This window comes from Mycobacterium venezuelense, assembly GCF_054919535.1.
This window is the reverse complement of the sequence record NZ_JBONDW010000012.1, coordinates 113,950-169,336: the sequence shown is the minus strand read 5'-3', so window position 1 is coordinate 169,336 and position 55,387 is coordinate 113,950. Positions and strand designations below refer to the sequence as shown.

Annotated in this window: 61 protein-coding genes (1 of these 61 cut by a window edge); 40 read left to right on the top strand and 21 right to left on the bottom strand. The window is 66.8% G+C overall.

From position 1 onward, the window contains the following. Positions 1-14: 14 nt before the first annotated feature. From ACRCUN_RS20660 to ACRCUN_RS20620, 9 genes are all read left to right on the top strand, one after another. Positions 15-326 (top strand): hypothetical protein, encoded by a 312-nt coding sequence (locus tag ACRCUN_RS20660; protein WP_462143481.1) that lies wholly within the window; start codon positions 15-17, stop codon positions 324-326. A gap of 56 nt (positions 327-382) precedes the next feature. Further along, the gene (locus ACRCUN_RS20655) at positions 383-1,213 is read left to right on the top strand and encodes an undecaprenyl-diphosphate phosphatase (protein ID WP_462143514.1); all 831 of its coding nucleotides are present in this window, start codon (positions 383-385) and stop codon (positions 1,211-1,213) included. Between the two features lie 25 nt (positions 1,214-1,238). Continuing rightward, positions 1,239-1,910 (top strand): histidine phosphatase family protein, encoded by a 672-nt coding sequence (locus ACRCUN_RS20650; protein WP_462143480.1) that lies wholly within the window; start codon positions 1,239-1,241, stop codon positions 1,908-1,910. Between the two features lie 35 nt (positions 1,911-1,945). Next, the gene (locus tag ACRCUN_RS20645) at positions 1,946-2,533 is read left to right on the top strand and encodes an Rv2134c family protein (RefSeq protein WP_067858865.1); all 588 of its coding nucleotides are present in this window, start codon (positions 1,946-1,948) and stop codon (positions 2,531-2,533) included. Next, positions 2,517-3,356, top strand: a complete 840-nt coding sequence (locus tag ACRCUN_RS20640) for an Rv2133c family protein (RefSeq protein WP_462143479.1) — start codon at positions 2,517-2,519, stop codon at positions 3,354-3,356. Before ACRCUN_RS20645 ends, ACRCUN_RS20640 begins: the two co-directional genes overlap by 17 nt. Positions 3,357-3,417: 61 nt before the next feature. Beyond that, a complete protein-coding gene (locus ACRCUN_RS20635) occupies positions 3,418-4,179 on the top strand; it encodes a 3'(2'),5'-bisphosphate nucleotidase CysQ (RefSeq protein ID WP_462143478.1) in 762 nt (253 codons plus the stop codon). 117 nt (positions 4,180-4,296) lie between these two features. Next, complete coding sequence (mshC, locus tag ACRCUN_RS20630; protein ID WP_462143477.1) at positions 4,297-5,544, top strand: cysteine--1-D-myo-inosityl 2-amino-2-deoxy-alpha-D-glucopyranoside ligase; 1,248 nt, start codon at positions 4,297-4,299, stop codon at positions 5,542-5,544. A 36-nt stretch (positions 5,545-5,580) separates the two neighbouring features. Beyond that, positions 5,581-6,456, top strand: a complete 876-nt coding sequence (locus tag ACRCUN_RS20625; protein WP_462143476.1) for an SDR family oxidoreductase — start codon at positions 5,581-5,583, stop codon at positions 6,454-6,456. A gap of 2 nt (positions 6,457-6,458) precedes the next feature. Further along, entirely contained in the window at positions 6,459-7,895 is a 1,437-nt protein-coding gene (locus tag ACRCUN_RS20620; protein ID WP_462143475.1) for a DUF1254 domain-containing protein, read from the top strand. Here the strand turns inward: ACRCUN_RS20620 and ACRCUN_RS20615 are convergent. Next, on the bottom strand, positions 7,892-8,770 hold the full coding sequence (locus ACRCUN_RS20615; RefSeq protein ID WP_462143474.1) for a PAC2 family protein: 879 nt from the start codon (positions 8,768-8,770) through the stop codon (positions 7,892-7,894). The two genes, ACRCUN_RS20620 and ACRCUN_RS20615, sit on opposite strands and share 4 nt — an antisense overlap. A gap of 117 nt (positions 8,771-8,887) precedes the next feature. Here ACRCUN_RS20615 and ACRCUN_RS20610 point away from each other — a divergent pair, with 117 nt between their 5' ends. Then, positions 8,888-9,010 (top strand): hypothetical protein, encoded by a 123-nt coding sequence (locus tag ACRCUN_RS20610; protein WP_462143473.1) that lies wholly within the window; start codon positions 8,888-8,890, stop codon positions 9,008-9,010. A 223-nt stretch (positions 9,011-9,233) separates the two neighbouring features. Further along, positions 9,234-12,983, top strand: a complete 3,750-nt coding sequence (gene metH, locus ACRCUN_RS20605; protein WP_462143472.1) for a methionine synthase — start codon at positions 9,234-9,236, stop codon at positions 12,981-12,983. 15 nt (positions 12,984-12,998) lie between these two features. On the opposite strand, the gene ACRCUN_RS20600 is transcribed toward metH, so the two are convergent. After that, positions 12,999-13,793: an NmrA family NAD(P)-binding protein gene (locus ACRCUN_RS20600; protein WP_462143471.1), complete on the bottom strand. Its 795-nt coding sequence runs from the start codon at positions 13,791-13,793 to the stop codon at positions 12,999-13,001. A gap of 77 nt (positions 13,794-13,870) precedes the next feature. Between ACRCUN_RS20600 and ACRCUN_RS20595 the strand changes: the two genes are divergently transcribed. From ACRCUN_RS20595 to ACRCUN_RS20570, 6 genes are all read left to right on the top strand, one after another. After that, the gene (locus ACRCUN_RS20595; protein WP_462143470.1) at positions 13,871-14,554 is read left to right on the top strand and encodes an HAD family hydrolase; all 684 of its coding nucleotides are present in this window, start codon (positions 13,871-13,873) and stop codon (positions 14,552-14,554) included. 56 nt (positions 14,555-14,610) lie between these two features. Beyond that, entirely contained in the window at positions 14,611-16,212 is a 1,602-nt protein-coding gene (locus tag ACRCUN_RS20590; protein WP_462143469.1) for a sugar porter family MFS transporter, read from the top strand. 41 nt (positions 16,213-16,253) lie between these two features. Beyond that, positions 16,254-16,535, top strand: a complete 282-nt coding sequence (locus ACRCUN_RS20585) for a phosphoribosyl-ATP diphosphatase (protein ID WP_067858838.1) — start codon at positions 16,254-16,256, stop codon at positions 16,533-16,535. 14 nt (positions 16,536-16,549) lie between these two features. Further along, a complete protein-coding gene (gene hisG / locus ACRCUN_RS20580; protein ID WP_462143513.1) occupies positions 16,550-17,404 on the top strand; it encodes an ATP phosphoribosyltransferase in 855 nt (284 codons plus the stop codon). Between the two features lie 65 nt (positions 17,405-17,469). Continuing rightward, entirely contained in the window at positions 17,470-17,952 is a 483-nt protein-coding gene (locus ACRCUN_RS20575; protein ID WP_462143468.1) for a DUF4126 domain-containing protein, read from the top strand. 3 nt (positions 17,953-17,955) lie between these two features. Continuing rightward, entirely contained in the window at positions 17,956-19,332 is a 1,377-nt protein-coding gene (locus ACRCUN_RS20570) for an FAD-containing oxidoreductase (protein WP_462143467.1), read from the top strand. Here the strand turns inward: ACRCUN_RS20570 and ACRCUN_RS20565 are convergent. The 3 genes from ACRCUN_RS20565 to ACRCUN_RS20555 are packed head-to-tail and all read right to left on the bottom strand — an operon-like array spanning position 19,283 to position 20,753. Next, positions 19,283-19,930 carry a flavodoxin family protein gene (locus ACRCUN_RS20565; RefSeq protein ID WP_462143466.1) on the bottom strand — a complete coding sequence of 216 codons (648 nt, stop codon included), beginning with the start codon at positions 19,928-19,930 and terminating at the stop codon, positions 19,283-19,285. The genes ACRCUN_RS20570 and ACRCUN_RS20565 overlap by 50 nt on opposite strands. A 2-nt stretch (positions 19,931-19,932) precedes the next feature. Further along, positions 19,933-20,439, bottom strand: a complete 507-nt coding sequence (locus ACRCUN_RS20560) for an SRPBCC family protein (protein WP_462143465.1) — start codon at positions 20,437-20,439, stop codon at positions 19,933-19,935. Further along, positions 20,436-20,753, bottom strand: a complete 318-nt coding sequence (locus ACRCUN_RS20555; RefSeq protein WP_085149565.1) for an ArsR/SmtB family transcription factor — start codon at positions 20,751-20,753, stop codon at positions 20,436-20,438. Before ACRCUN_RS20555 ends, ACRCUN_RS20560 begins: the two co-directional genes overlap by 4 nt. Before the next feature lie 87 nt (positions 20,754-20,840). Here ACRCUN_RS20555 and ACRCUN_RS20550 point away from each other — a divergent pair, with 87 nt between their 5' ends. Next, a complete protein-coding gene (locus ACRCUN_RS20550) occupies positions 20,841-21,347 on the top strand; it encodes a DUF2243 domain-containing protein (protein ID WP_462143464.1) in 507 nt (168 codons plus the stop codon). On the opposite strand, the gene ACRCUN_RS20545 is transcribed toward ACRCUN_RS20550, so the two are convergent. Genes ACRCUN_RS20545 through ACRCUN_RS20535 form a run of 3 tightly spaced genes read right to left on the bottom strand, consistent with a single transcriptional unit; the run spans position 21,317 to position 23,441 of the window. Next, a complete protein-coding gene (locus ACRCUN_RS20545; protein ID WP_462143463.1) occupies positions 21,317-21,823 on the bottom strand; it encodes a DinB family protein in 507 nt (168 codons plus the stop codon). The genes ACRCUN_RS20550 and ACRCUN_RS20545 overlap by 31 nt on opposite strands. Next, positions 21,820-22,617 (bottom strand): thioesterase family protein, encoded by a 798-nt coding sequence (locus tag ACRCUN_RS20540; protein WP_462143462.1) that lies wholly within the window; start codon positions 22,615-22,617, stop codon positions 21,820-21,822. Before ACRCUN_RS20540 ends, ACRCUN_RS20545 begins: the two co-directional genes overlap by 4 nt. After that, on the bottom strand, positions 22,614-23,441 hold the full coding sequence (locus tag ACRCUN_RS20535) for a RecB family exonuclease (protein ID WP_462143461.1): 828 nt from the start codon (positions 23,439-23,441) through the stop codon (positions 22,614-22,616). Before ACRCUN_RS20535 ends, ACRCUN_RS20540 begins: the two co-directional genes overlap by 4 nt. 85 nt (positions 23,442-23,526) lie before the next feature. On the opposite strand from ACRCUN_RS20535, the gene ACRCUN_RS20530 reads away from it, so the two are divergent. Further along, entirely contained in the window at positions 23,527-24,366 is an 840-nt protein-coding gene (locus ACRCUN_RS20530) for a tRNA (adenine-N1)-methyltransferase (RefSeq protein WP_462143460.1), read from the top strand. Between the two features lies 1 nt (position 24,367). On the opposite strand, the gene ACRCUN_RS20525 is transcribed toward ACRCUN_RS20530, so the two are convergent. From ACRCUN_RS20525 to ACRCUN_RS20515, 3 genes are read right to left on the bottom strand one after another with little or no spacing between them, the layout of a single operon-like run. Then, positions 24,368-24,661 carry a DUF503 domain-containing protein gene (locus tag ACRCUN_RS20525; protein ID WP_462143459.1) on the bottom strand — a complete coding sequence of 98 codons (294 nt, stop codon included), beginning with the start codon at positions 24,659-24,661 and terminating at the stop codon, positions 24,368-24,370. A 1-nt stretch (position 24,662) separates the two neighbouring features. Next, positions 24,663-25,202, bottom strand: a complete 540-nt coding sequence (gene lppK, locus ACRCUN_RS20520) for a lipoprotein LppK (RefSeq protein WP_462143458.1) — start codon at positions 25,200-25,202, stop codon at positions 24,663-24,665. An 8-nt stretch (positions 25,203-25,210) separates the two neighbouring features. Continuing rightward, positions 25,211-25,714, bottom strand: a complete 504-nt coding sequence (locus tag ACRCUN_RS20515; RefSeq protein WP_462143457.1) for an MTB12 family secreted protein — start codon at positions 25,712-25,714, stop codon at positions 25,211-25,213. 145 nt (positions 25,715-25,859) lie between these two features. Here ACRCUN_RS20515 and arc point away from each other — a divergent pair, with 145 nt between their 5' ends. Further along, positions 25,860-27,689: a proteasome ATPase gene (gene arc, locus ACRCUN_RS20510; RefSeq protein ID WP_462143456.1), complete on the top strand. Its 1,830-nt coding sequence runs from the start codon at positions 25,860-25,862 to the stop codon at positions 27,687-27,689. Here arc and ACRCUN_RS20505 read toward each other — a convergent pair. Beyond that, positions 27,622-28,821: a DUF418 domain-containing protein gene (locus ACRCUN_RS20505; RefSeq protein ID WP_462143455.1), complete on the bottom strand. Its 1,200-nt coding sequence runs from the start codon at positions 28,819-28,821 to the stop codon at positions 27,622-27,624. The two genes, arc and ACRCUN_RS20505, sit on opposite strands and share 68 nt — an antisense overlap. A gap of 48 nt (positions 28,822-28,869) precedes the next feature. Here ACRCUN_RS20505 and ACRCUN_RS20500 point away from each other — a divergent pair, with 48 nt between their 5' ends. Next, positions 28,870-29,427: a TetR/AcrR family transcriptional regulator gene (locus ACRCUN_RS20500; protein WP_462143454.1), complete on the top strand. Its 558-nt coding sequence runs from the start codon at positions 28,870-28,872 to the stop codon at positions 29,425-29,427. Here the strand turns inward: ACRCUN_RS20500 and ACRCUN_RS20495 are convergent. Next, positions 29,369-30,310, bottom strand: coding sequence for a LysR family transcriptional regulator (locus ACRCUN_RS20495; protein ID WP_462143453.1), 942 nt, complete (start codon positions 30,308-30,310; stop codon positions 29,369-29,371). The genes ACRCUN_RS20500 and ACRCUN_RS20495 overlap by 59 nt on opposite strands. A 72-nt stretch (positions 30,311-30,382) precedes the next feature. On the opposite strand from ACRCUN_RS20495, the gene ACRCUN_RS20490 reads away from it, so the two are divergent. Beyond that, a complete protein-coding gene (locus ACRCUN_RS20490) occupies positions 30,383-31,360 on the top strand; it encodes a DMT family transporter (protein WP_462143452.1) in 978 nt (325 codons plus the stop codon). Here ACRCUN_RS20490 and ACRCUN_RS20485 read toward each other — a convergent pair. Then, the gene (locus ACRCUN_RS20485; protein WP_462143512.1) at positions 31,242-32,396 is read right to left on the bottom strand and encodes a hypothetical protein; all 1,155 of its coding nucleotides are present in this window, start codon (positions 32,394-32,396) and stop codon (positions 31,242-31,244) included. The genes ACRCUN_RS20490 and ACRCUN_RS20485 overlap by 119 nt on opposite strands. 91 nt (positions 32,397-32,487) lie before the next feature. On the opposite strand from ACRCUN_RS20485, the gene ACRCUN_RS20480 reads away from it, so the two are divergent. Beyond that, on the top strand, positions 32,488-33,894 hold the full coding sequence (locus ACRCUN_RS20480) for a sensor histidine kinase (protein WP_462143511.1): 1,407 nt from the start codon (positions 32,488-32,490) through the stop codon (positions 33,892-33,894). Here ACRCUN_RS20480 and ACRCUN_RS20475 read toward each other — a convergent pair. Then, positions 33,846-34,544, bottom strand: coding sequence for a response regulator transcription factor (locus ACRCUN_RS20475; RefSeq protein WP_462143510.1), 699 nt, complete (start codon positions 34,542-34,544; stop codon positions 33,846-33,848). The genes ACRCUN_RS20480 and ACRCUN_RS20475 overlap by 49 nt on opposite strands. Before the next feature lie 129 nt (positions 34,545-34,673). Continuing rightward, positions 34,674-35,321 carry a porin MspA gene (locus ACRCUN_RS20470; RefSeq protein ID WP_462143451.1) on the bottom strand — a complete coding sequence of 216 codons (648 nt, stop codon included), beginning with the start codon at positions 35,319-35,321 and terminating at the stop codon, positions 34,674-34,676. Positions 35,322-35,859: 538 nt separating this feature from the next. Here ACRCUN_RS20470 and ectA point away from each other — a divergent pair. The 8 genes from ectA to prcA all read left to right on the top strand — a co-directional run bounded on the left by ectA (position 35,860) and on the right by prcA (position 42,454). Next, complete coding sequence (gene ectA / locus ACRCUN_RS20465) at positions 35,860-36,405, top strand: diaminobutyrate acetyltransferase (RefSeq protein ID WP_462143450.1); 546 nt, start codon at positions 35,860-35,862, stop codon at positions 36,403-36,405. Positions 36,406-36,464: 59 nt separating this feature from the next. After that, on the top strand, positions 36,465-37,751 hold the full coding sequence (gene ectB / locus ACRCUN_RS20460) for a diaminobutyrate--2-oxoglutarate transaminase (protein ID WP_462143449.1): 1,287 nt from the start codon (positions 36,465-36,467) through the stop codon (positions 37,749-37,751). Positions 37,752-37,766: 15 nt separating this feature from the next. After that, positions 37,767-38,159 (top strand): ectoine synthase, encoded by a 393-nt coding sequence (locus ACRCUN_RS20455; RefSeq protein ID WP_462143448.1) that lies wholly within the window; start codon positions 37,767-37,769, stop codon positions 38,157-38,159. Beyond that, positions 38,156-39,046 carry an ectoine hydroxylase gene (gene thpD / locus ACRCUN_RS20450; RefSeq protein ID WP_462143447.1) on the top strand — a complete coding sequence of 297 codons (891 nt, stop codon included), beginning with the start codon at positions 38,156-38,158 and terminating at the stop codon, positions 39,044-39,046. Before ACRCUN_RS20455 ends, thpD begins: the two co-directional genes overlap by 4 nt. Positions 39,047-39,055: 9 nt before the next feature. Beyond that, the gene (gene dop, locus ACRCUN_RS20445; RefSeq protein WP_462143446.1) at positions 39,056-40,552 is read left to right on the top strand and encodes a pup deamidase/depupylase; all 1,497 of its coding nucleotides are present in this window, start codon (positions 39,056-39,058) and stop codon (positions 40,550-40,552) included. A gap of 107 nt (positions 40,553-40,659) precedes the next feature. Beyond that, positions 40,660-40,854: a ubiquitin-like protein Pup gene (locus tag ACRCUN_RS20440; RefSeq protein WP_003880265.1), complete on the top strand. Its 195-nt coding sequence runs from the start codon at positions 40,660-40,662 to the stop codon at positions 40,852-40,854. Beyond that, positions 40,851-41,711, top strand: coding sequence for a proteasome subunit beta (gene prcB / locus ACRCUN_RS20435; RefSeq protein WP_462143445.1), 861 nt, complete (start codon positions 40,851-40,853; stop codon positions 41,709-41,711). Before ACRCUN_RS20440 ends, prcB begins: the two co-directional genes overlap by 4 nt. Next, the gene (gene prcA / locus ACRCUN_RS20430; RefSeq protein WP_462143444.1) at positions 41,711-42,454 is read left to right on the top strand and encodes a proteasome subunit alpha; all 744 of its coding nucleotides are present in this window, start codon (positions 41,711-41,713) and stop codon (positions 42,452-42,454) included. The genes prcB and prcA overlap by 1 nt, the downstream gene beginning before the upstream one ends. Here the strand turns inward: prcA and ACRCUN_RS20425 are convergent. Then, the gene (locus tag ACRCUN_RS20425) at positions 42,443-43,168 is read right to left on the bottom strand and encodes an SDR family NAD(P)-dependent oxidoreductase (protein WP_462143443.1); all 726 of its coding nucleotides are present in this window, start codon (positions 43,166-43,168) and stop codon (positions 42,443-42,445) included. The genes prcA and ACRCUN_RS20425 overlap by 12 nt on opposite strands. 63 nt (positions 43,169-43,231) lie before the next feature. Between ACRCUN_RS20425 and ACRCUN_RS20420 the strand changes: the two genes are divergently transcribed. Then, the gene (locus ACRCUN_RS20420) at positions 43,232-43,783 is read left to right on the top strand and encodes a TetR/AcrR family transcriptional regulator (RefSeq protein WP_462143509.1); all 552 of its coding nucleotides are present in this window, start codon (positions 43,232-43,234) and stop codon (positions 43,781-43,783) included. Here ACRCUN_RS20420 and ACRCUN_RS20415 read toward each other — a convergent pair. Then, a complete protein-coding gene (locus ACRCUN_RS20415) occupies positions 43,776-44,654 on the bottom strand; it encodes an alpha/beta fold hydrolase (RefSeq protein ID WP_462143442.1) in 879 nt (292 codons plus the stop codon). The two genes, ACRCUN_RS20420 and ACRCUN_RS20415, sit on opposite strands and share 8 nt — an antisense overlap. Before the next feature lie 47 nt (positions 44,655-44,701). Continuing rightward, the gene (locus ACRCUN_RS20410; protein ID WP_462143441.1) at positions 44,702-45,136 is read right to left on the bottom strand and encodes a hypothetical protein; all 435 of its coding nucleotides are present in this window, start codon (positions 45,134-45,136) and stop codon (positions 44,702-44,704) included. 80 nt (positions 45,137-45,216) lie between these two features. Between ACRCUN_RS20410 and ACRCUN_RS20405 the strand changes: the two genes are divergently transcribed. The 8 genes from ACRCUN_RS20405 to ACRCUN_RS20370 all read left to right on the top strand — a co-directional run bounded on the left by ACRCUN_RS20405 (position 45,217) and on the right by ACRCUN_RS20370 (position 54,288). Next, entirely contained in the window at positions 45,217-45,876 is a 660-nt protein-coding gene (locus ACRCUN_RS20405; RefSeq protein WP_462143440.1) for a TetR/AcrR family transcriptional regulator, read from the top strand. 70 nt (positions 45,877-45,946) lie between these two features. Next, a complete protein-coding gene (gene pafA / locus ACRCUN_RS20400) occupies positions 45,947-47,305 on the top strand; it encodes a Pup--protein ligase (protein ID WP_462143439.1) in 1,359 nt (452 codons plus the stop codon). 86 nt (positions 47,306-47,391) lie between these two features. After that, the gene (locus ACRCUN_RS20395) at positions 47,392-48,384 is read left to right on the top strand and encodes a helix-turn-helix transcriptional regulator (protein WP_462143438.1); all 993 of its coding nucleotides are present in this window, start codon (positions 47,392-47,394) and stop codon (positions 48,382-48,384) included. A 34-nt stretch (positions 48,385-48,418) separates the two neighbouring features. Further along, positions 48,419-49,375, top strand: coding sequence for a helix-turn-helix transcriptional regulator (locus ACRCUN_RS20390; RefSeq protein WP_462143437.1), 957 nt, complete (start codon positions 48,419-48,421; stop codon positions 49,373-49,375). A 30-nt stretch (positions 49,376-49,405) separates the two neighbouring features. Continuing rightward, positions 49,406-49,651 carry a Sec-independent protein translocase subunit TatA gene (gene tatA / locus ACRCUN_RS20385; protein WP_067852877.1) on the top strand — a complete coding sequence of 82 codons (246 nt, stop codon included), beginning with the start codon at positions 49,406-49,408 and terminating at the stop codon, positions 49,649-49,651. 77 nt (positions 49,652-49,728) lie between these two features. Beyond that, positions 49,729-50,676 (top strand): twin-arginine translocase subunit TatC, encoded by a 948-nt coding sequence (gene tatC / locus ACRCUN_RS20380; protein ID WP_462143436.1) that lies wholly within the window; start codon positions 49,729-49,731, stop codon positions 50,674-50,676. After that, positions 50,666-53,446: a DEAD/DEAH box helicase gene (locus ACRCUN_RS20375; RefSeq protein ID WP_462143435.1), complete on the top strand. Its 2,781-nt coding sequence runs from the start codon at positions 50,666-50,668 to the stop codon at positions 53,444-53,446. Before tatC ends, ACRCUN_RS20375 begins: the two co-directional genes overlap by 11 nt. 41 nt (positions 53,447-53,487) lie before the next feature. After that, positions 53,488-54,288: a DUF4333 domain-containing protein gene (locus ACRCUN_RS20370; RefSeq protein WP_462143434.1), complete on the top strand. Its 801-nt coding sequence runs from the start codon at positions 53,488-53,490 to the stop codon at positions 54,286-54,288. A 3-nt stretch (positions 54,289-54,291) separates the two neighbouring features. Here the strand turns inward: ACRCUN_RS20370 and ACRCUN_RS20365 are convergent, their stop codons facing one another. Then, positions 54,292-55,248, bottom strand: coding sequence for a 5'-3' exonuclease (locus tag ACRCUN_RS20365; RefSeq protein ID WP_462143433.1), 957 nt, complete (start codon positions 55,246-55,248; stop codon positions 54,292-54,294). Next, a protein-coding gene (locus tag ACRCUN_RS20360; protein ID WP_462143432.1) for a hypothetical protein crosses the window boundary here: on the bottom strand, positions 55,245-55,387 show its 3' end. It continues 709 nt past the right edge of the window; only the last 143 of its 852 coding nucleotides appear in the window; its start codon lies off the right edge, out of view; it ends in the stop codon at positions 55,245-55,247. The genes ACRCUN_RS20365 and ACRCUN_RS20360 overlap by 4 nt, the downstream gene beginning before the upstream one ends.

Here is a 55,387-nt window from a genome sequence, read left to right as displayed (position 1 = left end):
GGTATGGTCGGATCATGACCCTCGCCGCAGACCGGGACCTGGGAGACCAGAAGTTTGCTATCGAGGACATTTCCACTGGTGTCCACGCCAGCGGATTTGGCCAAGTTGGCGATGGGCGGACGTTTTCCTTTCACATTGAGCGCCAGCAGCTGATGATCGAGATATACCGGCCGCGCCTCTCCGGCCCGGTGCCGGCCGAGGAAGACGTCGTGGCCGTCGCTGCCCGCAAACTTACCGATATCGACCTCACCGACGAGCGCAGCCTGTCGGCCACCGTTCGTGACGCCGTGGCAGAGGCGCAACCGGTAGCGCGCGCCCCTCGCTGAGCCCACCCTGGGCGGAGCGCCACGGTACGGTCGTCGTCGTGACTGACGTGCCTGCGATGTCGTGGCTCCAAGTGATCGTGTTGTCGATTGTGCAGGGGCTCACCGAGTTTCTGCCGGTGTCGTCATCCGGTCACCTCGCGATCACGTCGCGCGTGTTCTTCGACGACGACGCCGGGGCGTCGTTCACCGCGGTCACCCAGCTCGGCACCGAGGCCGCGGTGCTGGTGTACTTCGCCAAGGACATCGGTCGCATCGCGAAGGCCTGGTGTGGCGGGCTGTTCGACGCCGCTCGCCGTAACGCCGACTACCGCCTCGGCTGGTTCGTGATCATCGGCACCATCCCGATCGCCGTGTTCGGGCTCCTCTTCAAGGACGAAATCCGCACGGGTGCACGCAATCTGTGGCTCGTGGCATCGGCGCTCATCGTGTTCTCGGCGGTCATCGCGGCGGCCGAGTATCTGGGCAGGCAGACCCGCCAAGTCGAACAGCTCACCTGGCGCGACAGCGTCATCGTCGGTCTCGCACAGTGTTTGGCACTCGTGCCGGGCGTCTCCCGGTCCGGCGCCACCATCAGTGCCGGGCTGTTCCTTGGCCTTGACCGGGAATTGGCCGCCCGCTTCGGTTTTCTGCTCGCGATACCCGCGGTCTTCGCGTCGGGCCTGTTCTCGCTGCCGGACGCATTCCACCCGGTGGGTGAGGGTATGAGCGCCAGCGGGCCGCAACTGCTGATCGCGACGCTGATCGCCTTCGTGGTCGGATTCGCCGCGATCGCGTGGTTCCTGCGATTCCTGGTGTCGCACAGCATGTATTGGTTCGTCGGGTACCGGGTGCTGCTGGGTTCGGTGGTGCTCATCCTGCTCGGCACCGGCGTCGTGGCGGCACAGTGATGGCCGGCACAGTGAGGGCGGCACAATGACTTTGATCCTGTTGCGGCACGGGCGCTCGACGTCGAACACCGCGCACACTCTCGCGGGCCGGTCGGAGGGCGTGGACCTCGACGACCGCGGTGTCGAACAGGCGGCAGGCGTGGTTTCGCGCATCGGCGATCTGCCGGTGCGCGCAATCGTGCGGTCACCGTTGTTGCGCTGCCGGCGCACGGTCGAACCGCTGGCCGCCGCACTCGGTTTGGAGCCCATCGTCGACGAGGGGCTCACCGAGGTCGACTACGGCAGCTGGACCGGGCGCAAGATCGCCGACTTGGTCAAGGAGCCGCTGTGGAGTGTGGTGCAGACGCAGCCGAGCGCCGCGGTGTTCCCCGACGGCGAAGGGCTGGCGCAGGTGCAGGCCCGCGCGGTCGCTGCGGTGCGCAGGCGCGACCGCGAACTCGCCGAGCAACACGGGGGCGACGCGCTGTGGGTGGCGTGCACGCACGGTGACGTGATCAAGGCCGTGCTCGCCGATGCCCTGGGCGTGCATCTCGACGGCTTTCAGCGGATCACCGCCGACCCGGCGTCGATGAGCGTGATCCGTTACACCGACCTGCGCCCGTTCGTGATGCATATCAACCACACCGGAGCCCAACTCAGCGCCGGGTTGGCCGCCAAGCCGACCACCGATGCGGTGGTCGGCGGGTCCACCGACTGACCGGCGATACCGATGACGGTATTTTGGAAGGTGCCATGGCCCGCGCAATTCACGTCTTCCGCATGCCCGACCGCTTCGTGGCCGGGACGGTCGGCCAACCCGGTAATCGGACCTTCTACCTGCAGGCCGTTCACGACAAGCGGGTGATCTCCGTCGTGCTCGAAAAGCAGCAGGTCGCCGTCTTGGCGGAGCGTATCGCCGCACTGCTGCTCGAGGTCAACCGCCGGTTCGGCACGCCCATCCCGCCAGACACCGGAGAGGTGGCCGATCTGCGGCCGCTCATCACCCCCGTGGACGCCGAATTCCGGGTCGGCACCATGGGGCTGGGCTGGGACTCGGAAGCGCAGACGATCGTCGTCGAACTGCTCGCGGTGTCGGACGGTGAGTTCGATGCCTCCGTCGTACTCGACGACGCTGAAGAGGGCCCGGACGCCGTGCGGGTGTTCCTGACGCCGGAATCGGCTCGGGAATTCGCGACGCGGTCCAACCGGGTGATCTCGGCCGGGCGCCCGCCGTGCCCGCTGTGTGACGAGCCGCTCGATCCGGACGGTCATATCTGCGTACGCACCAACGGCTACCGGCGCGGCGTCACGGCCGAACCTGAAGATGACGTCGACGGCTGACGGCGGGCCCGGCCAATCCAGATCCGACGGCGAGGTGCTGGACAACGGTGAGTTGACGGTGATCGGCCGGATCCGGTCGGCCAGTAACGCCACCTTCCTGTGCGAGGCGCACCTACGGGACCGCGAGGTGCACTGCGTGTACAAGCCCGTGGCCGGCGAGGCGCCGCTGTGGGACTTCCCGGACGGCACGTTGGCGGGCCGCGAGCTCGCCGCCTACCTCGTCTCCGCCGCGCTGGGCTGGAACGTCGTGCCATACACCATCATTCGCGATGGTCCGGCCGGACCGGGCATGTTGCAGCTGTGGGTCGACCAACCCGGGGACGAGGTGGGCGACGAACCGGAGTCGGGACCCGACCTGGTGGATCTGCTCCCCGCTGGGCACATCCCGCCCGGGTTCCTGCCGATCCTGCAGGCCTACGACTACGCGGGTGACGAGGTGACGCTCGTGCACGCCGACGATCCGCGGCTGTTTCGGCTCGCGGTGTTCGACGTGCTGATCAACAATGCCGACCGCAAGGGCGGGCACATCCTGTCCGGCGTCGACGGTCAGGTGTACGGCGTGGACCACGGCGTGAGCCTGCACGTCGAGGACAAGTTGCGCACGGTGCTGTGGGGCTGGGCGGGCAAGCCCGTCGACGATGACACCCTGGCCGAGGTCGCGGCCCTGCGCGACGGGTTCGGCAGTGGGCTGGGAGAACAGTTGTGCGGTCTGGTCACCGACCGCGAGATCGCCGCGCTGCACGCGAGAATCGTTGCGCTGCTGGGCAACCCGGTGATGCCGATGCCGGACCGGCGCAGGCCGATCCCGTGGCCTGCGTTCTAGCCGGGACCGATTGGGCTGCCCCGGCCCGACACCGAAAGTTCACGGCACCGATACTGGCTCGGTGACACTTACCGACGCCGACGTGGCCGCAGCCGTGGCCAAGGAGGCCGGGGAGTTGTTGCTGACCGTCCGCGACGAGGTCGGTTTCTACGATCCGTACTACCTCGGCGACGAAGGCGACCGCCGGTCGAACGCCCTGATCCTGGACCGGCTAGCGCAAGCCCGGCCGGGCGATTCGGTGCTGAGCGAGGAAGCCGTCGACGACCTCGCACGCGTCGACGCCGACCGGGTGTGGATCGTCGACCCCGTCGACGGCACCCGGGAGTTCTCCTTGCCGGGCCGCGAAGACTGGGCGGTGCACATCGCATTGTGGCAGCGCTCGTTCGGGCCGCACGGCGGCCTGTCCGACGCGGTGGTGGCACTCCCGGCGCGCGGCGAGGTGTACCGCAGTGACACCATCACCCCGCCGCCACCTCGCCGAGACGGCCCGATCCTGATCACCGCAAGCTCCAACCGTCCGCCGCCGGTGCTGTGGCGGATGCGCGAGCACCTCGACTTCCGCATGGTGCGCATCGGTTCGGCGGGTGCGAAGGCGATGGCCGTGGTGCGCGGCGACGTCGACGCCTACATCCACGCCGGCGGCCAGTGGGAGTGGGATTCGGCCGCACCCGCCGGGGTGGTGCTCGCGGCGGGTCTGCACGCCTCGCGTCTGGACGGTTCGGAGCTGCGATACAACCGGCCCGACCCCTACCTGCCTGATTTCGTCATGTGCCGGCCCGAACTGGCGCCGGTGCTGTTGGACGCGATCGGATTGGCCCGGTGAAGGCACGGTGACGGCCCGGCCGGGAATGGATCGGCGCGCGACGTTGTCTGTCTACCTGAACTGTGCGGGACCGACCGGCGGGAGGCCGTCCTGAGCGAGCACCTTAAAGTCGATGCCATGCGATCGTGGTCGGCTCCCCAGATCCCCGTGGTGCCGGGGCGCGGTCCGCAGTTGCGGCTCTACGACAGCGCAGACCGGCAGGTGCGCCCGGTTTCGCCGGGTCCCACCGCCACCATGTACGTGTGCGGCATCACGCCGTACGACGCGACCCACCTCGGCCATGCCGCGACCTATCTGACGTTCGACTTGGTCCACCGGTTGTGGCTCGATGCCGGGCACACCGTGCATTACGTGCAGAACATCACCGACGTCGACGATCCGCTGTTCGAGCGGGCCGAGCGCGACGGTATCGACTGGCGCGCGCTCGGTGACCGCGAGACCCAGTTGTTCCGCGAGGACATGACCGCGCTTCGGGTGTTGCCGCCGCACGACTATGTGGCAGCCACCGACGCCATCGCCGAGGTGATCGAGGTCGTCGAGAAACTGTTGGCATCCGGCGCGGCTTACGTCGTCGACGACCCCAACGAGCCCGGATATCCCGACGTCTATTACCGGGCCGACGCCACCACGCAGTTCGGCTATGAGTCCGGATACGACCGCGAGACGATGCTGCGGCTGTTCGGTGAACGCGGCGGTGACCCCGACCGGCCCGGCAAGAGCGACGAACTCGACGCGCTGTTGTGGCGCGCGCACCGACCCGGCGAACCGAGCTGGCCGTCGCCGTTCGGACCGGGCCGGCCCGGCTGGCACGTCGAGTGTTCGGCGATCGCGCTCACCCGCATCGGCACCGGACTCGACATCCAGGGCGGCGGTAGCGACCTGATCTTCCCGCACCACGAATTCTCGGCCGCGCATGCCGAGTCGGTCACGGGGGAGCGGCGATTCGCCCGCCACTACGTGCACGCAGGCATGATCGGCTGGGACGGCCACAAGATGAGCAAGAGCCGGGGCAACCTCGTGTTGGTGTCACGGTTGCGCGCCGACGGGGTCGATCCTGGTGCGATCCGGCTCGGACTCCTGGCAGGGCACTATCGTGCCGATCGGTCCTGGAGCCAGCAGGTGCTCGACGAGGCCAACGCCCGGCTCGCACGCTGGCGCAGTGCGACGGCCCTGCCGGCCGCGCCGGATGCGACCGATGTGGTGGCACGCGTCCGGCAATACCTCGCCGATGATCTGGACACCCCGAAAGTCCTTGCGGCGGTTGATGGTTGGTGTACCGACGCGTTGTCATACGGCGGGCACGACACCGAATCCGGCCGGCTGGTGGCCGCCACCGTCGACGCGTTGTTGGGTGTGGACCTCTAACTCAACCGGCGGGTACGTTAGGCGACTATGTCCGCCATGCGCTCAGTCAACGGCAAGGTCGTCTTCATCACCGGTGGTGCCCGTGGCGTCGGGGAGGAAGTCGCCCGACGACTGCGGAAGAAGGGTGCCAAACTCGTCCTCACCGATCTGGACGAGGCGCCGTTGACCGCGCTGGCCGCCGAACTCGGCGACGAACACGTGGTGACCGCGCTCGCCGACGTGCGGGACCTGCCCGCGATGCAGAAAGCCGCGGATGCCGCCGTCGAACGCTTCGGCGGCATCGACATCGTGATGGCCAACGCCGGTATCGCGAGCTTCGGCTCGGTCATGCAGGTGGATCCCGAGGCGTTCAAACGTGTCATCGACGTCAACGTGGTCGGCGTGTTCAACACCGTGCGGGCCACGCTGCCCGCCGTGATCGACCGGCGTGGCTACGTCCTGGTCGTGTCGTCGCTCGCGGCGTTCACATCCGCGCCCGGTCTGGCCGCCTACCACGCGTCGAAGGCCGGTGCCGAGTACTTCGCGAACACGCTGCGGCTCGAGGTCGCGCACCTCGGCGTCGACGTCGGCTCGGCGCACATGAGCTGGATCGACACGCCGCTCGTGCAGGACGCCAAAGCGGATCTATCGACGTTCCGGGAGATGCTCGCGAAGATGCCGGGCCCGCTCAAGCAGACCACGACCGTGGCGAAGTGCGGTGAGGCCTTCGTCAAGGGCATCGAAGGCCGCAAGAAGCGCATCTACTGTCCGGACTGGGTCGGTTTGTTCCGCTGGATCCGCCCGGTGGTGGCCACGCCGCTCGCCGAGCGCGACATCCGCAAGTTCACCCCGGAATTGCTGCCAAGGCTCGACGCCGAGGCGGCCGCGCTCGGGCGCTCGACCAGTGCCCGCACCGAAGCCCTGGAGAGCTGACCGTGCGCGTTCTGGCTGTGGTTCTGTTGCTCGCGGTCAGCCTGGTGGCGTGCGCCACCGAGCCCGAACAACCAGATCAGCCGGCGCCCGCCCCGCCGCCCCAGGCGGTGCCGCTCGACCAGGTACGGGCTATCGCCAAAGAGGCCTACATCTACGGCTTCCCGATGGTCGACAACTACCGGGTCCAGTACGCGTACTTCGTCGACAAGGAGGATCCCGAGTACAAGGGCGGCTGGAACGAGATCCACAACACGGCCCGGGTGTACACGCCCGAGGACCGGGCGATCCAGACACCGAACTCCGACACGCCGTACTCGTTCGTCGGTGCCGACCTGCGCACCGAACCGCTGGTTCTGACCGTGCCGCCCGTAGAGCAGGACCGTTACTACTCGCTGCAGTTCATCGACGGCTACACCTACAACTTCGCCTACGTCGGCAGCCGCACCACCGGCAACGGCGGCGGTACCTACCTGCTTGCCGGGCCGGGCTGGCAGGGCGACAAGCCAGAGGGCGTCAAAGAGGTCATCAGGTCCGACACCGATCTGGCGTTCGTGCTGTACCGCACCCAGCTCTTCGGCGAGTCCGACCTCGACGCGGTCAAGAAGATCCAGGCCGGTTACCAGGTGGCGCCGCTTTCGGTGTACCTCAAGCAGCCCTCGCCGCCCGCGGCTCCGCCGATCGATTTCACCCCGCCGTTGACGCCTGAGGCACAGAAGACCTCGCCACAGTTCTTCGAGATCCTCAACGCCGCGCTGCGATTCGCTCCGGTCAAACCCGAGGAACAGGAGATGCGGGCGCGGTTCGCGACCATCGGCATCGGGCCCGACGGCGACTTCGACGCCGACCAGCTGGCGCCGGACACGCGTAAGGCCATCGAGGACGGAATGGCCGATGCCTGGGCCGAGTTCAACGCATTCAAGAAGGACAAGGTCGACACCGATCAGGTCGGTTCTGCACAGTTCTTCGGGACCGCGGCCGACCTCAAAGGCAATTACCTGTACCGGATGGCCGGAGCGGTGCTCGGCATCTACGGCAACACCGCGGCCGAGGCGCTGTATCCGGGTGCGTTGACCGATTCGAAGGGCGAACCGCTGACCGGGGCGAACAAGTACACGTATCGGTTCGCGAAAGACCAGCTTCCGCCGGTCAACGCGTTCTGGTCGCTCACCATGTACGAGCTGCCGGCCAGCCAGCTCGTGGCCAACCCGATCGATCGCTACCTGATCAACTCCGAAATGCTCGACACCCTCGTTCCCGATCCCGACGGCGGCTACACGCTCACCATCCAGAACGAGTCACCTGGCGTGGGGAACCCCGCGCAGGCGGCCAACTGGCTGCCCGCTCCGAAGGGTCCGTTCGTGCTCGTTCTTCGGCTCTACTGGCCGAAACCGGATGCGCTCAACGGAACTTGGAAGGCGCCCAAGCCCGAACGGGTCTAACGGCCTCTACGGCGCAGGTAGCGCTCGAACTCCGCCGCCAGCGCGTCGCCGTCGATCTTGCCCAGCACCTCGTGCATGTCGACTTCGGCGTCGCCGCGCTGCTCGAGTGACGCGACGTATTCGGCGATCTCCTCGTCGTCGGCGGTCATCTCGGTGACCGCGGCCTCCCATTCCTCGGCCGCCGCAGGCAGATCCGCCAGCGGCACCTCGACGTCGAGCACATCCTCGACCCGGCGCAGCAGTGCCACGGTCGCTTTCGGATTGGGCGGTTGGGACACGTAGTGGGGGACTGCCGCCCAGAACGTCACCGCGGGAATCCCGGCCTGCACGCACGCGTCCTGGAACACGCCGGCGATCCCGGTGGGGCCCTCGTACCGGGTCTCCTCCAGACCGAAGAACTTCGCCGAATCCGACGAGTACGCCGCGCCGGATACCGGCACCGGGCGGGTGTGCGGCGTGTCGGCGAGCAGCGCGCCCAGAATCACGACGGTCTGGACGTTCAGCTTGTCGGCGATCGCGAGCAACTCGGCACAGAAGGTGCGCCAGCGCATGTTCGGTTCGACCCCGTGCATCAGCACGACGTCGCGGTTGCTACCCGGCGGGCGGCAGTGCGATATCCGCATCGACGGCCACACCAGTTCCCTGGTCACGCCGTCGACCTGGCGGATCACGGGACGGTTCACCTGGTAGTCGTAGTACGACTCGTCGTCGATCTCGACGATGGGTTCGGCTTCCCAGATCGCATCCAGATGGTCCAGTGCGTCACTGGCCGCATCGCCGGCATCGTTCCAGCCCTCGAATGCCGCCACGACGATGGCGTCTTCCAATTCGGGCAGGTCGGCGGACCGGCCGGCGTTCGGATACGACGATGTCACACTGCCAGCGTAAGCCCTGGATGGTGCCGATGAGCCGCTTGAGCCAGCGGGTCGGTGTTGCCTCGGTGAGCCGCTTGCGCGCAGAAGCAACTTGCATAGACGGACTACCCTGTTCATGTGACTGCTGCTGACGATCGCGCCAGGGCTACCCAGCCGCAGTCAGCCGGCCTCGCGCTCGACGATTTCCCCATCGTCGAGGGCTGCTACGACATGAAATTCGTTCGGCTGCAATCTGGTTAGTCTTGGAAACCGCGACATTGTCGACAAGACCCGCGACCCGCCGTTCATGGACACGCATCGCCGAGCGGGCCGGGTCGATCGCAGCGACGGGTTGGGCGTCCAGACGTCGATCGGGTGACGACGTAGACTTTTCTGGTCGAGAGGCGTTGCAACGGATTCCGGTTCCCGGTATCCGCCACGCTCGACAGAGTCAAGGACGCCTTCCGCTACGGAAGGAGTGCACGTGACCGCTGTTGAGTCGAACTTTGAGCCCAACATCCGCCCCGACTGCAGCGACGAACTGACGGCCGCCATGCGGCAACGGATCGTGGTGATCGACGGCGCGATGGGCACGGCGATCCAGCGCGACCGCCCGGACGAGGCGGGTTACCGCGGCGAGCGATTCAAAGACTGGCCGAGCGACCTCGTCGGCAACAACGACCTGCTCAACCTGACGCAGCCCCACATCATCGCGGGGATCCACCGCGAGTACCTCGAGGCGGGCGCCGACATCCTCGAGACCAACACGTTCAACGCGAACGCGGTTTCGCTCTCCGACTACGGCATGCAAGAACTGAGCTACGAGCTGAACTACGCAGGCGCCGCTCTGGCGCGGGCGGCCTGCGACGAGTTCAGCACGACGGACAAGCCCCGTTACGTCGCAGGTGCACTGGGTCCGACGACGCGTACCGCGTCGATCTCGCCCGACGTCAACGATCCCGGAGCCCGCAACGTCACCTACGACCAGCTGGTCGCCGCCTACCTCGACGCCGCCAACGGCCTCGTCGACGGTGGGGCCGACCTCATCATCGTCGAGACGATCTTCGACACCCTGAACGCCAAGGCCGCGGTGTTCGCCGTCGAGACGCTGTTCGAGAACCGCGGACGCCGCTGGCCGGTGATCATCTCGGGCACCATCACCGATGCGTCGGGACGGACGTTGTCCGGTCAGGTCACCGAAGCGTTCTGGAACTCGATCAGGCATGCCAAACCGCTCGCGGTGGGACTCAACTGCGCACTGGGCGCACCGGAGATGAGGCCCTACATCGCCGAGATGTCGCGCATCGCCGACACGTTCGTCTCCTGCTATCCGAATGCCGGCCTGCCCAATGCGTTCGGCGAGTACGACGAGTCCCCGAAACGCCAGGCCGGTTATGTCGCCGAGTTCGCCGACGCGGGTTTCGTCAACATGGTCGGTGGATGCTGCGGAACCACACCGGCGCACATCGCCGAGATCGCCAAGGTGGTCGAGGGCAAGCCGCCGCGGGCGGTGCCGGATATCCCGGTGGCCACGCGGCTCGCCGGCCTGGAGCCGCTCAACATCACCGACGACTCCCTGTTCGTGAATATCGGTGAGCGTACCAACATCACCGGCTCCGCCCGGTTCCGCAACCTGATCAAGGCCGAGGACTACGACACCGCACTGTCGGTTGCCCTGCAGCAGGTCGAGGTCGGTGCGCAGGTCATCGACATTAACATGGACGAGGGCATGATCGACGGCGTCGCCGCGATGGACCGGTTCACCAAACTGATCGCGGCCGAGCCCGACATCAGTCGCGTCCCGGTGATGATCGACTCCTCCAAGTGGGAGGTCATCGAGGCGGGCTTGAAAAACGTGCAGGGCAAGCCGATCGTCAACTCGATCTCCCTCAAGGAGGGCGAGGAGAAGTTCATCCGCGAGGCGCGGCTGTGCCGTAAGTACGGCGCGGCCGTCGTGGTGATGGCCTTCGACGAGCAGGGCCAGGCCGACAACCTGGAGCGCCGCGAGCAGATCTGCGGGCGCGCCTACCGGATCCTGACCGAAGAGGTGGGCTTCCCGCGCGAGGACATCATCTTCGACCCCAACTGCTTCGCGCTGGCGACCGGTATCGAGGAGCACGCCACCTACGGGATCGACTTCATCAACGCGTGCGCGTGGATCAAGGAGAACCTTCCCGGGGTGCACATCTCCGGCGGTATCTCCAATGTCTCGTTCTCGTTCCGGGGCAACAACCCCGTGCGCGAGGCGATCCATTCGGTGTTCCTGTTCCATGCCATCAAGGCCGGCCTGGACATGGGCATCGTCAACGCCGGTGCGCTGGTGCCCTACGACTCGATCGACCCCGAGCTGCGGGACCGCATCGAGGACGTCGTCCTGAACCGGCGCGAGGATGCGGCCGAACGGCTCCTGGAGATCGCCGAGAGGTTCAACACCAAAGACTCGGGCGAGGGCGACGATCGAGGCGCCGAGTGGCGCAGCCTGCCCGTCCGCGAGCGCATCACGCATGCCCTGGTGAAGGGCATCGACGCGCACGTCGACGACGACACCGAGGAGTTGCGGGCCGAGATCGCCGCCGCCGGTGGTCGCCCGATCGAGGTGATCGAGGGCCCGCTGATGGACGGCATGAACGTCGTCGGTGACCTTTTCGGCTCGGGCAAGATGTTCCTGCCTCAGGTCGTGAAGTCGGCCCGGGTGATGAAGAAGGCCGTCGCCTACCTGCTGCCGTTCATCGAAGCGGAGAAGGAGGAGGCGGGCACGTCTTCTGCCAAGGACACCAACGGCACGATCATCATGGCGACCGTGAAGGGCGACGTCCACGACATCGGCAAGAACATCGTCGGGGTTGTGTTGCAGTGCAACAACTTCGAAGTGATCGACCTCGGTGTGATGGTGCCCGCCCAGAAAATCCTGGACGCGGCCAAGGAGCACGACGCCGACATCATCGGGCTGTCCGGCCTGATCACCCCGTCCCTGGACGAGATGGTCAACTTCGCTGTCGAGATGGAACGCCAGGGCCTGGAGATTCCACTGCTGATCGGTGGCGCGACCACCTCGCGGGCCCACACGGCCGTCAAGGTGGCGCCGCGTCGTAGTGGTCCGGTGGTCTGGGTCAAGGATGCGTCCCGCTCGGTGCCGGTCGCGGCGGCCCTGCTGGACGACAGGCAGCGGCCTGCGCTACTGGAGGCCACCGAAAAGGACTACGCATCGCTGCGCGAACGGCACGCTCAGAAGAACGAGCGGCCGATGGTGACGCTCGAGAAGGCCCGCGCCAACCGGACGCCGATCGAGTGGGACGGCTACACGCCGCCGGTGCCGGCCCAGGGCCTCGGCGTGCGTGAGTTCACCAACTACGACATCACCGAGTTGCGCGAGTACATCGACTGGCAGCCGTTCTTCAATGCCTGGGAGATGAAGGGCAGATTCCCCGACATCCTCAACAACCCGGCCTCGGGCGAGGCTGCCCGCAAGCTATACGACGACGCCCAGGAAATGCTCGACACCCTGATCAAAGAGAAGTGGCTGACCGCCAACGGCGTGATCGGGTTCTTCCCGGCGAACGCGGTCGGTGACGACATCGAGGTGTACACCGACGAGACCCGCTCCGAGGTGCTGACCACGTTGCACAACCTGCGCCAGCAGGGCGAGCACCGCGATGGCATCCCGAATCGGTCGCTTGGCGATTTCGTCGCCCCGAAGGAAACGGGTCTCCGGGATTACGTCGGTGCGTTCGCGGTGACCGCGGGGCTCGGCAGCCAGGACAAGATCGCCGAGTTCAAGGCCGACCACGACGACTACAGCGCGATCCTGCTGGAGTCGCTCGCCGACCGGCTGGCCGAGGCGTTCGCCGAACGGATGCACCAGCGGGTCCGCGAGGAATTTTGGGGATATCAGCCGGACGAGCAGCTGGACAACGAGGCACTCATCGCCGAGAAGTACGTGGGCATCCGCCCGGCACCCGGCTACCCGGCCTGCCCCGAGCACACCGAGAAGGTGACACTGTTCCAGCTGATGGACGTCACTGACCGGACCGGCATCCAGCTGACCGAGTCGATGGCGATGTGGCCCGGTGCCGCCGTCAGCGGCTGGTACTTCTCGCACCCGCAGTCGCAGTACTTCGTGGTCGGCCGGCTGGCCCAGGACCAGGTCGCCGACTACGCGAAGCGCAAGGGTTGGACCCTGGCCGAAGCCGAGCGCTGGCTCGCCCCCAACCTCGGCTACAACCCGGAGGACTGAGCCACGCCGGTTGGCCTACCGGAACAACTCGGCGTTGGCTGCGGCCCACTGCCTGACCGACATCGCCGGGGTTCCGGTGAGCTCGGCGACGAGTTGGTTGGCGCGTTGCGGCTCGCCGTTCGACCTCATCAGGTCGTAGTACCAACTGGCGCCCGCACCCATGACGGGCTCCAGTGCGGCAACGGCCTCGTCGTGCCCGCACTCCTCGAACGTGACGGGGCGCCCGATGCCGACGCCGATCTGCGCGGCGATCTCGGCGCGCGGCAGCGCCTCCGGGCCGGTGAGCTCCAGCATCTGCCCGTGGTGTGCCGGTTCGACCAGTAGGGCAGCGGCGACGCGGGCGATGTCGTCCATGCTGATCGGCGCCTCCACCACCGACGGGTAGGGCTCGCGCACCGTGCCGGTCTGCTTGATCTGGTCGGCCCAGATCGTGAAGTTGTCGAGAAACTCGCCCGGCCCGAGTTGGGTGTGCGCGAGACCGGACGCGCGCACAGTGTCGGCATGGTCGGACCAGTGCGCGCCGCCCGACAGTGCCACCACGTAGCCGACCCCGGCCTGCTTGATGCGCTCGAGCGTCGCGTCCAGCGTCGGCGGATACGGAGCCAGATACATGCGTTCGACCCCGTCGAAGACCCCGTCCAATGACTCGAGGTCGCCGAGGTAGCCGGTGAGAACGCTCACACCGGCAGGCAGGTCAGCCTTGGTGGGGTTTTTGCTGAGTGCCCGGATGTCCTTGGCTCCCAATCCGATCAGATGGTCCACGATGCGTCTGCCGATGTTCCCCGTGGCGCCCGTCACAAGAATTGTCATGGGTTCCACGGTAAGTGAGCCGTCCGACAACTTTGCTGATGTGACTCGACCTTCGTCGTCATGACACAATCGAGTACATGCTTGCGGTGCTGTGGGACATGGACGGCACGCTGGTCGACTCCGAAAAGCTCTGGGACATCTCGATGCATGCGCTCTATGCGCGCATGGGTGCGGTCCTCACACCCGAGGTGCGCGAGTCCACCGTCGGCGGCTCTGCCGAGACTGTCATGCGGATCGTCTACGACGACATCGGCCTTGACCCCGATCCGGTCGCGATGGCCGAATCCGCCGATTGGCTGCATGACTACACCGGTGAGCTTTTCGAGCAGGGCCTGCCATGGCGGCCGGGTGCGCAAGAGATGCTCGATGGCCTGGCCGCGGCAGGGATCCCGATGGCACTGGTGACGAACACCCGCCGGGAACTCGCCGAGCGTGCCCTCAATAGCATTGGCCGCCATTACTTTTCGGTCACCGTGTGCGGCGACGAGGTCGACAACGGCAAGCCCGCACCAGATCCGTACCTACGTGCCGCCGAACTTCTCGGTGTGTCGACAGCGCACTGCCTGGCGGTCGAGGATTCGGTGACCGGCACGGCATCGGCCGAGGCGGCCGGATGCCCGGTTCTCGTCGTGCCCAACGACGTCGAAGTGCCGCAAGGCCCGTACCGCCGGCATGTTTCATCGTTGACCCAACTCGACGTGGTCGAACTTCGAGCGGTGTACCACAGCCTGAATTCGCAAGCCGGAGAACGCACCGCCTGATCCGCCCGTGTGATTGAATGTGATCCTGATCACGCATTGATGCGGAGGGGCGTCACATGACTCACGGGCCGGTCGGTGATTCAGGAACAGGCCTCGATTACGAGGAATCCGAGCACAGTGGCAAGGTGGTCCGCATCGCCTCGGTGGCCGCGCTGGGCGGCCTGTTGTTCGGCTATGACAGCGCGGTGATCAACGGGGCGGTCGCGGCCTTGCAGGGCGAATTCGGCATCAACGACGTGACTCTGGGCTTCGCGGTGGCTTCGGCACTGTTGGGTGCGGCCGTGGGGGCGCTCACCGCGGGGCGCCTGGCCGACAAGATCGGCAGGCGCTCGGTCATGAAGCTCGCGGCGCTGCTGTTCTTTATCAGCGCGATCGGCACCGCCTTTGCCACACATATCTGGCTCGTCGTCATCTTCCGCATCGTCGGCGGTCTCGGCGTCGGAGTGGCATCGGTCATCGCGCCGACATACATTGCCGAAACCGCCCCGCCGCGTATCCGCGGTCGGCTCGGTTCCCTGCAGCAGCTGGCGATCGTGACGGGAATCTTCCTGTCCCTGTCGATCGATTATCTGCTCGCGCATCTGGCCGGCGGGTCCCGCGAAGAACTCTGGCTCGGGATGGGGGCGTGGCGGTGGATGTTCTTGGTGATGGCCGTGCCTGCCGTGGTCTACGGCGTGTTGGCCTACACCATCCCCGAGTCACCCCGGTATCTGGTGGCCCAGTTCCGGATCCCGGAGGCCCGCAAGGTCCTCACCATGCTTCTCGGTGAGAAGAACTTGGAGATCACGATCCACCGGATCGAAGACTCGCTGAAGTCGGAGAAGCCGCCATCCTGGCAGGACCTGCTCAAGCCACGGTTGCCGGGGACGTCCGCGGGCGCCTTCACCGCGTGGGTGCGGCGGTATCTGTGGTGGCTGATGTTGCTGTTCATCGTGCTGGCCGTGGTGGCGGTGTTCTTCGGATGGTGGTTGCTGGCAGTCGTGCTCGGCGCACTCGCGGTCGCGGTGGCGGTCACGGGTGGGCTCTACGGCATCGTCTGGGTCGGGCTGGGGCTGTCGATCTTTCAGCAGTTCGTCGGCATCAACGTGATCTTCTACTACTCGAATGTGCTGTGGGAGGCCGTCGGATTCGACGAGAGCCAGGCCTTCACCATCACGGTGATCACGTCGGTGACCAACATCGTCACCACGCTCATCGCGATCGCACTGATCGACAAGATCGGTCGCAAACCCCTGCTGCTGATCGGGTCCACCGGAATGGCCGTCACGTTGGGCACCATGGCCGTGATCTTCGGAACCGCCCCACAGGTCGACGGCCAGCCTCAGTTGAGCGGCGCGACCGGGCCCATCGCGCTGGTCGCGGCCAACTTGTTCGTGGTGGCCTTCGGTATGTCGTGGGGCCCGGTCGTGTGGGTGCTGCTGGGCGAGATGTTCCCCAACCGCATCCGGGCTGCGGCGCTCGGCCTGGCCGCGGCAGGCCAGTGGGTGGCGAACTGGCTCATCACCGTGTCTTTCCCGGAGCTGCGCAACGTGCTGGGCGTGGCGTACGGCTTCTACGCGCTGTGTGCGGTGCTGTCGTTCATCTTCGTCTGGCGCTGGGTCGAGGAAACCAAGGGCAAGCACCTTGAGGACATGCACGCCGAGGCGCTGCGCACCTAACTGATCGGTCGCCCCACCCCGCACAATGAGCGGCGGCACGCATGAAACAATTCATGCCTGTGAAGACCTTCGACGCCCTGTTCGCCGAGCTCAGCGACAAAGCGCAGACCAGGCCCGCCGGCAGCGGCACGGTCGCCGCGCTTGATGCCGGCGTCCACGGGCTCGGCAAGAAGATCCTTGAGGAAGCCGGCGAAGTGTGGCTGGCTGCCGAGCATGAGAGTGACGAGGCGCTGGCCGAGGAGGTCAGCCAGTTGCTGTACTGGACCCAGGTGCTGATGATCTCGCGCGGTCTGACCCTCGACGACGTCTACCGGAAGCTGTGAGCGTGGCTGACCAGATGTTGCGCGTCGCGGTACCCAACAAGGGCGCGCTCAGTGAATCGGCCGCCGAGATCCTCGCCGAGGCCGGCTACCGGCGCCGCCGCGATCCCAAAGACCTGACCGTCGTCGATCCGGCGAACAACGTCGAGTTCTTCTTTCTGCGGCCCAAGGACATCGCGATCTACGTCGGTTCCGGTCAGCTCGATCTGGGCATCACCGGGCGCGACCTCGCGGCCGATTCCGACGCGCCGGTGCGTGAGCGGCTCTCGCTCGGCTTCGGTTCTTCGACGTTCCGCTACGCCGCGCCTGCTGGGCGGGACTGGACCCCGCAGGATCTGGCCGGGAAGCGGATCGCGACGTCGTTTCCCAACCTGGTCCGAAAAGATCTGGCGGCACAGGGCATCGACGCCACCGTGATCCGCCTCGACGGTGCGGTGGAAATCTCCATTCAGCTCGGCGTCGCCGATGTCATCGCCGACGTGGTCGGTTCGGGACGCACGCTCGGCTTGCACAATCTCGTGGCGTTCGGCGCACCGCTGTGCGAATCGGAGGCAGTGCTGATCGAACGCGACGGGGCCGACGGCGACGCGGGCGCGGCCGCGCGCGATCAGCTGACCGCCCGTGTGCAGGGCGTGGTGTTCGGACAGCAGTACCTGATGCTGGATTACGACTGTCCGCGTGCGGTTTTGGAGCAGGCGACCGCGGTGACGCCGGGCCTCGAGTCGCCGACGATCGCGCCGCTCGCCGACCCGGACTGGGTGGCCGTTCGGGCGCTCGTGCCGCGCCGTGACGTCAACGCCATCATGGACGAGATCGCTGCGATCGGCGCGAAAGCGATACTGGCCTCCGATATCCGGTTCTGCCGCTTCTGATAGCCCGGCGCTGCGGCGTCGTGCGTGCTAGCGTCCGGGTGACATTCCCCGCCTCGGAGGTTGCCATGACGCACTTTCTGGTTCTGTTGCTGGCTCTGCTGATCGGTGTGGTGGCAGGGTTGCGCGCATTCTCCGCCCCGGCGGCGGTGGCATGGGCGGCGGCACTGAGCTGGATCAACCTCGACGGCACGTGGGTCGAATGGCTGGCACATCCCGTGACGGTCACGATTCTGACGATTCTTGCTGTGGGAGAACTGGTTACCGACCAGCTCCCGAACACGCCCAGCCGCAAGACCCCCATCCAGTTCGGGGCCCGCCTGATCACCGGTGGCTTCGCGGGTGCAGTCATCGGCACGGCGTGGGGCTACACCATCGGCGGTCTCGGTGCGGGGATCGTGGGTGCGGTACTGGGAACGCTCGGCGGATACGAGGCGCGTAAACGGTTGGTGGCGGCCAACGATGGACGTGATCTGCCGATCGCGCTCGTCGAAGACGCCGTTGCGGTGCTCGGCGGATTCGCCGTCGCCGCACTGACGGCGGTCGTCTAGCCGATGGCCCAGGCGCAGAAGTTCGACGCCATCGTCATCGGCGCCGGCCAGGCAGGACCGCCGCTGGCCGGGCGCCTGACCGCCGATGGCCAGACCGTGGCGGTCATCGAACGCAAACTCGTCGGCGGCACCTGTGTCAACTACGGGTGCATACCCACCAAGACTCTCGTGGCCAGTGCCCACGCCGCCCACCTCGCCCGCCGCGGCGCAGAATACGGTGTCGGCACGGGCGACATCTCCGTGGACATGACGAAAGTCAAGGCGCGCAAAGACAAAATCATGCTCGACGACCGGCACGGGGTCGAATCGTGGCTGGAGGGTATGGACGGCGCCACGCTGATTCGTGGTCATGCCCGGTTCGTCGACCCGCACACCATCGACGTCGACGGGCAGCTGCTGACCGCGGAGAAGATCTTTCTCAATGTCGGCGGCCGCGCGGTGGCGCCCGACTTCCCGGGTCTCGACGGTATCGACTATCTGACGAATGTCGGGATCCTGGAACTCGATTCGCTGCCCGAGCACCTCGTCATCATCGGCGGAAGCTACATCGCGCTGGAGTTCGCGCAGATGTACCGGCGCTTCGGCGCTCAGGTCACCGTGATCGAGAAGGGGCCGCGGCTGACCTCGCGCGAGGATGAGGACGTTTCGGCCACCATCAAAGAGATCCTGGAGGCCGAGGGCATCACGGTGGTGCTCGACGCGACGGGTATCCGGTTCGCGAAGCGCGACAACGGTTTTGAGGTTATCCCGGCCGACGGGGTGGATCCCATCGCAGGCACTCATCTGCTGGTCGCCGTCGGCCGGGTGCCCAACACCGACGATCTCGGACTCGAGAACGCCGGTGTCGAGACCGACAAGCGGGGCTACATCGTCGTCGACGACCAGCTGCGCACCAACGTCGAACACATCTGGGCCATGGGGGACTGCAACGGTAAGGGCGCGTTCACCCACACGTCCTACAACGACTTCGAAATCGTCGCGGCCAATCTGCTCGACGACGATCCACGCCGCGTGAGCGATCGCGTCACCACCTATGCCCTCTACATCGACCCGCCGTTGGGGCGGGCCGGGATGACCGTCGACCAGGTCCGCGCGTCGGGCCGAAAAGCGTTGGTGGGCAAGCGCTCGATGACGCGGGTCGGCCGTGCGGTCGAGAAGGGCGAGACCCAGGGGTTCATGAAGGTCGTGGTGGATGCCGAGACCGAGGAAATACTCGGCGCAGCCATCCTCGGGGTCGGCGGCGACGAGGTGATCCACGCGATACTCGACATCATGACCGCGAAGGAGCCCTACACCGCGATCTCACGCACCATGCACATCCACCCCACGGTCAGCGAGCTGCTGCCGACGATGCTGCAGGACCTGAAGCCGCTGAACTGAGCGTGCGGCCGATGTTGAGTTGGCGCGTCACCAGGGCGACCCGCCGGCCGAGGTGACGGCATGTCGCCACGTCGGACGGGTGCACCTGATCGGGGTTGGCGTCGACGTTCGTCTGCGCGCCGGCGCCGAGGAAGAAGCCCAGCCGGTTGAGGTCGTCCTCGCTGCTGGTCGAACTGTTCCAGCCCGGCCCCAAACCCAGGCTCACCCAATGCATGTGGTGTTGGGCGGCAAAGACCGCCAATGAGGTCAGCGTGTTGAGTTTGTCGCCACTCTTGCCGCCGGAGTTGGTGAACCCGGCCGCCACCTTGTCGCGCCAGGTGCCGTCGACGCAACGGCGGCCGGTCTTCTCGGTGAACGCTTGGAATCCGGCGGATACGTTGCCCATGTAGGTCGGACTCCCGAAGATCATGGCGTCCACGTTGTCCAGGACGTCCCAGTCGGCCTCGGTCATGGCGTCGACCGCGATGACGCTGACGGCCGCGCCGCCGTCATGTGCACCCGCGGCGACCGCTTGCGCGAGGGTCGCGGTGTGGCCGAAGCCGGAGTGGTACACGACCGCGACGGTAGGTGCTGCGATGTCAGCTCCGTTGTGTGACATGACTATTTCTCTCCTAGTGATTGTGCGACTTCCTGATACCGCTGTCCCCATTCCGGCAGGGGTTCACCGGCGAGATGGGCTTCCATTCGATCGAGGAACGCGTGTGTGCCGGGGAAGAAACCTTGTCCGTCCCGGACCGTCAGGCCACGATGGCTGAACCGCAACAGGGTGCCGTCGCCGTCGGGCGTGAGCTCGTAACGCACCACGCCGCAACCGGTGTCGGTGAGGATCGGCTGGCTCCACTCGTGCTCGAACACGTTCGGCGGGTCCCACACCCGGATCCGTCCGGTCATCTTCTTGACCTGGGGTGGTACCGGTGGGCCGTCGGCGACGGTCTCGATGGTGCCGCCTTCGCGCGCATCGATTGTCGTCTCGCCCATCCACTGCTTGCGCTCTGCCGGATCGGTGATGGCCGACCACACCGCGTCGACCGGGAAGGGGAGCCGGCGTTCGAATGTGAGCACCGCCAGATCGCCCTCGATCGTGAGTTTTCCTTCGCGGCCGATCATTTCGTCTCCTTGTGGGTCTTCGTGAGGTGGCGTTCCAGGGCGTCGAGATGATTGGTCCAGTAGCGGCGGTAGCGTTCGATCCATTCGTCGATCTGCACCAGGCCGTCGGCACGCAGCGCGTAGATGCGCCGCTGGGCGTCGGGTCTCATCTCGACCAGGCCGACTTCCCGCAGCACCTTGAGATGGCGGGACACGGTCGGCTGTGTCAGTTCGGGAAGCGTCGCGACCAACTCACCGGCGGTGCGCTCACCGTCGATGAGCGCATCCAGCAACGCGCGCCGGTTCGGCTCGGCTACCGCCTCGAAGACGTCCATGTATCGAGTATTGCATTGTGTCTATATAGATGCAAGAGAATATATGGCGTTCTGTTTCACTTGCCCCGCGGCGGGTACGCCCTCGCGATGACGAGTGCCGCCGCCAAACCCAGTGTTGTACCGGGCCTGCTGTTGGGCCTTGGACTCGGTGGCTTCGTCGACGGCATTGTCCTGCATGAGATTCTGCAGTGGCACCACATGATCAGCGACGTGGACGCGTATCCACCCGACACTCTTGCGGGTTTGGAGATCAATGTCGTCGCCGATGGGTTCTTCCACGTGGCGACCTGGCTGCTCGTCACGGCAGGCGCGACGATGACCGTCGTGTCCTGGCGACAGGGCCGCCTCGCGCCCAACTGGTCGTTTCACATCGGGCTGCTGTTGCTCGGGTGGGGGATTTTCAACGTGGTCGAGGGTTTGATCGATCACCAGTTGCTTCAGGTGCACCACGTGCGTGATGACCTCGGCGGCCCGTTGTCCTGGGACCTCGGCTTCCTGGTGTTCGGCGCGCTCTTGGTGGTGATCGGTTGGTTGCTGTATCGACGGGGCGCCCGAGAGCTCGGTCAGCTCACCGCATGCAGCATGCGCAGCTGACCGATCTCGGCCGCGTTCTTCGTGAGCTCGACATGCAGCCACAGGACGGTGTCGGCGATGGTCCGATCGGAGTCCTCACCCCACGGAAAGTCGGCCGCGGCAGCGAGATCGGTGGCCGTCATCGAATCCAACAGATCACGCCACTGGGTGGCCAACGCCCGGATGCGTTCGACCGAAGCCGTGGGGCCGGGCCAGTCGATCTCGGTGCGTTGCGGTGGCACCCGGTCGGTGAGGTGGGCGAGTGCCGTCGACCACCAGAAGATCATGTGCCACGTGAGCCAGCCGATGGTGGGTACCGGGATCGGGTCCGGCTCGGTGTCGGCCCAGTCTGGATACCAGCGCCCCGTCTCGTCCTGGTGCACGGTCCACACCAGAGACGCTGGGGCCCAGAGGAAGTCGTCGGCTGTCAGCGCGGCGAGGTGCAGATCGGTGAGCGCCCAGGCGAGCTCGAACTGGCGGCGGAGCTCGTCGATCACGGTGCCCGCATCACCAGCAGGGTTTGCGCCGAAGTGCCGATGAATCCCTTGCGGTCGAAGATCTCGGCCGTCGTGACGCCGATGCCGTCCGGGCCGATCGACCCACGCGCCCGCAACGCGAAGTCCGATCCCTCCGGCAGCCGGTGCAAATGCACCGAGGTGTCGGTGTTCATGAACACGAACCGTTGCGGATCCAGCGCTGCGCCAACGCCGTTGGCGGAGTCCACGACGAGTGCGAGCCGCTGGATGGCCGTCGTCTCCTCGTCGTCGACCACCGGCGTCAGCGGACTCATCCACACCTCGGCAGCTTCGCCTTCTGCGGTGCGCTGGCGGCGCCACGACACGGTGTCTAGGTAGCCGGGTGCGCCTTCCCAGTTGTGGGCGACCTCGGCGGCCGCACCCTCGACGAGCGGCGGGTGGCGGTCGGTGGCCACGTCACTGGTGTCGCTGGTCGCCAGCAACCATGCCGTCACCTTCGCCACGGCACGCCACGTGCCGTCGGGCCGGGCGGCGGCCATCTCGGTGACCGCCATCGAGATCCGCGCGCCGGGCCGGTCGACCCAGGCCCGAACGCGCACCGGCGCAACCGGAATCGCGCCGAGGATGTCCAGCGTCAGCCGCCCGATTCGCAAACCGGATGGGGCCATGAGCTCTTCGATCGCCTTGGTCAGCAGCGCCAGCGGCGGTGAGCCGTGCTGAATCGCCGGATCCCAGTTGCTCCGGGTGTCGGCGGTGGACTCGAACAACTGGAACTCACCGTCGGACCCGGTCCGACGGTAGTGGCACCCGATCATGCAGCGAATTCCTGCGGCCATCCCGGGTACGGCGGCGGTGTTCCGCCGAACGCCGGGCACAACGTCTGATGCGCGCACCACGAGCACAGCCGCGACGGATTGGGCCGGAAATCCCCGGTCGCCCCGGCGGCCTGGATGGCTCGCCACATCGCCATCAGGGTGCGTTCGAAACGCACGAGTTCGTCATGGTCGGGGGCGTAGTCGAGCACCTGGCCGTCGGCCAGATACACGAGCCGCAACCGGGCAGGCATCACGCCACGGGACCGCAACAACGCGACGGCATAGAACTTCATCTGGAACATCGCCTTGAACTCGGCGAGGGTCCTGGCCTCGGGCGGCGCTTTGCCGGTCTTGTAGTCGACGACGCGCAATTCACCGGTCGGGGCGAGATCGATGCGGTCGACGAATCCCCGCAGCAGCGTGCCGTCGGACAGTTCGACCTCTATCCGTTGCTCACAACATTCGGGATCGAAGCGGGTCGGATCCTCAAGCTGGTAGTAACCCGACAGCAGGGCCCGAGCCTCGTCGAGGAGGACAGCGGGTTGTTCGATGTCGGCCAATTCGGGCTCGGCGGCGACCACCTGGTCCCAGGCCGGCCCGACGAGCGCCATCGCGGTCTCGTGCCCGCGTTCGGCCGCGGGCAGCCCGTAGAGCTGCTCCAGGGCGGCATGGACGAGCGATCCGCGAAGCTGCGCCGTCGAGCGCGGCTCGGGCAGACGGTCGATCGCGCGGAACCGGTACAGCAGCGGGCACTGCTTGAAATCGCTGGCCCGCGACGGCGACAACGCTGGACGACGCACCACTGCGGCCGGCTCGTCACTCATACTCAGCAGCCTATGACCGGCCGGTGACAAATTTGCGGAACCCCGCGCACTCGGCCCGTCGGGGCAACTGGCAGGCTGGACCACTGTGCCAAGAACAGGACCTTTCGCTGTCGGTGACCGCGTGCAGCTCACCGACGCGAAGGGCAGGCACTACACGATGGTGCTCAACCCGGGCGGCGAGTTCCACACACACCGCGGCATCATCCCGTTCGACGACGTGATCGGGCTGCCGGAAGGCAGCGTCGTCAAATCCACGAGCGGCGACCAGTTCCTGGTGCTGCGCCCGCTGCTGGTCGACTACGTGATGTCGATGCCGCGCGGCGCGCAGGTCATCTATCCGAAGGATGCCGCGCAGATCGTGCACGAAGGCGACATCTTCCCTGGCGCGCGTGTGCTCGAGGCGGGCGCGGGTTCCGGCGCGCTGACCTGTTCGCTGCTGCGCGCCGTCGGACCCGAAGGCCGGGTGACGTCGTACGAGATTCGCGACGATCATGCGGTGCACGCCGAGCGGAATGTCACGACCTTCTTCGGTGAGCGCCCGCAGAACTGGGATCTCGTGATCGGTGATCTCAGTGACTACTCGGGGCCGGAGATGGACCGCGTCGTCCTCGACATGCTCGCGCCGTGGGAGGTGCTGCCCGCGGTCTCGCGTGCGCTTGTGGCCGGCGGGGTGCTGATGGTTTACGTCGCGACCGTCACGCAGCTGTCGCGGGTCGTGGAGGCGCTGCGCGAGCAGCAGTGCTGGACCGAGCCGCGTGCGTGGGAGAGCATGCAGCGGGGCTGGCACGTGGTCGGGCTTGCGGTGCGGCCGCAACACACGATGCGTGGGCATACGGCCTTTCTGGTCAGCGTGCGCAAATTGGCGCCAGGCGCGGTGGCGCCCATGCCGCTGCGGCGCAAACGGCAACTCGGCGGCGGTATCTAGGTCACTCGTCGCTGCGGTGCAGACCGCGGCGCGTGGAAAGCAGATCCATCTCGGGGCGGCCGGCGACCATGCGCTCGGCGGCGTCCAGAACCTCGACCACATGGGCACGATCCGCGGCGACTACGGCGATTCCGATGCCTGCCCGCCGGTGCAGATCCTGGTTACCGCTCTCGGCGGCCGATACCGGGAATCTACGTTGCAGTTCGGCGAGCACCGGCCTGATGACCGAGCGCTTCTGCTTGAGCGAATGCACATCGCCGAGCAGCAGATCGAATTCCAGCCAGCCGATCCACATGTCAGCGGGGCGGTGTCGGCGATGGGGCCGCCGCGGCGCCCATCTCCAGCAGGAGATCGGCGGTGTGCCTGGTCAACTGCCAGTCGGGGCCGCTCTGCGTGAACTCCATCGGAAAACTGAACCGGCGGGCCGGCTCGTCGCCTCCGGTGCTGACGTTGATCGTGGCGACCACGTTGTCGGGTTCGGTCTGCGACCACGTCAGATCGGTGGCCTCGAGGTTCAGCGGGGTGAAGCCGTTGTCGACCAGTGCGCGCCCGAATTTGTCCAGGGCGGCGGCGTCTTCCGGAGTCGACTGTTCGACGAGGTTGACCTTCTCGGCGCCAGGGACGTTGACGTCGGCGAGCCGATAGAGCACCCCGGTGAGCACGTCGGGGGCGGGCAGTGGGGCAGCGGGCGGGGGTGGCGGCGGCAGCAGCTCCGACCCCGCGGGTGAGGTGGCGGGCGTTGCGGCCGGGCGCTCGTCGTTGCCGCACCCCGATAGCCCGAGTGCCGCCACGGTGACCGTGGCGGCACTCAGGACTGCGATTCGGGTGCGGATCAACGACCGCGTCAGCCGACCGACGACAGCAGCGACAGGGCCGATCCCTTCGAGATCTGCCAGCCGGTCGGGCTCGGGCCCGCGACGAACTGGATGTTCTGGGTGGCCGTGCCGCCCGTCGCCGCGGTCGCGGTGACGTCGGCGTAAGCCACGCCGCCCTCCTGGTTGATGTTGGCGACGACGAAGGTCAACGGGAACTTGCCTTCGGCGGCCGCCTGGTTGTAGGCGCGGTCGGCGGCAATGCTCTCGACCCGCCCGATACCGCCCTGGATGTAGGGCGCCTTGCCCTTGAACGAGCCGCCACCGGCGAGGGCCTGCAGGGTCTGGACCAGCGGCGCTTCGAGGTCCGGCGCGGGCAGCTGCGGCAGCGGGGCACCGAACACGACCGGCTGGACGGCTGGCGCGCTCGACATTCCGCTGGATGCAATGGAAGTCACACCCGCCGCGGCGCCGCCTACCACAGCGGCCGCTGCGGCTGCGGTGACAAAGCCGGTAACGAGGGTTTTCGGGGTCACGACTGTCCTTTCGATCGGCCCAACTGAACTAAGAGGCTAACAGTGGTGCTGGTGTGTCGAGTTCCTAGACCGCACACAAAGGCTGAATCGCCGGTAGCGTTGAAGTTGTTACTGCACCAACTTCCGGTGCGGGAGGGAGCGCAATATGAGTGAGTCAGAGCGTTCGGAAGGTTTTCCCGAGGGTTTTGCAGCGCACATGTCCAGTGAAGATGCCGCTGAGCTTGAAGCGTTGCGAAGGGAAGCCGCAATTCTGCGCGAGCAACTGGAGAACGCGGTAGGGCCCCAGAGCGGTTTGCGCAGCGCGCGGGACGTTCACCAACTCGAGGCGCGGATCGACTCGCTGGCAGCGCGCAACGCCAAGCTGATGGACACCCTCAAGGAAGCCCGCCAGCAGCTCCTCGCCCTGCGCGAGGAGGTCGACCGGCTGGGCCAGCCGCCCAGCGGGTACGGCGTACTGCTGGCCACTCACGAGGACGACACGGTCGACGTGTTCACCTCGGGCCGCAAGATGCGGCTGACCTGCTCACCCAATATCGAGACCGCGACCCTCAAGCAGGGCCAGACGGTGCGGCTCAACGAGGCGCTCACGGTCGTCGAGGCCGGCACCTTCGAAGCGGTCGGTGAGATCAGCACGTTGCGCGAGATCCTGGCTGACGGCCACCGCGCTCTCGTGGTCGGGCATGCCGACGAGGAGCGCATCGTCTGGCTCGCCGAGCCGCTGGTCGCGGCGGAGGATCTGCCAGAGGATCCCGAGGCATTCCTCGACGACAGCCGTCCCCGCAAGTTGCGGCCCGGCGACTCGCTGCTCGTCGACACCAAGGCCGGCTACGCGTTCGAGCGGATCCCCAAGGCCGAGGTGGAGGACCTCGTCCTCGAAGAGGTGCCCGACGTCAGCTACAACGACATCGGTGGTCTGGGACGCCAGATCGAGCAGATTCGCGACGCCGTCGAGCTGCCGTTCCTGCACAAGGAGCTATACCGCGAGTATTCGCTGCGGCCGCCGAAGGGTGTCCTGCTGTACGGCCCGCCCGGTTGCGGTAAGACGCTGATCGCGAAGGCGGTGGCGAACTCGCTGGCCAAGAAGATGGCCGAGGTCCGTGGCGACGACGCGCGCGAAGCGAAGAGCTACTTCCTCAACATCAAGGGTCCCGAGCTGCTGAACAAGTTCGTCGGTGAGACCGAGCGTCACATCCGGCTGATCTTCCAGCGCGCAAGGGAGAAGGCCTCGGAAGGCACTCCGGTGATCGTGTTCTTCGACGAGATGGACTCGATCTTCCGCACCCGCGGCACCGGCGTCAGCTCAGACGTCGAGACAACTGTTGTGCCGCAGCTGCTTTCGGAGATCGACGGTGTCGAGGGCCTGGAGAACGTCATCGTCATCGGCGCGTCGAACCGCGAGGACATGATCGACCCGGCGATCCTGCGGCCCGGCCGCCTTGACGTCAAGATCAAGATCGAGCGGCCCGACGCCGAGTCGGCGCAGGACATCTTCTCGAAGTACCTCACCGAGGATCTGCCGATCCACGCCGACGATCTGGCCGAGTTCGGCAGCGATCGCGCGCTGTGCATCAAGGCGATGATCGAGAAGGTCGTCGACCGGATGTACGCCGAGATCGACGACAACCGGTTCCTGGAGGTCACTTACGCCAACGGTGACAAGGAAGTCATGTACTTCAAAGACTTCAACTCCGGCGCGATGATCCAGAACGTCGTCGACCGTGCGAAGAAGAACGCGATCAAGTCGGTGCTGGAAACCGGTCAGCCCGGTCTGCGTATCCAGCACCTCCTCGACTCGATCGTCGACGAGTTCGCCGAGAACGAGGACCTGCCGAACACCACGAATCCCGATGACTGGGCCCGGATCTCGGGCAAGAAGGGCGAGCGGATCGTCTACATCCGCACGCTGGTCACCGGGAAGAGCTCGAGTGCGTCGCGGGCGATTGACACCGAGTCGAACCTGGGTCAGTACCTGTAGTGCCAGTGCCCGCCAGGGCCCGGTAGCTGGTGTTCCACAGCCACTCCACCGGGCCCCGGCGGAACCTGCTCAGCCAGACGTGTGCGAAGGCCATCACCACCGCGGCCACCGTGAGGTAGATCGCGACCGTGGCTGCAACTCGCTGTGATGCGGGAATCGAGGCGGCCAGCCCGAGACCCCAGCCGTAGCAGATCGCCGAAGCGACGAGGTTCTGCAATACGTAACTGGACAAGGCCATTCGGCCGACTTCGGCAAGCCGTCGGCCGGGCCAACCCGGGGTGGGACGCCGGATGTAGAGTTCGGCGACCATGGCCAGAAGGGCCAGCGAGACGAACGGTGCCACACCGTAACGGGCCAGGAGCAAACCGCTGTCTCCGCCGGCGACCTCAAGGGCGATGTCCAGCGGCAGTGCCACTCCGAGGCCGATCCAGATGAGCCTGCGGCGCAGTACTGCTCCGCGCGCCTCCAGCACGCCCGCGTGAAAGAGGCGTGCTCCCAACAAGAAGAGTGCTATCGACATCGGGAAGATCAGCACGGTTTCCAGGCGAAACAGGGCCGAATGCTCGACGCGAAAGATCACCAGGTCCCAGAATGAGCCGTCCGCATACGGATTCGGATGCAGCTTCGGTGCCGGACCATCTGGTGCGGGCATCGCCATCAGCGCCCAGGTGAGCAGTGCCAGCATCGCGGCATGTACGGCGGCCGCGCCGACGATGATCCGGCGCTGCGTGCGTGATGACGTCACCAGCAGATACGAGACGATCCACCCAGTGATGGCGTAGCCCATGAGCACGTCGAATTCGGTGAACAGGACGAAATGGACGATGCCGTCGATCAGTAGCAGCAAGGCGCGCCACGGATAGGTTCCTGGCCATCGCTGTCCAGCTGCGATCGCCGTACGTTGTTGCAACGCAAGGCCGATGCCGAACATGACGGTCAGCAGCCCCAGAAACTTGCCCTGAGCCAGCAGCTGCAGCGCAACCTCCACGCCGCGCCAGGGGGAGTCGGCGGGCCCGTTGAGGTAGCCGATCAACCCCTCGGGGTTGGTGAAGATCCAGATGTTGGTGCCCAACGTGCCGAGTATCGCGATGCCGCGCAGGACGTCGAGCGAGTGCAGCCGGGTCGAGGGCATGCCGCGCACGCTACCATACGAACGTATTGGTGACGGTATGCTGGAGCGGTGAGCGCGCCGTATGAGCGGATGGCCGATGCGGTACTGAGCGTGCTGGTGGCTGAGGGCTTCGAAGGCGTCTCGGTCCGGAAAGTCGCTGCGTTGGCCAAGGTTTCGATCGGCGCCGTGCAGCACCATTTCCCGACCAAGGATGCGATGCTCGCCGCCGCGATGGACCGCGCCAGTGCACGGTTCCTGGCCCGGCTCAACGAGCGGCTGTCGCCCGACTCGCCTGCCGCGCAGCGCTTGGAGGATCTCGCAGTCGCGCTCGTGTGCCCCGATCCGCGTGACCGCGACATCAGCGTGGCGTGGTTGTTACGGCTCGCGCGAGCCGCGGTCGACGACCGGACTGCGGCGCGTCACCGCGAAGACTGGGCGCGCGTGGCGCAGTGGCTGGCCGAGGCGATCGCGGCCGCCGCCCCCGACGTCGACGCCGACCTCGCGGCGGTCGAACTGCTGGCGCTGCTAGACGGGCTCGCGTGCTCAGTCGCGGTCGAGCCCGATCGGGTCAGCGCCGAGCTGGCCGAACGGATTGCCCGCGAGCATGTTCGGCGGCTGCTGAGGTGATGTCTGCCGCCGCGGTGCTGAGCACGTCGAGTGTTGTGGCCACCGCCGGCCGCGCGCTCGCCCCGGCGCGGGTGATCGCCTCCACGCGTCTGGCCAAGGTGATGTCGCTGATGGGCAGGCGCACCAGTGCGCGGGTCAACCGCACGTGCCGCGGCATCAAGGCGATACCGATACCGGCGTGCACGAGTTCTTCGGCGACGCGGAAGTCGTTGACACGCTGAGCGATTCGGGGTGCGATGCCGGACAGGATGGTGAGCGAGTTGAGGACGTCGTCGACCATGAGTCCGCCTTCGACACCGACCCACTCCTCGTCGGCCAGGTCGGCCAGTCGGGTGTGGTCCCGGTCGGCGAGCCGGTGCTCGGGCGGCAGCAGGATGTCGAGCGGCTCTCGGAGGAGTTCGGTGGACTCGAATCGTGGCCCCCACGACGACGTATCGCGTTCGTCGCGGTGGACGACGACGATGTCGAAGTCGGCGAGCTGCGCGGGTGCCTGTGATGCCGGAACATCGATATCGCGGCCGAGAACCGTCACCCCGCGGCGTGCCGCGCCAGTGATCAACGGAGCCAACAACATCGCCGCGCCGGATGGAAAGAACGAAACTCTGACCGTGCCGCGCGGCGTCGTGCCGTAGGCATCCATTTCCGCTTTCGCGCGATCCAGCGCCGCGAGCACGGCGTCGGCGTGGCCGACCAGAACCCGGCCGGCGTCGGTCAGCCGCAGGCGTCTGCCGTCGGGTTCGACGAGCGGCACACCGGCCTCCCTCGCCAGGATCTTCAGCTGCTGCGACACGGCCGACGGGGTCATGGACAACACCCGCGCGACCGCGGCCACCGTGCCGTGGTCGGCAAGTTCGCGCAGCATCCGCAGGCGGCCGGCATCCATGTAGTAATACTACATATAAACTGTAGAAACATTAGCTTGACTGAATAAAGTCTGACTCGCAGGCTGGTCGTCATGCCCAACTGCCGTACCGATCTCGCTGTGCTGTGCGTGGCCGTGGTGTGGGGATCCAGCTACCTCGCGATGAAGGCGATCGCCGGTCCCGACACCGTCTTCGCCGTACTGACCGTGCGGTTCGCCCTGGCCGCGGCGGTACTCGCAGTCGTACTGAGCCGTCGATTGCGGACACTGACCAGGGCCGAGGTGGTTTCGGGTGCGGCGGGCGGGACCCTGCTCGCAGCCGTGTGCACGTGCGAAACCTACAGTGTGACACAGACTTCGGCATCCAACGCCGGGCTGATCATGGCGCTGACCATCGTCGCGACGCCGATACTGCAGCGGTCGGCCGTCGCGCCGCGGTTCTATGTCGCCGGGGCGCTCGCGGTGCTCGGCTGCGGGCTACTGACCCAGGCGGGTGGGTTGTCCTGGCCCGGCGTCGGTGACATTGTCATCGCCGCGGCAGCGCTGCTCCGCGCGGTGCACGTGGTCGCGATGGCGCGCCTGTCGCGTGCGTGCGAGATCGACCCCGCCCGAACCACTCTCGTTCAGCTCGTCACCGTCGCCGCAGTGTCGATGCTGCTCACCGGCGCCTCCGGACAGTCCGTCGGCGCACTGGCGACGACGCTGAGCCAGGCGCAGTGGGTGCTCATCTGCTACCTGGCCTTGGCGTGCACGGTGTTCGCGTTTCTCATCCAGTTGCGGACGCTTTCCACAACGAGCCCGGCGCGCGTGAGCCTGCTGCTGGGCACCGAGCCGTTGTGGGCCGCCGTCATCGGCGTGACTCTGGCCGGAGACGCGGTGACGGCGGCCGGCTTCGCCGGCGCGGCGCTGGTGTTGGCGGGCACCGCCTGGGGCCGGGCCGTCCTGACGGAGGTCACCGACGCTCCAGCTCCAGGTAAGCGTCGCGGCCGGCCAGGCTCACCGCGACGTCGGCGATCAGTGGATCGAAAAACCGCTGCCGGTACAACGGATCGACGCTTGTGCTCACCGTGAAATACAACCCGGACAACACCGCCACGAACAGTGACATGTGCACCACGGTTTGGGGGAGCGGGATATGAACGCCGAACCACGTTCCGGCGCAGGGCGGTTCACCCACCTGGCAGGCGTCCTCGGCCGACCAGAGTACGAGCACGTCATCGGGGATGGCGATCGTACCGAGCCCGAGGAAGAACACGAACAGCCCAATGGTGAAGAACACCACCTGAATTGCCTGGGACACCACCATCACGGCCACCACGTTGAACTGCTCGGCCAGCGACAGCGGTGTGCGTCGCGGCGCTGCCGCACCGGCTGATGCCAAAGGCGTGCTGGCCAACAGCGTGGCGGGGTCGTCGAGCGCCGCGCGGTCCTCCCGCAACGCGCGGACCTCGTCGCGAATCGTCGCGACCATGAACAGGATCGCTATCGCGGCCAGGAATGCGATCGTCTCCCACAGCCGCTGGCGGGTCATGCGGGCCGACAACTGCCACAGCTCGCCGGTGAAGTACACGACCACGGTCAACATCATCAACGGCAGCGCCCGGCTCATCAGTGTGCCGAGCGCGCCGAGCTGAACCCACGCGAACCGGAACGCCCACAGCGCGATCGAGCCGAACCCGAGGTAGGTCAACCACACCGCCAGCAGCGCGACGACCGCGAAGCCGGACGCCTCGGCGGCGGCGAAACCCGAGAAACCGCCGTCGGCGAACGGCAGACCGAACACGAACAGCGCCATCACCAGCAGTGCACCGGACCGCCTTCCGGCATCGCTTCGAGTGGTCCTGGCGCGATGCAGCATTTCGAGTGCGAACGGTGCGGCCAACAACACGACCGTGAGCAGTCCCAGCTTGACCACTGCGCCGACGTCCACGTCGGGTTCGGTGACTTCGGCCAACGCCAATGTCAGTGCGATCATCCCGCCGAGCGCGCTCACCATCGGTGCCGACCGCTCGATCAGCCGGTGGGACCGGACCCGGCGGGTCAGCACCAACGGCAGCCCGCGATGGAGAAACCAGTCGTGCACACCGCGCATGTCGGCCACGGGCATATTGTGCGCGACAGCGCCCGGCGCGGCCGTGCAGCACGCCGAGATGGCGGAATCGGGGTCCTGATGGTGGACTGGTCCGGATATGACACGCATGCCCGACCGCTTGTCCCGGCTGGTTCAGCCCAGATATTGGGGTGTGTCGGCACGCTCGGCCGCGGTGGCGGGCAGCGTGGTGTTCGTGGCGCTCACGGTGGCCGGTGTGGTCCTGGCTGCGGTGGTGTACCGGACCCTGCTGTCCGGCGTGGAAAGCGCAGCGGTGCACCGCGTCGGTCAGATCTCGGCCGACCTGGAATCCGGCGGGCCGGCCCAACTCGACGCCACCTTGCTCGCTACCGATCGACGGGTTCTCGCCGTTCAGGTGATGACACCGAACGGGACGGTCGTCCGGCGGTCGCCCTCGGCGCCGACCACGCCGATGATTCCGCTCGACGAGATCGGCCCTGGCCTTCAGATCGGCATTCCGGAACACGCCTCGCCGTTCGGCCAGATCCAGTTCAGCTCAGGGACAGTCGACACCCGCAGCGGTCGCTACATCGTGCTGGTCGGCGAGGGCACCGAGGCGGTGATGTCGACAGTGCAGGCCGTCGCCGTCGCGCTCGCCGTGTGGACACCACTCGTCATGGTGGTTTCCGCCGCGGCGACGTTCGTGCTCGTCCGGCGGTCGATGCGCTCGGTCGACCGAATCAGAACACGTGTGGCCGAGATCAGCACATCCGATCTGGCCGAGCGGGTGCCGGTGCCGAACAGCCGCGACGAGATCGCCGCACTGGCGCAGACGATGAACGAGATGCTGGCCCGGATCGAGGACGGCCACGCCGCGCAGAAGAGGTTCGTCGCCGACGCTTCGCACGAGCTGCGCAGCCCGTTGGCGACGATCATCTCCGCTCTGGAGGTGGCGGCCGATCATCCGGAGCTGCTCGACCAGGACCTCGCGGTCAGCACGCTCATGCCCGAGGCTCACCGGATGCGGTCGCTGGTCGATGATTTGTTGTTGCTGGCCCGCGCCGACGAACACGGGCTCGCCATGCGGCGCGACGACGTCGATCTCGACGACCTGGCGGCACGGCAAGCCGACAAGCTGCGACGGGAAACGGCTTTGCAGGTGCGGGCCGACATCGCTCCGGCACGGGTAACCGGTGACGCGGGCGCGCTCGCGCGAGTGCTCCGCAATCTCGTCGACAATGCGGCACGACATACGGTTTCGCTGATCGACATCGCGGTGCGAACCGACGGAGATCATGCCGTCATGACTGTCGGCGACGACGGGCCCGGCATTCCCGAGGCGGACCGGCTGCGGGTATTCGATCGCTTCGTCCGGCTCGACCCAGATCGGTCACGCCGCGGTGGCGGATCGGGACTCGGTTTGGCGATCGTCGCGGAAGTCGTTGCGGCACATCATGGCAGCGTGCGGATCGAGGACGGCTGCGCGGGCGGGACGTGCGTGACCGTTCAATTGCCCCTGGCCGGTGCGTCGTATTCACCGGAATCGAGCCGATAGCCGACACCGCGGACCGTGCCGATCGTGTTGGTGCCGAACGGAATATCGATCTTGCGCCGCACGTATCCGATGTACACCTCGACGACGTTGTCGGGCCCCTCGTAGTGGGCGTCCCATACGTTACGCAGGATCTCGGTCTTGGTGACGACCGTGTCCTTGTTGCGCATGAGGAATTCCAGCAGCCCGTACTCGCGCGGCGTCAACGCGATGGACGTCCCGCACCGTTCGACGGTGCGGCGGGCCGGATTCAGCGACAGCGTGCCCGCGGTCAGCACCGTCGGTCGTTGCGGTGCGCCGCGGCGGACCAGGGCGCGCAGCCGGGCCACCAACACCCGAAACGAGAACGGTTTGGTCAGGTAGTCGTCGGCGCCCAGATCAAACGCGTCGGTCTGGTCGTACTCACCGTCTTTGGCGGTCAGCATCAGGACCGGCGTCCACACGCCTTGTCCACGCATGCGGCGCAACACTTCGTAGCCGCTGATACCCGGCAGCATGATGTCGAGCACCACGACGTCGAATTCGTGCTCGGTGGCCTGCCACAGGCCGTCGACGCCGTCCGCGGCCGTCACCGCGACGAAACCCTCGGCCTGCAGTCCGACGGTCAGCGTCGATGCCAGCCGCGGCTCATCCTCGACGACCAGCACCTTCAAGTACGGCACATCCCTTCATGCGCGGGTGGCCGGCGCGTCACGTTTCGGGCAACCAGTCAAGTGTCAACGAGAGCGTGACGTGACGAAACGTGAGGCGCCGCCCCTGTTCTGGCTTCTATTGTGCCGCGATCAGTTCATGTTCCATGGTTCGCCGTAGGTGGTGACGCTGTCACCGGTCGAGGCGATCAGGCGGGCGAACGGACGCAGCAGCACACCGCCGGCCGCACCGGTCACGGTGCCGTGGGCGTTGGACACTGCGACCCCACCGGCCGCACCGGAGACGTCCACCGAGAAGGTGGCGACTTCCTGGATGCCCGGGCCGTTGCCCAGGTCGGCCGAGATCGACACGCCGGGAAACAGGTTGGGTGTGATCACGGAGTCCAGGCCGAACGGCGGCTGGGTGATGTTGCCCTGGTCGATGAGGATGTTGGGGGTGGTGTAGCTGAAGTTGATGCCGACGCCCAGCGACCACGGGAAGCCGATCTGGTAGCCGAGTTCCAGGGTGCCCTCGAACTCATCGGCACCGGGGCCCGCGACGATGTAGCGGGCGCGACCGGAGTGGAACCACTCACGGGTCAGGCGGTTGCGGTCCAGGGGGAACACACCGTTGAGGAAGGTGTCCCACTGCTGCACCGTGAGCGTGCGGTCCTGACCGTCAACAAGGCTGAGCTCGTTGTCCAGACCGGCGTGTGCGGTTCCCGTGCTCGCGAACAGACCCGCGACGGCCGCAATTATCGCGGTAATCAACGCGATCAGCATCCGACTGATTGCCTTCATTTTCTCCCTAGCTATGTCAACGCCGATAAACCTCGCTGCGGTCGCCGTTGACCTAGAGGCCGGATGAGAGTGCCAAGTGATCGCTGTGAAGACGCTGAGAAGGCGTCATCCGATGGGAGTTGCCTGCTCAACGGCCGATCCCAGGCGAGTTGGAAGTCGCCGAATTCTCAATGTTCGTCAGGAATTTGCCGGTTGTTCAGTTGAAGAAAGGCGCGTTGGGACGCCTCAAGGAATGGCGAATTGTCGACCGCGAAATCGTTTCATTGTCGTTATTCCGGGTTTGAGATCCGGCGGTGGGGCGGCTCCGAGGCGGCGCTCCGATGGTCATGGTAACGATTCGATAACGTCACTGATGTTTCTTCAACTTTTTTCGGCGACGCCGTTTGCGCAGCTCAGACTGGCTTGATGGGAGGGGAAGCCAGCGCGGATCGCGGTGTCGCGGCTTGATCATGACCCACGCGTGTGCTTACGGTCCCAGGCACCGATGACGTGAACTGACGATGATTGCTGACTGTTCGGTGGTGACTTTCAACTCGATATGCGCGTTTTAGAAAGCGCCCCGGGACGCCATTCCCGGGAAGAATTCCTGCGCCCGCCGCAGGGCTCCGATGCGATCGGCATCCGCGATCTCGCGGCGGCCACCGGAGTGCTCGATCTCAATTCCACCTACGCGTACCTGCTGCTGGCGACAGATTTTGCTGCCACGTCAATTGTGGCCGAATCCGGTGGCGAACTGCGTGGGTTCATCACGGGATATCACCCACCGCCGCGGCCGGACGTACTGTTCGTCTGGCAGGTTGCCGTCGCCCCGGCAGCGCAGGGCAGCGGCCTGGCCGGCGCGATGCTCGACGGGCTCGTGCGCCGCGTGCGCACGCAACGGCGTGGACATCCCATCACCGTGGAAGCCACTGTGTCGCCGGGAAATGCGGCCTCACGCGCGTTCTTCGGCGCCTTCGCGCGCCGCCACGGCGTACCCCTCATCGAACATCCCCATTTCGAGAGCGATCTCCTCGATGCCGAAGGCGGCCACGAGGACGAACCGATCCTGCGGATCGGCCCGATCGCGACCCCGTTGTCCCGCTGAGGTTTCACGCTCAAATCCGTTTTATAAGTAGCGATTTCCCTTTGATCGGAGGATCTCTCTTGCTGCTCGCCACGACAGCACCACTGACCGAATCCGACCTGCCCGACGTGTTCAGCTCGGTCGAATCCGAGGTTCGCAGCTACTGCCGCGGCTGGCCCACGGTCATGCAGAGCGCCACGGACTCCTGGGTGACCGACATGGACGGTCGCCGTTACATCGACTTCTTTGCCGGAGCGGGCGCGCTCAACTACGGACACAACAATCCGGTGCTCAAGGCGCCGCTGATGCAATACCTGGCTTCTGACGGCATCGTGCATTCGCTGGACATGGCAACCGAGGCCAAGCAGCGCTTCCTCGAGGCGTTCCAGCGGGTGATCCTGCAGCCGCGCGGGCTCGACTACAAAGTCCAGTTCCCCGGGCCGACCGGCGCGAACTCCGTCGAGTCGGCGCTCAAGCTCGCAAGGAAGGTCACCGGCCGCGAGTCGGTTATCAGCTTTACCAACGCTTTTCACGGGATGACCCTCGGCGCCCTCTCGGTTACGGGCAACTCCATGAAACGAGCCGGTGCGGGTATCCCGCTCGTGCATGCCACGCCGATGCCCTACGACAACTACCTCGGCGGGGTCACCGAGGACTTCCAATGGTTCGAGCGGGTGCTCGACGACTCGGGCAGCGGGCTCAACCGGCCAGCCGCGGTGATCGTCGAAACCGTGCAAGGCGAAGGCGGTCTCAACGTCGCGCGCATCGAATGGTTGCAGGCGCTCGCGGACCTGTGCCGCACGCGCGACATCCTGCTCATCGTCGACGACGTCCAGATGGGCTGCGGGCGCACCGGGCCGTTCTTCAGCTTCGAGGCCGCGGGCATCGTGCCCGACATCGTCACATTGTCGAAGTCGGTCAGCGGTTATGGACTGCCGATGGCCTTGACGCTGTTCCGCCGGGATCTCGACGTGTGGGCGCCGGGCGAACACAACGGCACGTTCCGCGGGCACAACCCGGCCTTCATCACCGCCACGGCGGCACTCGAAACATATTGGGGAACAAGTGAGTTCAGTGCCGATGTCGCACTCAAAGGCGAGCTGATCAGGTCCCGGCTCGAAGAGATCGCCGCACGCTACGACGGCGTGTCGGCGCGTGGCAGGGGGATGGCGCAAGGCCTGAAGTTCGAAGACGACGTCCGGGCCGGTGAAGTGTGCCGCGCGGCATTCGACCGGGGTGCGCTGATGGAGACCAGTGGCCCGTCCGACGAGGTCGTCAAACTGCTTCCGCCGCTGACCACGTCGCCGGGCGACCTCGAGACCGGGCTCGACATCCTGGCCGAATCGATCGCTGTCACCTTGAGCTGAGAGGGAAATACCCACATGATTGTGCGAACCACCGCGGAGATCACCGGAACCGACCGCGATGTGTCGGACGGGACATGGCGGTCCAAGAGGATCATCCTTGCCGGCGACGGTGTCGGCTTCTCCTTTCACGAGACGACCATCGAGGCCGGCTCGGTCAACGAATTCCACTATCAGCACCATGTCGAGGCCGTCTGGACCGTCGAGGGTACGGGCACGCTGACCAACCTGGAGACCGGTGAGCGCCACCCGCTCGGGCCCGGCACCATGTATCTGCTCAATGGTCATGAGCGGCACCGGGTCACGTGCGATGAGCAGCTCCGGATGCTGTGTGTGTTCAACCCGCCGGTGACCGGTCAGGAAGTTCACGACGAGACCGGCGCGTACCCGCCGCCGCAGTCGGTCGCATGAGTGCGTTGGCCGCGATCGACGACCCGTACCCGACGCGCCTCGATCACGCGATCGCGCCGATCCCTCGGCAGGACCCGACGGTGTGGGGGAGTGCGGCCGACGGCCCGCTCGATCAGGACAATCTCGACCGGATGTCGGCGCAGGGCTATCTCATCCGGCCCGACACCGTCGCCGAGGAGCGGCTGCCGTCGCTGCGGCACGAACTGGACCGGATCGCAGCAGATCTCGGGCCCGGTGATCCCCGGGTCATCCGTGAGCCCGGTGGGTCGATCCGGTCCATCTTCGAGCCGCACCTGTTGAGCGATCTCGTCGCGGAGGTGGTGCGCCTCGACACGGTGTTGCCCGTGGCACGTCAACTGCTCGGCGGCGACGTCTACATCCACCAGGCCAGGATCAACCTCATGCCGGGCTTCACCGGTACGGGTTTTTACTGGCATTCGGATTTCGAGACGTGGCACGCCGAAGACGGCATGCCGGCCATCCGCGCCGTGTCCTGCTCGATCGCGCTGACGCAGAACTACCCTTACAACGGCTCGCTCATGGTCATCCCCGGCTCGCACCAGACGTTCTATCCGTGCGTTGGCGCGACGCCGGAGGACAACCACGACACCTCGCTGGTGGTGCAGAGCATCGGCGTCCCCGATGAGAACACGCTGACCAAGGCCGTCGATCACCACGGCATCGACCAGTTCACCGGACCGCCCGGGTCGGCGCTGTGGTTCGACGCCAACCTGCTGCACGGGTCCGGGTCGAACATCACGCCGTTGCCGCGATCGAACATCTTCCTGGTGTTCAACTCCGTCGAGAACAAACTGGAGGAGCCGTACGCGGCGGCTCGGCGGCGGCCCGAATACCTGGCAGCCCGGTGCGCAACCAGCGTCACCTAGGCTGAGCCCATGCAACGGATCATCGGAACTGAGGTCGAATACGGCATATCGTCGCCGTCCGATCCGACCGCAAATCCGATCCTGACGTCGACGCAGGCGGTGCTGGCCTATGCCGCTGCCGCCGGGATCCAGCGGGCCAAGCGCACGCGGTGGGACTACGAGGTGGAGTCGCCGCTGCGCGACGCTCGCGGATTCGACCTGTCCCGGTCCTCGGGCCCGCCGCCGATCGTCGACGCAGACGAGGTCGGGGCCGCCAACATGATCCTGACCAACGGCGCCCGGCTCTACGTGGACCACGCCCATCCCGAGTACTCGGCTCCCGAGTGCACCGATCCGATGGACGCGGTGATCTGGGACAAGGCAGGCGAACGGGTCATGGAGGCCGCCGCCCGCCATGTCGCGAGCGTGCCAGGCGCCGCCAAACTGCAGCTCTACAAGAACAACGTCGACGGCAAGGGCGCCTCGTACGGTTCGCACGAGAACTACCTGATGAGTCGCCAGACGCCGTTCTCGGCCGTGATCGCCGGGCTGACGCCGTTCATGGTGTCGCGCCAGGTGGTCACCGGATCGGGCCGCGTCGGCATCGGGCCGTCCGGCGACGAGCCGGGGTTCCAGCTGTCGCAGCGCGCCGATTACATCGAGGTCGAGGTCGGCCTGGAAACCACGCTCAAGCGCGGCATCATCAACACGCGCGACGAGCCGCACGCCGACGCCGACAAGTACCGGCGTCTGCACGTCATCATCGGCGATGCGAACCTGGCCGAAACGTCGACCTACCTGAAAGTCGGCACCACCTCGCTCGTACTCGATTTGATCGAGGAAGGCATCGACCTCAGCGATCTGGCGCTGGCCCGGCCGGTGCACGCCGTTCACGTCATCAGCCGGGACCCGTCACTGCGGGCGACCGTGGCCCTCGCCGACGGCCGCGAGTTGACCGCGCTTGCGCTGCAACGGATCTATCTGGATCGCGTGGCCAAACTGGTCGACGGCCGCGATCCCGACCCGCGCGCCAGCCACGTCGTCGAGACGTGGGCCAACGTTTTGGACCTTCTTGAACGCGATCCCATGGAATGCGCGGATCTGCTGGACTGGCCGGCCAAACTTCGGTTGCTGGAAGGCTTCCGCAACCGCGAGAACCTGAGCTGGTCCGCGCCGCGCCTGCACCTGGTCGACCTGCAGTACTCCGACGTCCGGCTGGACAAGGGGTTGTACAACCGGCTGGTGGCCCGCGGTTCGATGAAGCGGCTCGTCACCGAACAGCAGGTGCTCGACGCGGTGGACAATCCACCAACCGATACCCGCGCCTACTTCCGCGGCGAATGCCTGCGCCGCTTCGGCGCCGACATCGCCGCGGCCAGCTGGGACTCGGTGATCTTCGACCTCGGCGGCGATTCGCTCGTCCGGATTCCAACCCTCGAACCGCTCCGCGGCAGCAAGGCGCACGTCGGCGCACTGCTGGACTCCGTCGACAGCGCCGTGGAGCTGGTCGAACAACTGACCACCTAGAAGTCCCCACCGGTGCGCTATCCCGAGCAATTCGGGTGTCGACCGGTACTGTGGAAGAACCGGTAGGGCAGTAGTGAGCCCGCCGATGACAATTGCAGGAGGCAGCGATGGCTCAGGAGCAGACCAAGCGTGGCGGTGGCGGCGGCGAGGACGACGACCTCCCCGGTGCTTCGGCCGCCGGCCAGGAGCGTCGCGAGAAGCTCGCTGAAGAGACCGACGACCTGCTGGACGAGATCGACGACGTTCTCGAGGAGAACGCCGAGGACTTCGTCCGCGCGTACGTCCAAAAGGGCGGACAGTGACCTGGCCGAAGCGCGAACATCTGGCCTTCTCCCAACCGACTCTCGGAGCACCTTCCGTACCTGTGGATTTATCGTCCTTCTCTGATTTGCTGCGCCGGCAGTCGCCCGAACTGCTACCCGTGAACCGCGTCGCCGATGGCGTCCAGCCGACCAACGCGGTGCCACACGGCACGACGATCGTCGCGCTCAAGTACCCCGGCGGGGTCGTCATCGCGGGCGATCGCCGCTCGACGCAGGGCAACATGATCGCCGGTCGTGACGTCCAGAAGGTCTACATCACCGACGACTACACCGCGACCGGCATCGCCGGTACGGCCGCCATCGCCGTCGAGTTCGCCCGGTTGTACGCCGTCGAACTCGAGCACTACGAGAAGCTCGAGGGCGTCGCGCTGACGTTCCGCGGCAAGGTGAACCGCTTGGCCATCATGGTGCGCGGCAATCTCGGTGCGGCCCTGCAGGGTTTCGTGGCGCTGCCGCTGCTCGTGGGCTACGACGTCGACGATCCCGATCCGCAGAACGCCGGACGCATCGTGTCGTTCGACGCCGCCGGCGGCTGGAACATCGAGGAAGAGGGTTACCAATCCGTGGGCTCCGGCTCGATCTTCGCGAAGTCCTCGATCAAGAAGCTCTATCCGCAAGTGGTCGACGCGGATTCCGGCCTGCGCGTGGCCATCGAGTCGCTCTACGACGCGGCCGACGACGACTCCGCGACCGGCGGGCCGGACCTGGTGCGCGGCATCTATCCGACCGCGGTGACCATCGGTGCCGAAGGGGCGGTCGAGATCGGCGAGGAGCGTATCGCCGAACTCGCGCGCGAGGTCATCACCCGCCGCACGCGGACAGGCGGTGAGGGCTGATGAGCTTTCCCTATTTCATCTCGCCCGAGCAGGCGATGCGTGAGCGTTCCGAGCTCGCGCGCAAAGGAATTGCCCGCGGCCGCAGCGTGGTCGCGCTGGCTTACGACAGCGGCGTGTTGTTCGTCGCGGAGAATCCCTCGCGGTCGCTGCAGAAGGTCAGCGAACTCTACGACCGGGTCGGCTTCGCCGCGGTCGGCCGCTTCAACGAGTTCGACAACCTGCGCCGCGGCGGAATCCAGTTCGCCGACACGCGCGGGTATGCCTACGACCGTCGCGATGTGACGGGCCGCCAGCTCGCCAACGTGTACGCGCAGACGCTCGGCACCATCTTCACCGAACAGGCCAAACCGTACGAGGTCGAGCTGTGCGTGGCCGAGGTCGCGCACTACGGCGAGACGAAGGCACCCGAGCTCTACCGCATCACCTACGACGGGTCGATCGCGGACGAGCCGCACTTCGTCGTGATGGGCGGCACCACCGAGCCGATCTCGACTGCTCTCGGGGAGTCCTACGTCGAGAACGCCGACCTGGCCGCGGCCGTCAAGATCGCCGTCGCGGCGTTGAGCGCGAGCGGCAATGGGTCGGAGCCCCGCACACTTGGCCCGTCCACGCTCGAGGTCGCGGTGCTCGATGCCAAGCGCCCCCGCCGCGCGTTCCGCCGGATCACCGGTCCTGCGCTGGAAGCCTTACTGCCAGAAGCGGATTCGCAGCCGGCGGGCGACGAGAAGCCGTCAGGCGAGTAGGTTGACGACCTCTTCGGCCTCCGTGCGCTCGCGGTAGAGGCGCCAGATCCGCTCGGCGAGATCGTCGGGATTCAAGGTGCCCGTTGTCGCGCCGGCGAAGTTCTCGTTGCCGGCCATCGCCCGGTGGATGTCGCCGCGCTCGATCAGGCCGCCGATGGTGATCGTGCCCGCATAGATTCCGGCGGGTCGCAGCGCCGCGTGGAGAGTGACGGCGTAATTGCGTAGGGCCGCCGCCGCAAGCGCCAGCCCACCCAGCGGGGGCATCGGCACCACGCTGCTCAGCCCACCGGCGAAGAGCAGCCCGCCGTCGCCTCGCTGCCGCATCTCCGGCAGCAGCTGGGATGCGAAGTCGACCGCGGGTACGACGCCGTCGAGCGCGGCCTTCGCGCCCGCGGCATCGAGGTCGGCGATGTCGCCCGTTGGCGCCGTCTCGAATGCGGCCGGACCGTAGTAACCCACGTCTATGCGCCCGAACCGTTGGCGCGCTGCGTCGAGCGCAGTGCGCAACTGGACCGGGTCGTTGGCATCGGCGACATAGGCGGCCGCCTCGACGCCCTTGTCGGCCAGCGTCGCCAGGTAGGCCGAATGTCGTTGCGGGGAACGCGAAATCAGGGCCACGCGGTAGCCATCGGCGCCGAAGCGGTGCGCGACGGACATGCCGAGGCCGGGTCCTACCCCGAGGACTACCAGCACCGGAGAAGAAGTTGAGGTCATGCTCAACTTAGTACCACAAGGTGAGGACCGCCTCAACTTCGCTATGCTGGGCGGGTGTCGGCGATGCGTGCGGATGCGGTCCGCAATCGGGACCGGTTGGTGACGGCCGCAGCCGGACTGTTCACCGAGCGCGGCGTCGACGTGCCGCTCGACGAGATCGCGCGCCGCGCAGGGGTGAGTATCGGAACCCTCTACAACCACTTTCCGAATCGCGGTGCCTTGCTCGATGCGGTGTTGCCGGACCGGTTGGCCGCCATCGACCGGATGGCGCGCGACGCTCTCGACGATCCCGATCCATGGCGGGGATTCACCGGCTTCCTGGACGGCCTGTTCTCGATGCAGGCCGCCGATCGCAGCATCAACGACGCGATAGCCCGCAACCCGGTGGGCTCGGTCGACGTCGCCGGAGAGTGCGGGCGGGCCGGTGGCCTGTTGGAGGCGGTGGTCGAGCGCGCCAGGGATGCCGGAGTGCTTCGCGCCGACTTCGGCACCGACGACCTCGCGACGCTGATGTGGGCGATGTCGAAGGTGATCGCGATGGCCGACGGGCGCGACGCCGTCTGGCGCCGTCATCTCGGCTTCGTGCTGGACGGACTGAAGTCCCCGGTCAGCTGACCGCCCCGCGGATGAGCGCGGCGAACTCCTCCGGGCATTCGATCGGCGTGAAATGGCCTGCGCCATTGACCTCGTGCAGCCGGACGTCGACGAAGTAATGCTCGAGCCGGTCGGCCCAAGTCTGTGGGAACAGCGGATCGTGTTGCGGCCACAGCACGTCGGTACTGGCGTGGATCTTGACGGCGCGGCCCGGTGGCAGCTCGGTGAGTGACTGCGCGACTGTGCCGGCCCCCGCGCGGTACCAGCTCAGTGACGCGGTGAACGCGCCGGGTAGGGCGTAGTCGGCGACGAGGCGGTCCAGGTCGTCTTCGGAGACGTGGAACGCCGGACCCGACCAGTGGTCCCAGAAGTACCGCAGGTACTCGCGCACGGCGTCTGGGTTGCCGTCGATCATGCGGTCGGCGATCGGCAGCTGGTGAAACGCCTGGTACCAGAACTCGTGCATGGCGTGCGGGCTCAGCACACGGTCCCCTGCGCCGGGCAGGGGCGGCGAAAGCACGAGTGCCTTGACCAGGTGTGGATGCATGCGGGCCACGCTCTGGGCGACCCGGCTGCCGACGTCGTAACCCGCGAGCACCACGTCGTGAAGGCCGAGCTCGTTGATGAGACCCACCACGCTCGCGGCCTGGGCGCTGGCGCTGTAGAAGTGCTGTACGGCCACCGCATGCTTGTCCGAGCCGCCGAAACCGCGCAGATCGGGCACGACCACATCGGCCACATCGGTGAGCAGCGGCACGACGTGCCGGTGGTCGCGCCGGTTGCCCGGCCAGCCGTGCAGCAGCATCACGGCGGGGCCGCCCGCGACGCCGTGCCGGTCGAAGGCCAGTCGGAATCCGTCCACTGGAGCGCTTCGCGACGACCTCGACGACATCGCTCAATTCTCATCCCCGCCGCCGGGTTATGTGCCGGGTTGGCCGATCAGTGCGTGAAGGTCTCGCGGCGCCAGCCGGCATAGGTGAGCCACAGCCCCATCGCGGTCAGCAGCAGAAAGAAGACCCGGGCGACCACGAGCAGGGCCGGGCTGCTGACGGTCGCGGTGGCGCCGGAATCGATTGCTGACGGAATCGCCATCATCGCCAGCCCGCGCAATCCGACGAACCACCCGAACAGGGAGATCAGCACCGCCGTGACGCTGTACCAGTACTGGTGGAACGCGATCACGACCAGGCCCATCACGAGCATGGCCGCCCCGAGGATCCACGGCAGGACGGCATTGTCGAACAGCCCGCCGAGCAGACCGGCGAGATCGGGCAGGCGGATGGCGATGATGAGCGTCGCGATCGCGACGAACGGCCCGAGCACGCGGGCGAATGCCCTGGTGCGCTGTCGGGCTTCGAGTGTTGCGTGCGGCATGAGCCTCCTATCGATAAACCGACGGACGGTCTATTTTTAGGTTAGGCTCGTAGCGAAGCAACCGTCAATGGGAGGTCGCCTTGGCCCGTCGGGTGAAGCCGGAGGAGTACGCCGCGCGCCGCGGTGAGATTCTCGACGCCGCCTTGCAGCTCATCCATGACAAGGGCTACGAGAAGATGACCGTCGAGGACGTGTTGGCCAAGCTGAAGATCTCCAAAGGCGCGCTCTACCACTACTTCGGCTCCAAACAGGCTCTGCTCGAAGGCATTGTCGACACGCTCGCCGACAGCGCGGCTCGGCCGCTGCGCGCAGTGGTCGACGACACCGGACTCGGCGCGGTCGCCAAGCTCAACGCGTATATGCGCGCCTCGGCCGCTTGGAAGGCCGACAATCCGATCGCGGTGGCAACGCTCATGCACCTGTGGCGCGACGAGAATGCGCTGTTCCGGCAGAAGCTCGCCCAGGGGTCGATGCGTATCTCGACACCCATGCTCGAAGCGATCATCCGGCAGGGCTGCGACGAAGGTGTGTTCGACGTCGCGTTCCCGCACGAGGCCGCGATGTTCGTCGCGGGCCTCGACGGGGTGGTGGCCGATGCCTACGCCACCGCCATCGAGGAGGACGGGCGAAGTGGAACCGACATCAGCGGCCCGCGCGCACAGCGCGTCCTCGGCGCCTACTTGCAGGCGTTCGAACGGATTCTCGGCGTTACACCGGGGTCGCTGACCGTACCGGGCTGAGCCGACTCGGGCGACGCGCAAACCACGCCTTGCCCACCGTTCCTGTGAAGCACCCCGTAAGCTCGATAACGTGCAGCGACGAATCATGGGCATCGAGACGGAATTCGGTGTGACCTGCACGTTCCATGGCCATCGCCGGCTCAGTCCCGACGAGGTCGCCCGCTATCTCTTCCGCCGGGTGGTGTCGTGGGGCCGCAGTTCCAACGTCTTCCTACGCAACGGCGCCCGGTTGTATCTCGATGTGGGCAGCCACCCCGAGTACGCCACGGCCGAATGCGACAACCTGGTCCAGCTGGTGACCCACGACCGCGCCGGTGAGCGCGTCCTGGAGGATCTGCTGATCGATGCCGAGCAGCGGCTGGCCGACGAAGGTATCGGCGGCGACATCTACCTGTTCAAGAACAACACGGATTCGGCGGGCAACTCCTACGGTTGCCACGAGAATTACCTGATCGTGCGGGCCGGCGAGTTCTCCCGGATATCGGATGTGCTGCTGCCGTTCCTCGTGACTCGCCAGCTCATCTGTGGCGCGGGCAAGGTGCTGCAGACGCCGAAGGCGGCCACGTTCTGCCTGAGCCAGCGCGCCGAGCACATCTGGGAGGGCGTCTCGAGCGCGACCACGCGCAGTCGTCCGATCATCAACACCCGTGACGAGCCGCACGCCGACGCCGAGAAGTACCGCCGCCTGCACGTCATCGTCGGGGACTCCAACATGTGCGAGGCGACCACCATGCTCAAGGTGGGCACCGCATCGCTCGTGCTGGAGATGATCGAGGCCGGGGTTCCGTTCCGCGACTTCTCGCTCGACAACCCCATCCGCGCGATCCGCGAAGTGAGCCACGATCTCACCGGTCGGCGTCCCGTCCGGCTCGCCGGCGGCCGCCAGGCCAGTGCCCTCGACATCCAGCGCGAGTACTTCACGCGCGCCGTCGAGTATCTGCAGACCCGCGAGCCGAACACCCAGATCGAGCAGGTGGTCGATCTGTGGGGCCGCCAGCTCGATGCGGTCGAGAGCCAGGACTTCGCGAAGGTCGACACCGAGATCGACTGGGTGATCAAGCGCAAGCTGTTCCAGCGTTACCAGGACCGCTACAACATGGAGCTGTCCGACCCGAAGATCAGTCAGCTCGATCTCGCCTACCACGACATCAAACGCGGTCGCGGAGTGTTCGACCTGCTGCAGCGCAAGGGTCTGGCCGCCAGGATCACCACCGACGAGGACATCGACGCGGCGGTCGACACGCCACCGCAGACCACGCGGGCCAAGCTGCGCGGCGAGTTCATCAGCGCCGCACAGGAAGCGGGCCGCGATTTCACCGTCGACTGGGTTCATCTCAAGCTCAACGACCAGGCGCAGCGAACCGTGCTCTGCAAGGATCCGTTCCGGTCGGTCGACGAGCGGGTCAAGCGGCTCATCGCCAGCATGTAGCCGGACGGCGGGCTGAGCCTTGTCCGGCGACACTTCGAGCCCACTGATCTACGGTTGCGGACAACCGACGCCCTAAGCTGTTGCGAGTGGCGGTCTCCAAAGTCGAGCGGTTGATGAACCTCGTGATCGCACTGCTGTCCACCCGGACCTTCCTGCCCGCCGAGAAAATCCGGACGAGTGTCGCGGGCTACGCCGACAGTCCCAGCGACGAGGCGTTCTCCCGGATGTTCGAGCGCGACAAGAACGAACTGCGCGATCTGGGCATCCCGCTCGAGACCGGACGGGTGTCGAAGTTCGACCCGACCGAGGGCTATCGCATCAACCGGGACTCGTACGCGCTTCCGCCCGTGCAGCTGACCGCCGACGAGGCCGCCGCGGTGGCCGTCGCGACCCAGTTGTGGCAGTCGCCCGAACTGGTCACCGCAACCCAGGGCGCACTGCTCAAGTTGCGGGCCGCCGGGGTAGACGTCGACGCCGACGACGCCGGGGTCGCCATCGCATCGACAGCGACCCTTCCCGGGCTGCGCGGCTCCGAGGAGGTGTTGCGAATCCTGTTGTCGGCCATCGATTCCGGCCGCGCCGTCCAGTTCGAACACCGCCCGATGCGCAGCGCCGGGTACACGACGCGAAACGTCGAACCGTGGGGCATCGTCACGCACCGCGGCCGGTGGTACCTCGTCGGGCATGACCGCGACCGCGACGACACCCGCACGTTCCGGCTGTCCCGCATCGACTCCGGGGTCAGGCCGGTCGGTCCCGCCGGTGCCGTGAGCAAACCCGACGGCGTGAATCTTCGCGAAATCGTCAGCCGGGTCGTCGCCGAGTTGCCGACCGGGGAACAGGCCAGGGTGTGGATCGCCGGAGGCCGTGCGACCGCGTTGCGCCGTCAGGCCGTTGCGTCCGCACCACGGACGCTGGGCGGGCGTGCGGGCGAGGAGATCACCGTCGATCTCGGGATGTCGGACCGGCTGGCCCGCGAGATCGCCAGTTACGGTGCGGATGCGGTGGCGCTCGAACCGCAATCCTTGCGTGACGAGGTGGTGGCGCGGTTGCGGGCGCAGGCAGGAGGCGGCCGATAATGAGGGTCAGCGAGGAGCCGGAGGCGGATCGCGCATGAGTCAGGTGTCGACACGGTTGGTTCGGCTGCTCAACATGGTGCCGTACTTCCAGGCGAATCCGAAGGTGACGCGGGCCGAGGCCGCGGCGGCGTTGGGCGTATCGGACAAACAGCTCGACGCAGACCTGGACCAGCTCTGGATGTGCGGCCTCCCCGGTTACAGCCCCGGCGATCTCATCGATTTCGACTTCGTCGGCGACACGATCGAGGTGACGTTCTCGGCGGGTGTCGACCATCCGCTGCGGCTCACGTCGACGGAAGCCACCGGCGTCCTGGTCGCGCTGCGGGCCCTGGTCGACGTGCCCGGCATGGTCGACCCAGAGGCCGCTCGCAGCGCGATCGCCAAGATCGAGTCCGCCGCGGGCAGCCAGCGGGCCGCGGTCGAGGAGTCCATTCCGGAGGAATCCGGTGCGGCCGCTGCCGTGCGGGCAGCGGTGCGCGACGGTCGCGCGGTGACGCTGGAGTACTACTCGGCCTCGCGTGATTCGCTCACGAGCCGCACGGTCGATCCGATCCGCGTCGTGCTGGTCGGGGACAACAGCTACCTGGAGGCGTGGTGTCGCAGCGCCGAGGCGGTGCGGCTGTTCCGGCTCGACCGGATCGTCGATGCCCACCTGCTCGACGATCCGGCGGCGCCGCCACCGCCCGCGGTACAGGCCGGCCCGGATACCTCGTTGTTCGACGCCGATCCGGCGCTGCCCGCGGCGACACTGCTGATCGAGCCTTCGGCGGCGTGGATGTTCGACTACTACCCGCTGCGCGTGGTCACCGAATTGCCCGACGGCGCCTGTGAGGCCGCGATGACCTATGCCTCCGAGGAGTGGATGGCGCGATTCGTCCTCGGGTTCGGCTCGGCGGTGCGGGTCCTGGCCCCCGACTCGTTGGCGCAACGGGTCCGGCACTCGGCCGCGGAGGCCTTGCGCGCCTACGACGCCGAGGCCGGACACGGGTAGACTCGCGGCAGACGTCTGGAGGTAACCAAATTGGGTGGTCTACAACCCTGGCACTGGGTCATTGTCATCGCGGTGTTCGTGCTGCTCTTCGGCGCCAAGAAGCTGCCGGACGCGGCTCGCTCACTCGGCAAGTCGATGCGGATCTTCAAGTCCGAGATCAAGGAGATGCAGTCCGAGTCCAAGGCGGAGGAGGCTGCGCCCGCCAAGCCGATCACCTCCGAGCGAGTCGAGACGCCTGCTCCCGAGCAGCAGTCCCCGGACCGCCACACGGCCTGACTCGGCCGACATCCTGACCGCGGTCACCGGCCGCGTCGTGAGGCTGCGTCTCCCACAGGCCTGGTGAAGCAACACACGTGCAGACCCCCGGTATCTTCAAGAAGTTCGATCCCCGCCATCGCCGTTCGCGGGTCAACCCCGACGGCACCATGTCGCTGGTCGACCACCTCCATGAACTCCGCAACCGACTGTTGATCGCGGTCGCCGCGATCGTCGTCACCACGATCTTCGGGTTCCTGTGGTACACCCACGGCATCTTCGGGTTCCACAGCCTCGGTGAATGGCTGCGTGGCCCGTATTGCGCGCTGCCCGAGTCGGCACGCGCCAGCATCACGCCCGACGGGGAGTGCCGCCTGCTGGCCACCGCGCCGTTCGACCAGTTCATGCTGCGCCTCAAGGTGGCCATGGCGGCCGGGGTGGTGCTGGCCTGTCCGGTATGGCTCTACCAGCTGTGGGCGTTCATCACGCCGGGCCTGTACAAGAAAGAACGCCGGTTCGCGATGGTGTTCGTCGGCTTCGGCGCCGTTCTGTTCATCGCGGGCGCCGTGCTGGCCTACGTCGTGCTGGCCACCGCGCTGGGCTTCCTGCTGACGGTCGGCAGCGACGTCCAGGTCACTGCGCTCTCGGGCGACAAGTACTTCGGGTTCCTGATCAACCTGCTGCTGGTGTTCGGCATCAGCTTCGAATTCCCGCTGCTGATCATCATGCTCAACCTGGTCGGCATGCTCACCTACGAGCGGCTCAAGGCGTGGCGGCGCGGCCTGATCTTCGGCCTGTTCGTGTTCGCGGCGTTCGCGACCCCCGGCTCCGACCCGTTCACGATGCTCGCGTTGGCGTGCGCGCTCACCGTGCTGTTGGAGTTCGCCATCCAGGTGGCCCGGTTCAACGACAAGCGCAAGGCTAGGCGCGAGGCGCTCGAAGTACCCGAGGACGAGGCGGCGCCCATCGGCGAAGCCGAGCCGATCGAGGCGCCGAGTCCGGTCTCCGCACCGTCTCGGCTCACGGTCGACGAAGATGCCACCTGACGTGGATGTCGGGTCGCGTGGCGAACTGGGCCGGGAATTGGCTGCGTTCACCGCGCAGCTGCCGTTCGCCCTCGACGGTTTTCAACTGCGTGCCTGTAAGGCGCTGGAGAACGGGCACGGGGTCCTGGTGTGCGCACCCACCGGCGCGGGCAAGACGGTGGTCGGCGAATTCGCCGTGCACCTGGCATTGGCGGCCGGCCGCAAGTGTTTCTACACCACACCGATCAAGGCGCTGAGCAACCAGAAACACAACGATCTCGTCGCGCGCTACGGTGCGGAGAAGATCGGGTTGCTCACCGGTGACCAGTCGATCAACGGCGACGCCGACGTGGTGGTCATGACCACCGAAGTGCTGCGCAACATGCTGTACGCCAATTCACAGGCGCTGTACGGGCTTTCCCATGTGGTCATGGACGAGGTGCACTTCCTCGCCGACCGCATGCGGGGCGCGGTGTGGGAAGAGGTCATCCTGCATCTGCCCGAGGATGTGCGGCTGGTGAGCCTGTCGGCCACCGTGAGCAACGCCGAGGAATTCGGCGGCTGGATCCAGACCGTGCGCGGTGACACCACCGTCGTCGTCGACGAGCACCGCCCGGTTCCGCTCTCGCAGCACATGCTGGTCGGTAAGCGGCTCTTCGACTTGTTCGAGGGCAGCGACAGCATGCTGGTCGACCCGAATCTGTTGCGCCACATCAGCCATCGCCGGGAGGCTGACCGACTCGCCGACTGGCAGCCCCGCGGGCGCGGCCGCGCGCGGCCACCGCAGCTCTATCGCCCACCGGGCCGGCCGGATGTGATCGGCAGCCTCGACGCCGCGGGCCTACTGCCCGCCATCACGTTCGTGTTCTCGCGCGCCGGGTGCGACGCCGCGGTCAAACAGTGCCTACGTTCGCCGCTGCGGTTGACGACCCAGGAGGAACGGGCGGCCATCGCCGCGGTGGTCGACCGCCGTTGTGCCGATCTCGCCGAAGCCGATCTGATCGTGCTGGACTATCACCAATGGCGCGAAGGGCTCTTGCGCGGTCTCGCCGCCCATCACGCCGGCATGCTGCCCGTCTTCCGGCACACCGTCGAGGAGTTGTTCACCGCGGGTCTGGTGAAGGCCGTGTTCGCCACGGAGACACTGGCATTGGGCATCAACATGCCGGCCCGCACGGTTGTGCTCGAGCGGCTGGTGAAGTTCAACGGCGAACAGCATGTGCCGTTGACACCGGGGGAGTACACGCAGCTCACCGGCCGGGCCGGCCGGCGCGGCATCGACGTCGAGGGTCACGCGGTCGTGCTGTGGCGCCCCGACGACAGCACCGCCGAACCGGCCGAGGTCGCCGGCCTGGCCTCGACCCGCACGTTCCCGCTGCGCAGCTCGTTTGCGCCGAGCTACAACATGACGATCAACCTCGTCCAGCAGATGGGCCAAGAGCAGGCGCATGCACTGCTCGAGCGGTCGTTCGCGCAATACCAGGCCGACCGATCCGTGGTGGGTCTCGTGCGCGGCATCAGCCGCGGCGAGCGGATGCTCGCCGAGATCGCCGCCGAACTCGGCGGCGCCGACGAACGCTCGCGCGACCAGCATTGGATCGAGCCGCCCATTCTCGACTACGCGCGGTTACGCGCCAAGATCGCCGAGCGCGAACGCGCTCAGTCGAGGGCATCGCGACTGCAACGGCGTAAGGCCGCCAACGATGCGCTGGCCGATCTGCGCCGCGGTGACATCATCACCATCACGCACGGTCGTCGCGGCGGGCTGGCCGTTGTGCTCGAACCCGACCGCGACAGTGACGACCCGCGACCGCTTGTGCTGACCGAACACCGTTGGGCAGGCCGTATTTCGTCGGCGGACTACTCCGGAGCCTCCGCCCGGCTCGGCGCGATGACACTGCCCAAACGCGTCGAGCATCGTCAGCCTCGAGTGCGCCGCGACCTCGCGTCGGCGCTGCGATCGGCGGCCGCCGGGCTGGACGTGCCGTCGAACAAATCACGCCGTGGCGCGCCCGAGCGTGACGTCGACCCCGAACTCGCGGGCCTGCGCGAACAGTTGCGCCGCCACCCGGCCCAGCATTTGCCGGACCGCGACGATCTCGTCCGAGTCGCCGAGCGCTATCTACGGATCGAACGCGACAACGCCCAGATCCAGCAGAAGGTGGCGGCGGCGACGAACTCGCTGGCCCGCACGTTCGACCGAATCGTGGCGCTGCTGAGCGAACGCGGCTTCATCGAAGCCCATGGTGGTGAGCAGCGCGTGACCGACGCCGGCCGGTTGCTCGCCCGGATCTACAGCGAGAGCGACCTTCTGGTGGCCGAGTGTCTGCGCAACGGCGCGTGGGACGGGCTGCAGCCGGCCGAACTGGCAGGCGTGCTCTCGGCAGTGCTGTTCGAGTCGCGCGGCGATTCGCCAGGAGTCCCGCCCGGAGTCGACGCTCCCACAGCGGGTTTGCGCCGTGCGCTGGTCCAGACGCGGCGCTTGTCCGCGGATCTACGCGCCGACGAGCAGCGCCACCGCATCGCTCCGAGCCGCGAACCCGACGAGGGTTTCGTCGCGGCGATCTACCGCTGGGCCACGAGCGGTGACCTGGCAACCGCACTCGCGGCTTCGGACGTGGCCGGTTCGGGCTCGCCGTTGCCCGCAGGCGATTTCGTGCGGTGGTGTCGTCAGGTCCTCGATCTGCTCGACCAGGTGCGCAACGCGGCGCCCACACCCGCGCTGCGCAATACCGCGAAACGCGCCATCAACGATGTTCGACGCGGCGTCGTGGCTGTTGATGCGGGGTAGTGTGTGGCAACGGTGATAGCGAACTCAGATCAAGGAGAATCATGAGCGGACCGCAGGGATCTGATCCCTCGCAGCCGTGGCCCGGTCAGCAACCGGAGCCCGGCAGGGATCAGCCGTCGGGCGGCGAGGCGTGGCAACCGCCGGCCGGGGGCTCCGATGACCCGACCACCCACACTCCCGCGTGGCAGCCGCCCGCATACACCCAGCAACCGCAGCAGCAGTACCCGCAGTACCAGCAGCCGTCGCAGCAAGGGTACGGACAGCAGCCGCAGCAGCCGCAGTACCCGTCGACCGAGCAGTTCGGCCAGCAGCAGGGATACCCCGGCCAGTACGGCCAGCCGGGCCAAACCGGTCAACCGGGTCAGCCCGGCCAATACGGCCAGCCTGGTCAGTACGGCCAACCGGGCCAATACGGTCAGCAACCGCAGTACGGCCAGCCCGGGCAGTTCGGCCAGCCGGGTCAGTTCGGTCAGTACACCCCGCCCGGCGCCACCGAAGGTTCCAAGCGGTCGCTGGGTGTCATCGGCGGAATCGTCGGCGGTCTTGTCGCTCTCGTGATCATCGCCGTGGCGGTCACCGCGTTCTGGCTGCCCGGGTGGGCTGTCACGACCCAACTCGACATCAACAAGGCCCAGAGCGGCGTTCAGCAGATCCTCACCGACGAGACCAACGGTTACGGCGCCAAGAACGTCAAGGACGTCAAGTGCAACGACGGCGAGAACCCCACGGTGAAGAAGGGTGACACCTTCACGTGTGAGGTCAGCATCGACGGCACCAAGCGTCAGGTCACGGTCACGTTCCAGAACGACGACGGCACCTACGAGGTCGGCCGGCCCAAGTAGCCCTCAGCCGGGCAGTTGGTCCAGGGCCGTCTGCAGTCGGCTGATCGAGGAGCTCACACCGTATGCCGCGGCCAGCTCGGCGACCCTTCCCGGGTCGCCGGCGGCCAGCGGTAACACGTCCGTCGGGGTCGACAGCTTGACGGGCGCATCGGTGGCCACCCGCACCACGGGCTCGGCCGCCGCGATGTAGTCGGCGGCGGCGAGCAACTTCGTCCGATGTGCTTTCGACAGACTGGATTTCGGGTCGTCGGCGGCCGCCTGGATGGCGCTCAGCGAGCCGAAGCGGGCGAGCAGCGAGGCCGCGGTCTTCTCGCCGATCCCGGCAACGCCGGGCAGCCCGTCGGACGGATCGCCGCGTAGCAGCGCAAGCTCGGCGTACGCCGCACCGGCGCGGTCGATCGGCACGCCGTACTGCTCGGCCACTTCGCCGGGGCCGAACTTCGCGGCCTTGGCCAGGCCCCGCCCGATGTAGAGCACCCGCACCGGCGGCTTCGGGTCGTCGCGCACGAGCTGCAGCAGGTCGCGGTCGCCGCTGACCACCACGACGGGATCGTGTTGTTCGCGGGTGGCGAGCGTGCCCAGCACGTCGTCGGCCTCGAATCCCGCAGCGCCGGCCGTCGGGATGCCGAACGCATCCAGCAACTCCATGATTATGCCGACCTGAGGCGTGAGGTCGTCGGGAACCTCTTCGATGTCGGGCACCCCGTCCGGCTCCGGCTCGGCCACTCGGTGAGCCTTGTAGGACGGGATCAGCTCAACCCGCCACTGCGGCCGCCAGTCGTCGTCACGGCACACCACCAGGCGCGACGGCCGCTCCCGGCCGACCAGGGTGGCGATCGAGTCCAGAAAGCCGCGGACGGCGTTCACCGGCCGGCCGTCGGGCGCCTTGATCGACGAAGGCACGCCGAAGTACGAGCGGAACCACATGCTGGCGCCGTCGAGCAGCAGGACAGAGCTCAATTGATCCTCCGGAACAGGTAGGAGGCCGCGGTGACGGCCTTGCCGTCGGCGCCCTCGTCGTGGAGGGTCGCGCGAACGGCGATGGTGCCGTCAGCGCCGACCAGTGGCTGGGTGTCGACGCGGAACGGACCGGTCTTGC

Bases quoted from the DNA above. Each gene is read 5' to 3' on its own strand.
- ACRCUN_RS20420 (WP_462143509.1), top strand. From the start codon at position 43,232: ATGCGTGCGGATGCGGTCCGCAATCGGGACCGGTTGGTGACGGCCGCA.
- ACRCUN_RS20535 (WP_462143461.1), bottom strand. From the start codon at position 23,441: ATGAGTGACGAGCCGGCCGCAGTGGTGCGTCGTCCAGCGTTGTCGCCG.
- prcA (WP_462143444.1), top strand. From the start codon at position 41,711: ATGAGCTTTCCCTATTTCATCTCGCCCGAGCAGGCGATGCGTGAGCGT.
- ACRCUN_RS20415 (WP_462143442.1), bottom strand. From the start codon at position 44,654: ATGTCGTCGAGGTCGTCGCGAAGCGCTCCAGTGGACGGATTCCGACTG.
- ACRCUN_RS20585 (WP_067858838.1), top strand. From the start codon at position 16,254: ATGAAACAATTCATGCCTGTGAAGACCTTCGACGCCCTGTTCGCCGAG.
- ACRCUN_RS20555 (WP_085149565.1), bottom strand. From the start codon at position 20,753: ATGGACGTCTTCGAGGCGGTAGCCGAGCCGAACCGGCGCGCGTTGCTG.
- ACRCUN_RS20655 (WP_462143514.1), top strand. From the start codon at position 383: ATGTCGTGGCTCCAAGTGATCGTGTTGTCGATTGTGCAGGGGCTCACC.
- ACRCUN_RS20470 (WP_462143451.1), bottom strand. From the start codon at position 35,321: ATGAAGGCAATCAGTCGGATGCTGATCGCGTTGATTACCGCGATAATT.
- ACRCUN_RS20595 (WP_462143470.1), top strand. From the start codon at position 13,871: ATGCTTGCGGTGCTGTGGGACATGGACGGCACGCTGGTCGACTCCGAA.
- thpD (WP_462143447.1), top strand. From the start codon at position 38,156: ATGAGTGCGTTGGCCGCGATCGACGACCCGTACCCGACGCGCCTCGAT.
- hisG (WP_462143513.1), top strand. From the start codon at position 16,550: ATGTTGCGCGTCGCGGTACCCAACAAGGGCGCGCTCAGTGAATCGGCC.
- ACRCUN_RS20505 (WP_462143455.1), bottom strand. From the start codon at position 28,821: ATGCCCTCGACCCGGCTGCACTCGCTCGACGTCCTGCGCGGCATCGCG.
- ACRCUN_RS20570 (WP_462143467.1), top strand. From the start codon at position 17,956: ATGGCCCAGGCGCAGAAGTTCGACGCCATCGTCATCGGCGCCGGCCAG.
- ACRCUN_RS20440 (WP_003880265.1), top strand. From the start codon at position 40,660: ATGGCTCAGGAGCAGACCAAGCGTGGCGGTGGCGGCGGCGAGGACGAC.
- ACRCUN_RS20490 (WP_462143452.1), top strand. From the start codon at position 30,383: ATGCCCAACTGCCGTACCGATCTCGCTGTGCTGTGCGTGGCCGTGGTG.
- ACRCUN_RS20455 (WP_462143448.1), top strand. From the start codon at position 37,767: ATGATTGTGCGAACCACCGCGGAGATCACCGGAACCGACCGCGATGTG.
- arc (WP_462143456.1), top strand. From the start codon at position 25,860: ATGAGTGAGTCAGAGCGTTCGGAAGGTTTTCCCGAGGGTTTTGCAGCG.
- ACRCUN_RS20650 (WP_462143480.1), top strand. From the start codon at position 1,239: ATGACTTTGATCCTGTTGCGGCACGGGCGCTCGACGTCGAACACCGCG.
- ACRCUN_RS20640 (WP_462143479.1), top strand. From the start codon at position 2,517: ATGACGTCGACGGCTGACGGCGGGCCCGGCCAATCCAGATCCGACGGC.
- dop (WP_462143446.1), top strand. From the start codon at position 39,056: ATGCAACGGATCATCGGAACTGAGGTCGAATACGGCATATCGTCGCCG.
- ACRCUN_RS20540 (WP_462143462.1), bottom strand. From the start codon at position 22,617: ATGATCGGGTGCCACTACCGTCGGACCGGGTCCGACGGTGAGTTCCAG.
- ACRCUN_RS20410 (WP_462143441.1), bottom strand. From the start codon at position 45,136: ATGCCGCACGCAACACTCGAAGCCCGACAGCGCACCAGGGCATTCGCC.
- ACRCUN_RS20625 (WP_462143476.1), top strand. From the start codon at position 5,581: ATGCGCTCAGTCAACGGCAAGGTCGTCTTCATCACCGGTGGTGCCCGT.
- ACRCUN_RS20485 (WP_462143512.1), bottom strand. From the start codon at position 32,396: ATGCCCGTGGCCGACATGCGCGGTGTGCACGACTGGTTTCTCCATCGC.
- ACRCUN_RS20600 (WP_462143471.1), bottom strand. From the start codon at position 13,793: ATGACAATTCTTGTGACGGGCGCCACGGGGAACATCGGCAGACGCATC.
- ACRCUN_RS20370 (WP_462143434.1), top strand. From the start codon at position 53,488: ATGAGCGGACCGCAGGGATCTGATCCCTCGCAGCCGTGGCCCGGTCAG.
- ACRCUN_RS20565 (WP_462143466.1), bottom strand. From the start codon at position 19,930: ATGTCACACAACGGAGCTGACATCGCAGCACCTACCGTCGCGGTCGTG.
- ectA (WP_462143450.1), top strand. From the start codon at position 35,860: ATGCGCGTTTTAGAAAGCGCCCCGGGACGCCATTCCCGGGAAGAATTC.
- ACRCUN_RS20375 (WP_462143435.1), top strand. From the start codon at position 50,666: ATGCCACCTGACGTGGATGTCGGGTCGCGTGGCGAACTGGGCCGGGAA.
- ACRCUN_RS20645 (WP_067858865.1), top strand. From the start codon at position 1,946: ATGGCCCGCGCAATTCACGTCTTCCGCATGCCCGACCGCTTCGTGGCC.
- ACRCUN_RS20525 (WP_462143459.1), bottom strand. From the start codon at position 24,661: ATGTGGATCGGCTGGCTGGAATTCGATCTGCTGCTCGGCGATGTGCAT.
- ACRCUN_RS20495 (WP_462143453.1), bottom strand. From the start codon at position 30,310: ATGGATGCCGGCCGCCTGCGGATGCTGCGCGAACTTGCCGACCACGGC.
- ACRCUN_RS20660 (WP_462143481.1), top strand. From the start codon at position 15: ATGACCCTCGCCGCAGACCGGGACCTGGGAGACCAGAAGTTTGCTATC.
- ACRCUN_RS20575 (WP_462143468.1), top strand. From the start codon at position 17,470: ATGACGCACTTTCTGGTTCTGTTGCTGGCTCTGCTGATCGGTGTGGTG.
- ACRCUN_RS20590 (WP_462143469.1), top strand. From the start codon at position 14,611: ATGACTCACGGGCCGGTCGGTGATTCAGGAACAGGCCTCGATTACGAG.
- ACRCUN_RS20560 (WP_462143465.1), bottom strand. From the start codon at position 20,439: ATGATCGGCCGCGAAGGAAAACTCACGATCGAGGGCGATCTGGCGGTG.
- ACRCUN_RS20480 (WP_462143511.1), top strand. From the start codon at position 32,488: ATGCCCGACCGCTTGTCCCGGCTGGTTCAGCCCAGATATTGGGGTGTG.
- mshC (WP_462143477.1), top strand. From the start codon at position 4,297: ATGCGATCGTGGTCGGCTCCCCAGATCCCCGTGGTGCCGGGGCGCGGT.
- ACRCUN_RS20390 (WP_462143437.1), top strand. From the start codon at position 48,419: ATGAGTCAGGTGTCGACACGGTTGGTTCGGCTGCTCAACATGGTGCCG.
- ACRCUN_RS20425 (WP_462143443.1), bottom strand. From the start codon at position 43,168: ATGACCTCAACTTCTTCTCCGGTGCTGGTAGTCCTCGGGGTAGGACCC.
- ACRCUN_RS20550 (WP_462143464.1), top strand. From the start codon at position 20,841: ATGACGAGTGCCGCCGCCAAACCCAGTGTTGTACCGGGCCTGCTGTTG.